The 44,791-nt window shown below is 42.4% G+C and carries 49 protein-coding genes and 1 pseudogene; 38 read left to right on the plus strand and 12 right to left on the minus strand.

From position 1 onward, the window contains the following. The first annotated feature begins 62 nt into the window (after positions 1-62). From queC to ACYQY7_RS07860, 5 genes are all read left to right on the plus strand, one after another. The gene (queC, locus tag ACYQY7_RS07840) at positions 63-722 is read left to right on the plus strand and encodes a 7-cyano-7-deazaguanine synthase QueC (RefSeq protein ID WP_461201510.1); all 660 of its coding nucleotides are present in this window, start codon (positions 63-65) and stop codon (positions 720-722) included. Continuing rightward, positions 719-1,156: a 6-carboxytetrahydropterin synthase QueD gene (gene queD, locus ACYQY7_RS07845; RefSeq protein WP_461201511.1), complete on the plus strand. Its 438-nt coding sequence runs from the start codon at positions 719-721 to the stop codon at positions 1,154-1,156. The genes queC and queD overlap by 4 nt, the downstream gene beginning before the upstream one ends. After that, positions 1,156-1,878, plus strand: a complete 723-nt coding sequence (queE, locus tag ACYQY7_RS07850; protein ID WP_461201512.1) for a 7-carboxy-7-deazaguanine synthase QueE — start codon at positions 1,156-1,158, stop codon at positions 1,876-1,878. Before queD ends, queE begins: the two co-directional genes overlap by 1 nt. A 23-nt stretch (positions 1,879-1,901) precedes the next feature. Continuing rightward, positions 1,902-2,393 carry a preQ(1) synthase gene (gene queF, locus ACYQY7_RS07855; RefSeq protein WP_004891427.1) on the plus strand — a complete coding sequence of 164 codons (492 nt, stop codon included), beginning with the start codon at positions 1,902-1,904 and terminating at the stop codon, positions 2,391-2,393. A gap of 117 nt (positions 2,394-2,510) precedes the next feature. Then, entirely contained in the window at positions 2,511-3,200 is a 690-nt protein-coding gene (locus ACYQY7_RS07860; RefSeq protein ID WP_461201513.1) for an oxidoreductase, read from the plus strand. A 15-nt stretch (positions 3,201-3,215) separates the two neighbouring features. Here the strand turns inward: ACYQY7_RS07860 and ACYQY7_RS07865 are convergent, their stop codons facing one another. Together ACYQY7_RS07865 and ACYQY7_RS07870 are read right to left on the minus strand one after the other, a co-directional pair. Next, positions 3,216-3,392, minus strand: a complete 177-nt coding sequence (locus tag ACYQY7_RS07865) for a YkvS family protein (RefSeq protein ID WP_003396733.1) — start codon at positions 3,390-3,392, stop codon at positions 3,216-3,218. An 88-nt stretch (positions 3,393-3,480) separates the two neighbouring features. Continuing rightward, positions 3,481-3,774, minus strand: a complete 294-nt coding sequence (locus tag ACYQY7_RS07870; protein ID WP_461201514.1) for a hypothetical protein — start codon at positions 3,772-3,774, stop codon at positions 3,481-3,483. Positions 3,775-3,921: 147 nt separating this feature from the next. On the opposite strand from ACYQY7_RS07870, the gene ACYQY7_RS07875 reads away from it, so the two are divergent. Next, positions 3,922-4,116, plus strand: coding sequence for a hypothetical protein (locus tag ACYQY7_RS07875; protein ID WP_032100610.1), 195 nt, complete (start codon positions 3,922-3,924; stop codon positions 4,114-4,116). On the opposite strand, the gene ACYQY7_RS07880 is transcribed toward ACYQY7_RS07875, so the two are convergent. Further along, on the minus strand, positions 4,082-4,567 hold the full coding sequence (locus tag ACYQY7_RS07880; protein WP_461201515.1) for a sigma-70 family RNA polymerase sigma factor: 486 nt from the start codon (positions 4,565-4,567) through the stop codon (positions 4,082-4,084). The genes ACYQY7_RS07875 and ACYQY7_RS07880 overlap by 35 nt on opposite strands. A gap of 246 nt (positions 4,568-4,813) precedes the next feature. Here ACYQY7_RS07880 and ACYQY7_RS07885 point away from each other — a divergent pair, with 246 nt between their 5' ends. Both ACYQY7_RS07885 and ACYQY7_RS07890 read left to right on the plus strand, forming a co-directional pair. Continuing rightward, positions 4,814-5,065 carry a YueH family protein gene (locus tag ACYQY7_RS07885; protein WP_461201516.1) on the plus strand — a complete coding sequence of 84 codons (252 nt, stop codon included), beginning with the start codon at positions 4,814-4,816 and terminating at the stop codon, positions 5,063-5,065. Positions 5,066-5,088: 23 nt separating this feature from the next. Next, complete coding sequence (locus ACYQY7_RS07890) at positions 5,089-6,345, plus strand: ATP-binding protein (RefSeq protein ID WP_461201555.1); 1,257 nt, start codon at positions 5,089-5,091, stop codon at positions 6,343-6,345. Between the two features lie 14 nt (positions 6,346-6,359). On the opposite strand, the gene ACYQY7_RS07895 is transcribed toward ACYQY7_RS07890, so the two are convergent. Further along, positions 6,360-6,962 carry a nitroreductase family protein gene (locus ACYQY7_RS07895; protein WP_461201517.1) on the minus strand — a complete coding sequence of 201 codons (603 nt, stop codon included), beginning with the start codon at positions 6,960-6,962 and terminating at the stop codon, positions 6,360-6,362. Positions 6,963-7,078: 116 nt separating this feature from the next. On the opposite strand from ACYQY7_RS07895, the gene ACYQY7_RS07900 reads away from it, so the two are divergent. The 5 genes from ACYQY7_RS07900 (at position 7,079) to ACYQY7_RS07920 (ending at position 9,464) form a co-directional block, all read left to right on the plus strand. Next, a complete protein-coding gene (locus tag ACYQY7_RS07900) occupies positions 7,079-7,387 on the plus strand; it encodes a winged helix-turn-helix transcriptional regulator (protein ID WP_461201518.1) in 309 nt (102 codons plus the stop codon). 57 nt (positions 7,388-7,444) lie between these two features. Continuing rightward, a complete protein-coding gene (locus tag ACYQY7_RS07905; protein WP_461201519.1) occupies positions 7,445-7,648 on the plus strand; it encodes a DUF1659 domain-containing protein in 204 nt (67 codons plus the stop codon). Positions 7,649-7,661: 13 nt separating this feature from the next. Continuing rightward, the gene (locus ACYQY7_RS07910; protein ID WP_461201520.1) at positions 7,662-7,877 is read left to right on the plus strand and encodes a DUF2922 domain-containing protein; all 216 of its coding nucleotides are present in this window, start codon (positions 7,662-7,664) and stop codon (positions 7,875-7,877) included. Positions 7,878-7,946: 69 nt separating this feature from the next. Continuing rightward, positions 7,947-8,090, plus strand: a complete 144-nt coding sequence (locus tag ACYQY7_RS07915) for a YvrJ family protein (protein WP_461201521.1) — start codon at positions 7,947-7,949, stop codon at positions 8,088-8,090. 81 nt (positions 8,091-8,171) lie between these two features. Beyond that, positions 8,172-9,464 carry a protoglobin domain-containing protein gene (locus ACYQY7_RS07920; protein WP_461201522.1) on the plus strand — a complete coding sequence of 431 codons (1,293 nt, stop codon included), beginning with the start codon at positions 8,172-8,174 and terminating at the stop codon, positions 9,462-9,464. A 1-nt stretch (position 9,465) separates the two neighbouring features. Here the strand turns inward: ACYQY7_RS07920 and ACYQY7_RS07925 are convergent, their stop codons facing one another. After that, the gene (locus ACYQY7_RS07925) at positions 9,466-9,630 is read right to left on the minus strand and encodes a hypothetical protein (RefSeq protein WP_461201523.1); all 165 of its coding nucleotides are present in this window, start codon (positions 9,628-9,630) and stop codon (positions 9,466-9,468) included. Between the two features lie 113 nt (positions 9,631-9,743). Here ACYQY7_RS07925 and ACYQY7_RS07930 point away from each other — a divergent pair, with 113 nt between their 5' ends. Genes ACYQY7_RS07930 through mnhG form a run of 7 tightly spaced genes read left to right on the plus strand, consistent with a single transcriptional unit; the run spans position 9,744 to position 15,429 of the window. After that, positions 9,744-12,128 (plus strand): Na+/H+ antiporter subunit A, encoded by a 2,385-nt coding sequence (locus ACYQY7_RS07930; RefSeq protein WP_461201524.1) that lies wholly within the window; start codon positions 9,744-9,746, stop codon positions 12,126-12,128. Then, on the plus strand, positions 12,125-12,547 hold the full coding sequence (locus tag ACYQY7_RS07935; protein WP_461201525.1) for a Na(+)/H(+) antiporter subunit B: 423 nt from the start codon (positions 12,125-12,127) through the stop codon (positions 12,545-12,547). The genes ACYQY7_RS07930 and ACYQY7_RS07935 overlap by 4 nt, the downstream gene beginning before the upstream one ends. Further along, positions 12,547-12,879, plus strand: a complete 333-nt coding sequence (locus ACYQY7_RS07940; RefSeq protein ID WP_461201526.1) for a Na(+)/H(+) antiporter subunit C — start codon at positions 12,547-12,549, stop codon at positions 12,877-12,879. Before ACYQY7_RS07935 ends, ACYQY7_RS07940 begins: the two co-directional genes overlap by 1 nt. Continuing rightward, entirely contained in the window at positions 12,872-14,344 is a 1,473-nt protein-coding gene (locus tag ACYQY7_RS07945) for a Na+/H+ antiporter subunit D (RefSeq protein ID WP_461201527.1), read from the plus strand. Before ACYQY7_RS07940 ends, ACYQY7_RS07945 begins: the two co-directional genes overlap by 8 nt. 5 nt (positions 14,345-14,349) lie before the next feature. Then, entirely contained in the window at positions 14,350-14,826 is a 477-nt protein-coding gene (locus ACYQY7_RS07950; protein ID WP_461201528.1) for a Na+/H+ antiporter subunit E, read from the plus strand. Then, positions 14,823-15,098, plus strand: a complete 276-nt coding sequence (locus tag ACYQY7_RS07955) for a Na(+)/H(+) antiporter subunit F1 (RefSeq protein WP_461201529.1) — start codon at positions 14,823-14,825, stop codon at positions 15,096-15,098. Before ACYQY7_RS07950 ends, ACYQY7_RS07955 begins: the two co-directional genes overlap by 4 nt. Further along, on the plus strand, positions 15,082-15,429 hold the full coding sequence (gene mnhG / locus ACYQY7_RS07960) for a monovalent cation/H(+) antiporter subunit G (RefSeq protein WP_461201530.1): 348 nt from the start codon (positions 15,082-15,084) through the stop codon (positions 15,427-15,429). The genes ACYQY7_RS07955 and mnhG overlap by 17 nt, the downstream gene beginning before the upstream one ends. 13 nt (positions 15,430-15,442) lie before the next feature. On the opposite strand, the gene ACYQY7_RS07965 is transcribed toward mnhG, so the two are convergent. Continuing rightward, positions 15,443-16,204 carry an alpha/beta fold hydrolase gene (locus tag ACYQY7_RS07965; RefSeq protein ID WP_461201531.1) on the minus strand — a complete coding sequence of 254 codons (762 nt, stop codon included), beginning with the start codon at positions 16,202-16,204 and terminating at the stop codon, positions 15,443-15,445. 173 nt (positions 16,205-16,377) lie between these two features. Here ACYQY7_RS07965 and ACYQY7_RS07970 point away from each other — a divergent pair, with 173 nt between their 5' ends. Then, entirely contained in the window at positions 16,378-17,439 is a 1,062-nt protein-coding gene (locus ACYQY7_RS07970) for a C40 family peptidase (RefSeq protein ID WP_461201532.1), read from the plus strand. A gap of 12 nt (positions 17,440-17,451) precedes the next feature. Here ACYQY7_RS07970 and ACYQY7_RS07975 read toward each other — a convergent pair whose 3' ends face one another. Next, positions 17,452-18,255 carry an HAD family hydrolase gene (locus ACYQY7_RS07975; RefSeq protein WP_461201533.1) on the minus strand — a complete coding sequence of 268 codons (804 nt, stop codon included), beginning with the start codon at positions 18,253-18,255 and terminating at the stop codon, positions 17,452-17,454. 195 nt (positions 18,256-18,450) lie between these two features. Between ACYQY7_RS07975 and glcT the strand changes: the two genes are divergently transcribed. From glcT to ACYQY7_RS08020, 9 genes and pseudogenes are all read left to right on the plus strand, one after another. Beyond that, on the plus strand, positions 18,451-19,296 hold the full coding sequence (gene glcT / locus ACYQY7_RS07980) for a glucose PTS transporter transcription antiterminator GlcT (protein ID WP_461201534.1): 846 nt from the start codon (positions 18,451-18,453) through the stop codon (positions 19,294-19,296). A gap of 242 nt (positions 19,297-19,538) precedes the next feature. Then, a pseudogene (gene ptsG, locus ACYQY7_RS07985) lies at positions 19,539-21,550 on the plus strand (glucose-specific PTS transporter subunit IIBC). A gap of 83 nt (positions 21,551-21,633) precedes the next feature. Next, positions 21,634-21,906: a phosphocarrier protein HPr gene (locus ACYQY7_RS07990; RefSeq protein ID WP_461201535.1), complete on the plus strand. Its 273-nt coding sequence runs from the start codon at positions 21,634-21,636 to the stop codon at positions 21,904-21,906. Then, a complete protein-coding gene (gene ptsP, locus ACYQY7_RS07995; RefSeq protein WP_461201536.1) occupies positions 21,906-23,621 on the plus strand; it encodes a phosphoenolpyruvate--protein phosphotransferase in 1,716 nt (571 codons plus the stop codon). Before ACYQY7_RS07990 ends, ptsP begins: the two co-directional genes overlap by 1 nt. Positions 23,622-23,761: 140 nt before the next feature. Continuing rightward, positions 23,762-25,741, plus strand: coding sequence for a methyl-accepting chemotaxis protein (locus tag ACYQY7_RS08000; RefSeq protein WP_461201537.1), 1,980 nt, complete (start codon positions 23,762-23,764; stop codon positions 25,739-25,741). 129 nt (positions 25,742-25,870) lie between these two features. Continuing rightward, the gene (locus tag ACYQY7_RS08005) at positions 25,871-27,115 is read left to right on the plus strand and encodes an ATP-binding protein (protein ID WP_461201538.1); all 1,245 of its coding nucleotides are present in this window, start codon (positions 25,871-25,873) and stop codon (positions 27,113-27,115) included. Next, positions 27,112-28,407, plus strand: a complete 1,296-nt coding sequence (locus ACYQY7_RS08010; protein ID WP_461201539.1) for a GGDEF domain-containing response regulator — start codon at positions 27,112-27,114, stop codon at positions 28,405-28,407. Before ACYQY7_RS08005 ends, ACYQY7_RS08010 begins: the two co-directional genes overlap by 4 nt. Next, positions 28,404-29,171: an SDR family oxidoreductase gene (locus ACYQY7_RS08015; RefSeq protein ID WP_461201540.1), complete on the plus strand. Its 768-nt coding sequence runs from the start codon at positions 28,404-28,406 to the stop codon at positions 29,169-29,171. Before ACYQY7_RS08010 ends, ACYQY7_RS08015 begins: the two co-directional genes overlap by 4 nt. 15 nt (positions 29,172-29,186) lie before the next feature. Beyond that, positions 29,187-30,053 carry an NAD(P)-dependent oxidoreductase gene (locus tag ACYQY7_RS08020; RefSeq protein WP_461201541.1) on the plus strand — a complete coding sequence of 289 codons (867 nt, stop codon included), beginning with the start codon at positions 29,187-29,189 and terminating at the stop codon, positions 30,051-30,053. Between the two features lie 10 nt (positions 30,054-30,063). On the opposite strand, the gene ACYQY7_RS08025 is transcribed toward ACYQY7_RS08020, so the two are convergent. From ACYQY7_RS08025 to ACYQY7_RS08035, 3 genes are all read right to left on the minus strand, one after another. Further along, complete coding sequence (locus ACYQY7_RS08025; RefSeq protein ID WP_461201542.1) at positions 30,064-31,215, minus strand: aminotransferase A; 1,152 nt, start codon at positions 31,213-31,215, stop codon at positions 30,064-30,066. 111 nt (positions 31,216-31,326) lie between these two features. Next, on the minus strand, positions 31,327-31,566 hold the full coding sequence (locus ACYQY7_RS08030) for an IDEAL domain-containing protein (protein WP_461201543.1): 240 nt from the start codon (positions 31,564-31,566) through the stop codon (positions 31,327-31,329). Between the two features lie 132 nt (positions 31,567-31,698). Beyond that, on the minus strand, positions 31,699-31,884 hold the full coding sequence (locus ACYQY7_RS08035; RefSeq protein WP_461201544.1) for a hypothetical protein: 186 nt from the start codon (positions 31,882-31,884) through the stop codon (positions 31,699-31,701). Positions 31,885-32,023: 139 nt separating this feature from the next. Here ACYQY7_RS08035 and ACYQY7_RS08040 point away from each other — a divergent pair, with 139 nt between their 5' ends. Beyond that, entirely contained in the window at positions 32,024-33,280 is a 1,257-nt protein-coding gene (locus ACYQY7_RS08040) for an ATP-binding protein (RefSeq protein ID WP_461201545.1), read from the plus strand. Here the strand turns inward: ACYQY7_RS08040 and ACYQY7_RS08045 are convergent. Beyond that, positions 33,277-33,858, minus strand: a complete 582-nt coding sequence (locus tag ACYQY7_RS08045; protein WP_461201546.1) for a TetR/AcrR family transcriptional regulator — start codon at positions 33,856-33,858, stop codon at positions 33,277-33,279. The genes ACYQY7_RS08040 and ACYQY7_RS08045 overlap by 4 nt on opposite strands. 171 nt (positions 33,859-34,029) lie before the next feature. Next, positions 34,030-35,214 (minus strand): RNA-guided endonuclease InsQ/TnpB family protein, encoded by a 1,185-nt coding sequence (locus ACYQY7_RS08050; RefSeq protein WP_461201547.1) that lies wholly within the window; start codon positions 35,212-35,214, stop codon positions 34,030-34,032. A gap of 255 nt (positions 35,215-35,469) precedes the next feature. Here ACYQY7_RS08050 and ACYQY7_RS08055 point away from each other — a divergent pair, with 255 nt between their 5' ends. From ACYQY7_RS08055 to ACYQY7_RS08085, 7 genes are all read left to right on the plus strand, one after another. Further along, positions 35,470-36,108, plus strand: a complete 639-nt coding sequence (locus ACYQY7_RS08055) for a glycoside hydrolase domain-containing protein (protein ID WP_461201548.1) — start codon at positions 35,470-35,472, stop codon at positions 36,106-36,108. 70 nt (positions 36,109-36,178) lie between these two features. Next, complete coding sequence (locus ACYQY7_RS08060) at positions 36,179-37,084, plus strand: chemotaxis protein (protein WP_461201549.1); 906 nt, start codon at positions 36,179-36,181, stop codon at positions 37,082-37,084. 16 nt (positions 37,085-37,100) lie between these two features. Then, on the plus strand, positions 37,101-38,711 hold the full coding sequence (locus tag ACYQY7_RS08065) for a diguanylate cyclase (RefSeq protein ID WP_461201550.1): 1,611 nt from the start codon (positions 37,101-37,103) through the stop codon (positions 38,709-38,711). Between the two features lie 2 nt (positions 38,712-38,713). Next, a complete protein-coding gene (locus tag ACYQY7_RS08070; protein WP_461201551.1) occupies positions 38,714-39,754 on the plus strand; it encodes a HEAT repeat domain-containing protein in 1,041 nt (346 codons plus the stop codon). Then, positions 39,747-41,132 (plus strand): glycosyltransferase family 2 protein, encoded by a 1,386-nt coding sequence (locus tag ACYQY7_RS08075; protein ID WP_461201552.1) that lies wholly within the window; start codon positions 39,747-39,749, stop codon positions 41,130-41,132. Before ACYQY7_RS08070 ends, ACYQY7_RS08075 begins: the two co-directional genes overlap by 8 nt. Next, entirely contained in the window at positions 41,129-44,335 is a 3,207-nt protein-coding gene (locus ACYQY7_RS08080; RefSeq protein ID WP_461201553.1) for a hypothetical protein, read from the plus strand. Before ACYQY7_RS08075 ends, ACYQY7_RS08080 begins: the two co-directional genes overlap by 4 nt. Continuing rightward, a complete protein-coding gene (locus ACYQY7_RS08085; RefSeq protein ID WP_461201554.1) occupies positions 44,335-44,709 on the plus strand; it encodes a response regulator transcription factor in 375 nt (124 codons plus the stop codon). Before ACYQY7_RS08080 ends, ACYQY7_RS08085 begins: the two co-directional genes overlap by 1 nt. The last annotated feature ends 82 nt before the right edge of the window (positions 44,710-44,791 follow it).

Here is a 44,791-nt window from a genome sequence, read left to right on the forward strand (position 1 = left end):
ATATCCAACTGGAAATTCGATTTAAAAATCTTTCTAAACATACTATACGAGGAGAGCGAAAGATGAAAAAAGCAGTTGTTGTTTTTAGCGGCGGACAAGATAGTACAACGTGTTTATTTTGGGCGAAAAAACATTTTCATGAAGTCGAAGCAGTGACGTTCGATTACAACCAACGCCATCGGCTTGAAATTGACGTCGCCGCATCGATCGCTAAAGAGCTTGACGTACCGCATACGGTGCTTGATATGTCGCTACTAAACCAGCTCGCGCCAAATGCGCTCACAAGAAGCAACATGGTCATTGAACAAAAAGAAGGACAATTGCCATCCACGTTTGTCGATGGACGCAATTTATTGTTTTTATCGTTTGCGGCGGTGTTGGCGAAACAAAAAGGGGCACGCCATCTTGTGACAGGGGTGTGCGAAACGGACTTTAGCGGCTATCCAGACTGTCGCGACGTATTTATAAAATCGTTAAACGTGACGCTGAACTTAGCGATGGATTACGAATTCGTCATTCATACGCCGCTTATGTGGTTAAATAAAGCAGAAACGTGGAAGCTTGCGGATGAGTTGGGTGCGCTAGAGTTTGTGCGCCACAAGACGCTCACGTGCTACAACGGTATCATCGCAGACGGTTGCGGTGAATGCCCGGCATGTGTGTTACGCAAACGCGGTCTCGACCAATATATGAATGAAAAGAAAGGAGCAGATGTGCAATGATCCAACAAATTTATCCGCAAGTCATTCACCCGTTTCGCTATGAGTTAAATAAAGATATGCAAATTGCGGCGGCGCACTTTATTCCGCACGAAGCCGCAGGGCAATGTGCGAACATGCACGGACATACGTATTTTATAAACATTACGGTTGCGGGTGATGAACTGGATGATTCCGGTTTTTTAATTAACTTTCAACAGTTGAAAAAACTTGTGCACAACCGTTTTGATCATACAGTTATGAACGATCATAAAGATGTATTTAGCGATATAGAGGCAGAACATTTTCCGACGACAGAAGTAGTAGCGCGAAAAATTGCTGAGATCGTGCAAGAACATTTAAATACGTTACCAAACAAACCAACGTGCGTCCAAGTGTTTGTACGAGAGTCCCCGACGAGCTACGTCGTATATCGTCCGAAAGCAGGGAAACAATAATGGAGTGCATTCCGGTTATTGAAATTTTTGGCCCGACGATTCAAGGAGAAGGAATGGTTATCGGGCAAAAAACGATGTTTGTGCGCACAGCAGGATGCGACTATCGTTGTCGTTGGTGCGACTCATCGTTTACGTGGGACGGCTCAGCTAAACATGAAATCAAACAAATGACCGCTGCAGCCATTTGGCAACAGATGAAACAGCTCGGCGGCGACCGTTTCAATCATGTGACCATTTCCGGGGGCAACCCTGCGTTACTCAAAGGACTTCGTGCACTTATTTCATTATTAAAAGGACATCACATACGCATCGGTTTAGAAACGCAAGGGAGCGTATGGCAAGATTGGTTTTATGACATCGACGATTTAACGGTTTCACCAAAGCCGCCAAGCTCAAACATGGAAACAAACTTTGCGACGCTTGATATGATCATGAATCGATTAGCGGCGCATCGCGGACATGTAAGCTTAAAAGTTGTTGTGTTTGACGATGCTGATTTTGCTTATGCCAAACATGTACATCAACGCTATCCGACCGTTCCATTTTACGTGCAAGTTGGGAACGATGACATACATGAGACGGATGACGTTGCGCTTCGACTCAAACTATTGCAAAAGCTTGAGTGGCTCGTCGACAAAGTAGTACAGTCTAAAGAAATGAACGACGTCCGCGTATTGCCGCAACTGCACACATTATTATGGGGCAATCGCCGCGGCGTATAAGTATAAAGGAGGGAAATATCATCATGAGAAAAGATGAGGAACTACAAGGAGTGACGCTCCTTGGCAACCAAGGAACGAAATATGTATTCGAATACAGCCCAGACATTCTTGAAGTGTTTGACAACAAACATCCAGATCGCGACTATTTCGTCAAATTTAACTGTCCGGAGTTCACGAGCCTATGCCCTAAAACAAACCAACCAGATTTTGCCACAATTTACATTAGTTACATTCCTGATAAAAAATGTGTTGAAAGCAAGTCGTTGAAATTATATTTATTTAGCTTCCGCAATCATGGTGATTTCCATGAAGATTGCGTCAATATTATTATGAACGATTTAATTCGCGTCATGGAGCCACGTTACATTGAAGTATGGGGCAAATTTACACCGCGCGGCGGCATTTCGATCGACCCGTATTGTAACTGGGGACGACCAGGAACGAAATATGAACAAATGGCGGAATATCGCTTATTAAACCACGACTTATATCCAGAAAAAGTGGATAATCGGTAGTAAGGCTGGCTTATAAGCCAGCCTTAAAAAATTCACAAAACACACCTAGTTTTTTTTTGTAAACGGGTATATAATGACAAATTGTTACGAACCTTTTTTTGTCTGGGGGGTCTTCATTTGAGACAGAGAACTGCTCTTGTGATCGGAGCAAGCGGATTAGTCGGAGGCGAGCTTCTCCAGCGGTTGCTTCGTTCAGAGCATTATGAACGGGTTACTATATTTGTTCGAAAGCCAATAGCGTGCAATCATGCAAAATTACAACAAGTCGTCGTCGATTTTGACCACATCGAACAATATGAACAATATTTCCATGTCGACGATGTATTTAGCTGTCTAGGGACGACGATGAAAAAAGCAAAAACAAAACAACAATTTATTAAAGTCGATTATGAATATACGTTGCGTGCTGCGAAATTAGCGGAAAAATGCCATGTTAAAACGTTCTTATTCGTTTCTGCCATTGGCGCTCATCCGCACTCGATGTTTTTTTACAATCGCGTGAAAGGAGAAACGGAGGAGGCGTTGCAGCGGCTTACGATTCGTTCGCTCCACATTTTCCGTCCGTCTTTATTAACAGGGGAGCGACAAGAGTTTCGACTCGGTGAAAAAACAGCAGAATGGCTTTGTCACGGTATTTCATTTGCGTTCGTTGGCAAATGGGAAAAATATAAACCGATTGCGGCAAAACAAGTGGCAGAAGCGATGTATCGCGCAGCACTGTCAGAAAAGCAAGGCGTATACGTTTACGAATGCAACGAAATGAAAGGGGAATGTAAACAACAAAGAGGGCTGTCTCATCAACAATAAGCAGCCCTCTTTTCGTTATTCAACAATTTTATAGTTTTTATGGTTAACAACCGTCCGTTCTTGCAAGTCGAGTTCTTTGTAGTTTTCCATGTACGTTAAATCGACAATAACGGAATTTTCATTTACTTTTTCAACAATTCCCCGCAGCCCATTTTTAAATTCAATGACGTCGCCAATTTGCGCTTTTTTCATTGAAAATCCCCTTTACTTTTGAATTTTTAAACCTTTTTTTTATTTTGCATGATTTTTCCTCGTTCGTAAAGGGCATTTTCAACTATTTTTAGCGCTGTGGCCAATACGGCATTGGCATTCCCGGCCACATCGGCGCCCCGCAACCGCCCGGCATCATCTGCGGCATTTGTTGTGGCATTTGTGGGAACGACATTTGTTGTGGCATTATTTGTCCCATCGGCCACATCGGTCCTATCGGCATGCCACAGCCGCAATCGCCCGGCATCATTTGTGGCATCGGCATCATTTGTGGCATCGGCATCATCTGTGGCATTGGTTGCGTTTGTTGTGGCATCATTTGTTGATCCATTCGAAAATCTTCATACATATTCCAATCATTCATCGTTCATCTTCCTTTCTTTCATTTAGAATCCACCAACATTGTATGTTCATTTTTTATAGACGTGTGTCGATATAACAAAATTAGGCATTTGCACATCGTATTGACATGTATCTGTAAGCGCGTTAAAACAAAGAGGGAGGGATGACGATGACTGAACAAGAAGCAAAGCAACTTTTACAACAATTGCGTGCAAAAGACATTCCGCATGTGCTTGTGAAAAAAGAACATTTTTTAACGTTTCGTCATGTGCTCGTCCAACAGGAAGATTTTAAACATTTTCGCGGCGTTGCCCAGCGCGGTGGAGACGTCATGTATTACTACATGGATCGACCGCGCAGTTAACGTATCGTTTTAATTTTTTTACCGCCGACATGCGCCATTGTTTGACGGCATTGACGGTGACGCCTTCTTCAGCGGCAATTTGTTTGAACGTTTTTCCTTCCATCACATGACGAATGAACCATATTTGCTCGCGTGGTGTTAAACATTGCAGTACATCTTTCCATACGATGTCGGCAAAAAAATCGACATCTTCTTTTAACACATATTCATCTGGCAACGGAACATATATGTTTTTCGTCTCTTTCCGAAGCTGTGATACGATGCGCCAACGAATCATTTTAAAAGCGAACGAATAAAACGAGCCCTTTGCTTCATCATATCGTTCGTACGCTTCCCAAAGCGCGATCAAACCGATTTGCACATACTCATCGACATGGCGGCGAATATGCAACTTGCGAATCATATAAAAAATGAGCGGGCGATATTCGTCAACAATTTTTTCAAAAGACATATATATCCCTTTCCCGAAGGCGCGCCTTCGATAATTCCGCGGTACATTTAGCCTAACAAAAACGCTTGTATGATGCGAAAGACAAAACGGAGAAAAATCGCCCATTTACGTCTCGCATATATACCATTTCCCTTAAGGAAATGCAGAAAATGAGGCGAAAAAAGGGCAGGAAATAGCGTATTTGCGAAAAAAAATGCTTTGAACAATGGGAATTTTTTGTGTTATGATAATAAAAAATGGAAAGGCATGAGCAAGATGAAAATAAGAAAAACATCCATTCAACAAGATTCTACTCAACAAAACGTATACATTTATGAAAATAAAAAAGAACAATATATCGTTGTCGCCATTCCTTATTTAGAGTGGTCGATGCATGCCACTTATGACGATTTTGCTCATATCGAATCGCGTCTACAACGATCGCTTGCGAACGTATTAGACGAACAATATGTGCGGCCACTTGCGATGAAGCTGGCCCAATGGATGAGAGAAATGTAAATGAAGAAAGGTTCCGTTGTCAGATGAAATACGCCGTTTTTGCTTATGTTATTGTAAGTATCGTTTGGATTATATTAACCGATTTATATGTAGAAAAGTTGCCTATTCCGCCGCATATCGCCCCGTACGTTCAGACGCTCAAAGGCTCGCTTTTTGTCATTTTATCTGCCGTATTTATGTATATCGCTTTAAGGAAACATCGCCAGTTAAAACAAATGGCAGAAAGCGAACAAGAGCTGTTGACGCTCATTCATGCGATGCCTGATTTCGTATCGTTTAAAGATGGACAAGGCCGCTGGTTGAAAGTAAACGAATTTGGCTTAAAGCTATACGGGCTTGAGCATGTCGATTATAAAGGGAAAACAGATGCCGAACTGGCGGAATATACCCCTCATTTTCGCGAAGCGTTGTTATATTGCATCGATTCCGATGAAGAGGCGTGGCAAGCGAAAACCGTGACGCGCGCAGAAGAATCGTTTGCGATGCCAAACGGTGAAATGAAAACGTTTGACGTCATTAAAGTGCCACTATTTTACGAAAACGGAAAGCGAAAAGGGCTTGTCGTCATCGGTCGCGACATTACACAACAAAAAATTGCCGAGCAGCTGTTGTTGAAAAAAGAAAAGCTATCGGTGATCGGGGAATTAGCGGCAGGTATTGCCCACGAAATTCGCAATCCGTTAACGTCGATTAAAGGATTTTTACAAATGATGAAAGAAACGAAAGAAGTAGATGAACGATTTGTTCGAATTATGTTAGACGAAATTGAACGCGTCAACCAAATCGTCAGCCAGCTGCTCGTGCTTGCGAAACCGCAAATGAAAGCGTATAAACCGATTGCCTTACACGACGTACTTGACTACGTCATCGGGCTATTTACGTACGAAGCGATTTTACAAAACGTACAACTAAAATATGAGTCGCGCACATCTGCCGTCGTATATGGAGATAAAAACGAGCTCATTCAAGTGTTTGTCAACGTCGTGAAAAACGCATTAGAAGCGATGCGAAGAGGGGGAAGACTTACGATTTCAACAACGGAAGAAGATGACTTTGTTCATGTCGCGATCAAAGATACAGGAAAAGGCATTGAACAAGAGCGGCTAAAACGTATTGGCGAACCGTTTTATACATTAAAAGAAAAAGGTATGGGACTTGGCTTAACGACAAGCATGAAAATCGTTCATGAACATAAAGGCACGATGCAAATTGAAAGCGAAGTCGGCAAAGGAACGCGGGTGCATATCACGTTGCCACTTTATAAAAACGACCCGTCTTAAAACGGGTCGTTTTATCAATCTACCCACGTCGTTATTTCGTCAATTGGTAAACGAGACGATGGGTGAGCAGGAGCGCTCGCTTTACCGATTGTAATAAGCATGACAGGGACGTATCGGCTTGGAATGTTGAAAGTGTCTATGAATGCCTGTGAATCAAAGCCGCCGATCGCGCACGTATCAAACCCTTCCGCTTTTGCCGCAAGCATAAATTGCATCGCAGCTAACGATGCATTTGTGAATGCCGCATCGCGCGCATATTGTGCGTTTGTATATGCTCCTTCAATTTGTTTTGCGAGCGTTTCTTTCACTTCTTTTGTCATTTTTCCTTGTGTGACAAGCAGATCATATACGGCATCTATTTTTTTATTCGCTTCTAAGTCGCCAAGCACCGCAACAACGGCAGATGCATCCACGATTTGTTGTTGATTGTAGGCAATCGGAAGCAGTTTTCGTTGCGCTTCTTTTCCAGAGATGACGACGAAATGCCAATGTTGCAAATTCCAAGCGGAAGGCGCTTTCCCTGCTAACTGCAACAGTTTTGTTAATTGCTCTTTCGAAATCGAAGCAGTCGGATCGTATTTTCGAACCGATTGTCGTTGTTCAATGATTGAAATCATATATATTTCCTCCTTAAATGTACAAAAACAAAATTACTTACTTTTTGTTAGTTACAATAAATATACTAATTTAGTTACAATAAGTTTGTCAAATTTCATGCATAGGGTGATGAGAGATGGAACATTCACACGTCTGTCCGAAAATTGAAGCGGCGTTTCAACTGCTTGGAAAGCGATGGAATGGACTTATTATTCACGTGTTATTTCGCGGACCGCTTCGGTTTAAAGATTTAGCAGAAAGCATTCCGGAAATTAGTCAAAAAATGTTAACGGAACGATTAAAGGAGTTAGAAGAAGAACAAATTGTTGTCCGTCACGTATATCCTGAAAAGCCTGTGCGCATTGAATATGAATTAACGGAAAAAGGAAAGGATTTGCATATTGTGATGGAAGCTGTGCAAAAATGGGCAGAAAAATGGGTGTAGTCCCTAACCTTTCGCCGTCATCGTTGCGATAGTTATAAGTGAAAGGAGGGGAGAAATATGCTTCAACGTTCACAACTTCGCTTAACGTTTGAAGTGGGCGTAACAGAAGCGGGCAAACCGCTATATAAAAATAAGACATATACGGTCAAACCGAATGCAACGGAAAGCTCGCTCGTCTCTGTCGCTCAAGCGCTTGCATCGTTGCAAAGCGCCCCGCTCGTTCACGTATATCGCAACGATGTGCATGTATTAGGTGAATAAGGAGGGATAACGAATGAAAACGCTTGAATTGCAGTTTGTCAATGAACAAGGAAAGATTGTTCGTTTTAGTGTGGATGAACCGCGTGACGATGTTACACAAACGCAAGTTGCCAATGTGATGGATGTCATCATTGCGGCAAACGTCTTTCCATCGAGTGGAGGCGATCTAATAACGAAAAAAGGCGCGCGCCTCATTGACACAACGGTGACAGAATGGACGTTTATGTAAAATGTTCGGGTGCCCTATGTTTCGGGGCACCTTGTTTATATCAACTGAAAAAAGAAAGGAATGAGCAAGATGGAAGCCTATTTGTCGCTTCTTTCCGATGTCGGCTTTCCGATTGCGGTGACGTTTTATTTACTGCATCGGATCGAAGGCAAACTAGATGCGGTCATCGACTCGATTCACATGTTAGGCGAACAATGGAAAGCACCCAACTAAATGGGTGTTTTCTTTTTTCATTCCTTTTGTTAACATAAACATGTAAGCAAGTTGGTTATGTGAGTTAAAGGGGGGTTTATTTTGTTTAAACGAAAACAAGAGGAGCGCGATTTACAGCTTGAAGCGATTTTACAAATGAAAGAAGAGCCGATTCGCCTCCATGAAGGAACAGTTGAACGGCAACTTGCGCTCATCGGGATGACGACGAAAGATGTCGCCATTTTACGATATGTTCAGCCATATATTGAAACAAACATTGCACGCATCGTTGACGCCTTTTATGGTGCGCTTCAAAAAGAACGCCATCTGCTTTCCATCATTCAACAACATAGCACGATTGAGCGGCTAAAACAAACGTTAACGATCCACGTGAAAGAAATGTTTAGCGGCAACATCGATGAAGCGTTTATTGAAAAAAGACGTCGCGTTGCCCAAGCGCACGTGCGCATCGGCTTAGAGCCGAAATGGTATATCGCTTCGTTTCAACATTTACTTGAGGAAATTTTAGCGGTGATGCTAGAGCAATTGCCTCAACAATCGCATGTTATTGCAGTAATGAAAACGGTTTCGAAAATGTTAAACGTTGAACAACAACTCGTTCTTGAACAATATGAACGGGAAAACGAATTGCTTCGTCTACAAATGGAGACGTTAAAACAACAAATGAAAGAACAAGTAAAATTATCGTTGCAACAGTTAAGTCACGCGTCTGATGAAGTAAGCGCTTCCGTTTCGTCATTAAACGAACAAGCAACAAGTATTTCGCAAGCGGCAAAAGAAGCGTCTACGGTAGCGATAGCGAGCGCAGAAAAATCGACGCAAGGAAAGCAGCAGTTGCAAATGCAAGTCGAAAACATGTTACAAATGAACGAAAAAATGAAACAAATTGAGACGAATATGGACAAGCTTCAACAAGCGATGAAAGAAATTGAACATATCGCGTCCCTTGTCACATCGATTGCCGATCAAACAAATATGCTTTCATTGAATGCATCCATTGAAGCGGCGCGAGCAGGAGAACATGGCAAAGGGTTTGCGGTCGTTGCCAATGAAGTGCGTAAGCTTGCCACCCAAACGAAACAGTCCGTTGCAGATGTTGCGCGCGTGTTAAGTGACATTCATCATCATATTTTAGCGATGTCGCAATCGCTTGAACAAGCGTCGCTTTCAGTGACCGAAAGTACAAACGGAATCGAAACGGTGTATACGTTTTTTGATGAATTTGCGTCAGCGCTTGAACGAATTTGCCAATATAACGTGCGCATTGATGATGAAATGAAAGCATGTGTACAAGCGGTTAGTGAAATTCACGAAGCGATGACACACGTATCGGCATCGGCGGATGAATTAGAAGGACTTGCGAGCGAACTGTAAGTTAGTTCGTTTGCTCCTTCTCTTTTTCGATTTTCCGAATATATTGCCTCGGTTGAAACGGCTGATCGAGCTTTTCGTTTACGGTGGCATAAACGGAAGGCTCTATTTTTTTGACTGTTGTTTCATAGTGATCGACCATCATGGCAATGATAAAAAAAAGAACCATCACGTGTCTTCCTTTCTTCATTTTTACTATGTATTTTGAAAAAAAGTGAAACTTTTTATACATATAGCACGTATAAAAAAGAGGATGGCTATGTCAGAAGGGGGTTGATTGTTATGCCGACATTACATATCGCGATGTTTGCGCCATTTTTGTTGGCGCTGCTCGTTCCGTTTTTGTACAAATTGATTCGTTCGCTTCATGTCGGATGGTTTGTTTTGCCGTTGCCGATTGCGCTATTTGTCTACTTTCTATCTTATATGGAGAACGTGCGTCAATACGAAGCAGTGAGCGCCACATTGCATTGGATTCCGTCGCTTGACATTTCATTTGACGTATACGTTGACGGATTAAGCTTATTATTTGCGCTACTTATTACAGGTATCGGCTCGCTTGTTGTCCTTTATTCGATTTATTATTTACAAAAAGGAAAAGAGCAACTCGGAAACTTTTACGTCTATTTGCTTTTATTTATGGGAGCGATGCTTGGCGTTGTGCTTTCCGACCACTTAATTGCGCTATATGTATTTTGGGAGTTGACGTCCATTTCATCGTTTTTATTGATCGCCTATTGGTATACACGCGATCGATCGCGCTATGGCGCACAAAAATCAATGCTTATTACGATGTTTGGTGGACTGCTGATGCTCGGGGGATTTGTGGCGCTTGCGATCGCAGGTGGAACGTATAACATTCGTGAGCTTATGCATACACCATTAACGGAACATCCGCTTTTTATCCCCGCACTTTTCCTTATTTTGTTTGGTGCTTTTACGAAATCAGCGCAATTTCCGTTTTACATTTGGTTGCCTGATGCGATGGAAGCGCCAACGCCCGTCAGCGCATATTTACATTCTGCTACGATGGTGAAAGCAGGTATTTATTTAATTGCTCGTTTGACGCCGATTTTCGCCGTTTCATCTGTTTGGGTTTGGACGATTGCGCTCGTCGGTCTTGTGACGCTATGTTGGGCTTCGTTTTTAGCCTCAAAACAAACAGATTTAAAAGCGATTTTAGCGTACTCAACGGTTAGCCAACTCGGTTTAATTACGTCGTTGTTAGGGATCGGAGGGCTATCGTTTCATTATGATTGGATGGACGAAAATGTATTTATGGTCGCGGTGTTAGCTGCTATTTTCCATTTATTTAATCATGCGACGTTTAAAGGAAGTTTGTTTATGGTCGTTGGGATTGTCGATCATGAAACAGGAACGCGCGACATTCGCCGCCTTGGTGGTTTAATGACGATCATGCCGATAACGTTTACGATCGCGCTAATTGGTTCGCTGTCGATGGCGGGTTTGCCACCGTTTAACGGCTTTTTAAGTAAAGAAATGTTTTTTACTGCGATGTTGCGGGTGAAAGATGTTGCTAGCTGGGCGGTTGTGTTGCCTGTTGTCGCATGGGTGGCAAGCATATTTACGTTTTTATACAGCATGCTTTTAGTTAGTCGAACGTTTTTCGGGAAATATAAGCCGCATTTATTGAAAAAAGAAGCGCATGAAGCACCAATTGGCATGCTTATCGCGCCAATCGTGTTAGCGTTGCTCGTTATTTTCATCGGATTTGTGCCGAATGTATTGTCCGACTCTGTATTAGCCCCAGCCGTATATGCGGTGCTATACGGATTGTTTACGCCAAATGAAGCGCTTGATGTGTATATTTCCCATTGGCACGGCTTTACACCAGAATTGTTTATGACGATCGGCGTATTATTGTTTGGTTTGCTGTTATATCGTACGTTTCCGAAATGGAAAAAAATATATTATCGTTTTTCTGAGCGGATGTCGCTGAACTTTTTGTACGACCAATCGTTTGTCTGGATGGAAAGAGGCGCCCGTTCGTTTACATCGCGCATCATGACAGGCTCGATGCGCACGTATTTAATCTATATTTTTACATCGCTCGTTGTCTTGCTTTTGTTTACGATCGGTTTAAGCGAGCAATGGAACATCAATTTAAGCCGTTTAGCGAACGTTCGCGTGTATGAAGTCGTTTTAGCGATAGCGATTGTGGCAGCGACGATCACAACGGTTATCGCGAAATCACGTTTAACAGCAATCGTTTCATTAGGGGCAGTTGGCTATGCGGTCGCGTTATTTTTCGTTTTATTTCGTGCCCCTGATTTAGCTTTGACTCAACTTGTTATTGAAACGATTTCCGTCGCGCTCTTTTTGCTTTGCTTTTATCATTTGCCGAAGTTTAGCCAAAAGCAAGAAAGCGTCGGTTTTAATTTAGGAAACGCTGTTATTTCGATTGCAGTTGGGGTGACGATGAGCGTCATTGCCTTTTTAGCGTATGCTGGAAAATATTTCGATGCTATTTCGCAATATTACGTGGACAATACGTATGAAAAGGCAGCTGGAAAAAATATGGTCAATGTCATTTTAGTCGATTTCCGCGGCTTTGATACGTTGTTTGAAATATGCGTATTAGCGATTGCCGCCTTAGGCATTTATGCGATGGTAAAATTGCGGCTCGCGAAGGAGGAAGAGCGATGAGACGAAACGATGTCATTTTACGAACGACAACAGCGATTGTCACGCCGATCATCGTGTTATTTTCCGTTCAGTTGTTTTTTGCGGGTCACTATTATCCCGGCGGCGGGTTTATTGGGGGGTTAATGACGGCTGGAGCGATCGTTTTGTTGCTTTTAGCGTTTGACATTGAAACCGTTCGGAAAATGGTTCCTATTAATTACAAATGGCTTGTTGCGATCGGACTGTTGTTTGCGGTCGGAACGGGGATAAGCAGCATGTTTCTCGACCGCCCGTTTTTAACGCATGCGTATGAATACGTCCATTTGCCATTGCTTGACTATACGTCGCTTCATACTGCTGTGTTGTTTGACTTAGGTGTTTATTTTGTCGTCGTTGGTGTGACGATGATTATTATTGAAACGATAGGAGAGAGCGACTAATGGAACTGCTTATGATCGTCGTCATCGGTTGCTTATTTACCGCTGCGACATATTTGTTGCTCAGCAAAAGTTTACTTCGCATGATTATCGGCACAGGGTTGCTTAGCCATGGCGCTCATTTGTTGCTGTTGACGATGGGCGGGCTAAAAGTAGGTGCCCCACCGCTTTTAGGAGAAAAAGCAGCGCGATACGTTGATCCGCTTCCCCAAGCGCTCATTTTAACAGCGATCGTCATTAGTTTTGGAGTAACGGCATTTTTCTTAGTGTTAGCGTATCGTTCTTATCAAGAAATTGGAACAGATCATATGGAAGGGATGAAGGGAGATGAGTAACCTTCTGCTTTGGCCAATTCTCATTCCGCTTGTGACGGCCATTATTCTTATTTTCTTTCCGAAGCACGTCTTTTGGCAGCGCGCTGTTTCGACGCTTGCAACGACGAGCTTAATCGTCGCAAGCAGCGTCTTGCTTCATCGCGTATATACGAACGGCATTCAGACGTTAAACGTCGGAAATTGGCCAGCCCCATTTGGTATTACGCTCGTATCGGATTCGCTATCTGCTTTGCTTGTGTTGACGACGAGCATCATTGCACTTGCTTGTTTAATTTATTCGTTTTATGCGATCGGGCACAAACGGGAAACGTTTTATTACTACTCGTTTTTTCAATTTTTGCTCGTTGGCGTCAACGGGGCATTTACGACAGGCGATTTGTTTAACTTGTTCGTCTTTTTTGAAGTGATGCTCATGTCTTCTTACGTGTTGCTTGTACTTGGAGGCACGAAAATTCAATTGCGTGAAACGATTAAATATACGCTTGTCAACGTCATTTCGTCCGCGCTATTCGTTGTGGCGGTCGCTTATTTATATGCGGTGACAGGGACGTTAAATATGGCTCATTTAGCTGAGCGTATTCATGAACTCGGCCCATCGCCGATTTTAACGGTTATTGCGGTGTTGTTTATGATCGTATTTGGATTAAAAGGGGCGATTTTCCCGTTATACTTTTGGCTTCCGGGTGCGTATTATGCGCCGCCAACACCGGTGTTAGCGTTGTTTGGTGGATTGTTGACGAAAGTAGGGGTATATTCCATTTTACGTACGTTTACGCTTTTATTTACGCATGATGCTGCCTACACGCATACGTTGCTCGCTTGGCTAGCCATTGGGACGATCGTCATTGGCGTCATTGGAGCGGTTGCCTACAACGATATGCGCTATATCGTCATTTATAACATTATTGCAGCAGTCGGCGTGATGATTTTCGGTATTTCCATCATGACGCCAGACAGTTTAGAAGGAACGATTTTTTATTTGCTGCAAGATATGGTCATGAAAGCGATGCTCTTTTTATTCGTCGGTATCGTCTTTTCGATTACTCGTTCAAACGATATTCGTTCATTTTCTGGATTGATGACATCGTATCCGTTTCTCGGTTGGGCGTTTTTCATTGCCGCACTATCGCTCGCAGGCATTCCACCATTTAGTGGATTTATCGGCAAGCTGTTAATTGTGAAAGCAAGTTTCGATCAACAGCTCATCTTTGAAGCAGTCGTCATTTTATTGTCGAGTTTGCTTGTGTTATATTCGATAATGAAAATATTTATGAACGGCTTTTGGGGTGAGAAAAAAGGATTTGAACAAAAGAAGCTTGATGGACGATTCGTTCCGGTGTTGTTTTTGCTTGTTTTATCTGTTGCATACGGAGTTGGTATCGAATTTGTCCGTCCGTTTGTTGCCGATGCGGTAAGTGTATTAGTCGATCCGAGTATGTACATTCAAGCGATGTTAAAGGAGTAGAGAAGATGGCATTTCAAATTTTATTAAATGTCTGTTTAGCGTTCGTATGGATGTTTTTAACCGTTTCGTTTAACGGGGCATCATTTATCGTCGGCTATATGATCGGGTTGTTTATTATTTTTATGTTGCGCCGTTTTTTCCATTCGCGCTTTTATCTCGTTCCGGTATTCGTCATGATGAAATTGCTGTTCATCTTTTTGAAAGAGCTCATTTTATCGAACATCGCAGTGGCAAAAGTCGTTATGAAACGTCCGTTAACGATTCAGCCTGCTATTTTTGCATTGCCGACGGAGTTAAAAAAAGAGTGGGAAATAACGATGTTAGCCATGCTCATTACATTGACGCCCGGCACGCTCGTTTTGGACGTATCGGATGATGGAAGCACGTTATATATTCACGCGTTAAACAGCCCAGATGTGCATGAAGCGATTGAAAGCATTAAACAATCGTTTGAAAAAACGATTATGGAGGTGAGTAAATGATTTTAAACATCGCCCTCATCATTTTGTCATTAGCGATGATCGGTTTTTTATATCGCGTCGTCAAAGGTCCAAGCGTCGCCGATCGCATTATTGCGCTTGATGCGATGGGTATTACCCTTGCTGGAATGGTCGCGATCGTTTCCATGCTATTAAACACGAGCGCGTTTTTAGATGTCATTTTGCTCATCGGCATTTTAGCGTTTGTCGGAACGGTCGCATTTGCGAAGTTTTTAGAGAAAGGGGTTGTTATCGAACGTGGTAACGATCGCTAACGTGCTTGTTGCTGTACTCATTTTGCTCGGTGCGGTGCTTACACTTTTATCTGCTATCGGTGCGATTCGATTGCCGGATGTATATACGCGTAGCCACGCCATCAGCAAAAGTACGACGCTTGGCATTATGTGCATTTTACTTGGGGCATTTTTGTATTTTTTTATTGAAAATAACCATTTCAACTCACGCCTATTGCTTGGCATCGTTTTTATTTTCATGACATCTCCTGTAGCGGCTCATTTCATTAGCCGAGCAGCGTATTATACAAACGTCGATCGTTGGGAAGGGACGGTTCGCGACGATTTAAAACAAAAAGCTGGCGGAAAATAACCGTCAGCTTTCCTTATGAAAAATATGAGCGAATGATCAGGTTAAGCTCTTGACCATGTTTCGTCGGAATTTGATGTCTTGCTCCGTCCACATATACGATGCGAACGTCGCGGGCATGTTGTTGAAATATAAGGCCATATGCATGGACGTAATAATCGTGCGCTCCGTATATAAGTAAAATCGGGCAACGGAGTTCATGTAGGCGATCGGTCGACCGATAATGAAGCCCTGTCACATACATTTCATACAGTCGCTGACGATCGCATAATCGTACGTAATCGGCAATCATTTGTTGTTCTTCTTTCGTTATGCCATGCGAGTTGCCGAGCACGTTGGCGAGAATAGGAATGCCATGCCATTTTACCGCATAAATCCCTATTAAAAATTCTCCGTACAATAGCGGCGTACATACTTCAGAAAATCCTCCAATTAATACAAGCGCTTTCACTTGATGCGGATATTGCAACGCAAAATGTTGGGCGATCGAGCCACCGTTTGAATAGCCACAAACGATCGCTTCTTTTATTTGTAAGTGGTTAAGCAGCTCATGCAAATCGCTCGCTAATACGTCCATCGTTATCGGTTTATTTCCTTTTCCGCTTTTTCCATTTCCTCTTAAATCATATGTTATGATTTGAAATGAAGAAGAAAGCCCACGCTGGCGATGAAATGTCACGCTTCCCATGCCGGGGGGATGAATGAATACAATCGGTGTCCCACTTCCTACCGTTTCATAGTACAAAGGAACGGAATGTTCGACAAATGTATAAGGCATATCGCATCTTCCTTTCGTTTTCATACGAATAGTATGCGAAAAAAGACCGATCATTTATGCTTATTTCAATTTAATGGAAGAATAGTATAAAAGTATACGGTTAATAGATTCGTAGTTTCATGTTATGATATGAGCGAGGAAGCGCTTTAAAAAAAGAAAAGGAGTTTGGGACGATGAAAAAAACGATTGTAGCTGGAGCGGTATTATCGACGTTATTTTTAGGTGAAAAAGCAGTAGACGCCGCGCAATATACGGTCAAATCAGGGGATTCATTATGGAAAATTGCCCAAACGTTCCGTACATCCGTCAATGAATTAAAAACGTTAAATCAGTTAACGTCAGATACGATTTTTATTGGACAAGTATTACAAGTGCCAGATGCCCCGACCACTGTACAAACGCTAGCGCCGACAACACAAACGGTAGCACCGACGACAGCAACATATACGATTCAAAGTGGCGATACGTTATCAACGATTGCAAGAAGATGGAATACGACAGTAACGCGTCTCCTTGAATTGAACCTAACGATTACAGATGTGAATCGGATTTATGTCGGACAAGTGATCAAAGTGCCGACAATAAGCACAATAAATACAATGACGAATCAATTGACGTCACCGACGCCAACGCCAACAACGACACAAACATCGGTGCCAACGCCAACAACGACACAAACATCGGTGCCAACGTCGACAACTAGCGCAAGTAAATCGTATATTGTCCAACCTGGGGACACGTTATCAACGATTGCGAGAACATTTAACGTGACGGTAAACGATTTACTCGCACTAAACCCAAGCGTGACAAATGTGAATTTTATTCGCGCTGGGCAAACGATCAATGTGCCGCTTTCATGGGAAGAACGCGCAAATGCGATCATTGAAACAGGGAAAAAATACATGGGAGCGAAATACTTGTTTGGGGCACCAACGACGCGCACAGATGTATTTGACTGCTCATCGTTTACGTATCGCGTATATAGCGAAAACGGGATCACATTGCCGCGCACATCGCGGGAACAAGCGATGGTCGGTATTGAAGTGCCACTTGCGAGCGTAAGAAAAGGCGATTTAATCTTTTTTGATACGACAGGAGATGGTGTCATTAACCACGTATCGATTGTTGTTGATGAAAACACATTGTTGCATGCCGCAACGAGTACAGGAGTCGCGTTTGCAAACATGAAACCATATTGGGCACCGCGTGCAGTGAAAGCCGTCCGCTTATTCTAGTAAAGATGCCTCTTACGTTTGAGGCATCTTTTCATTTATGGAAAGTACCGTTTCAATCGCTTCATGAACGGAAGAAACGACGTAGCGCGCTTCTTTTTTTACTTGTTCGGGCGCATGCGACATGACAAAACTATGCGGAGTGAGGCGAAACATTGGAATGTCGTTAAACGAATCGCCGAAGCAAGCCACTTCTTCTGCTTTCAGTTGTAAATGATTTATTAACAATCGCAGCGCTTCGCCTTTGCTAATTTGCTTTGGCATAATATCTAAACAACCCGGTTCAGAAATAAACGTATCGACATGTTGTGCCCACGTTTCACGAACGAATCGCTCAAAGTGCAGAACGACGTGTTCTTTTCCAATAACAGTAATTTTTGATGGAAATATGTCGCGACCAATCGCTTCGAGTATATCTCGCTTTTCAACAATATCGAAAAATAGACGCGCTCTCATTTGTTCGATTTGTTCCGTTTTCGTTTCGACAAAGCTCGTTTGTTCGTTGCATACGAGCACAATAGCTTCTAATGTACGTGCTTGCTTATAAATGGAGCGGGCAATGTCTGGATGAAACGAGCTATGATGAAGAAGACGATGATTTTTTGTGTACACAAATGCACCATTTTGGCTAATGCGATGTGCATCATGACCGATTTCTTTTAACACTTCTAAAATTTCATTATCCATGCGTCCCGAAGCAACGGCAAAATCGACGCCACTTGTTATGGCGCGAATGACCGCCTCGCGATCTTCTTTTTTTACGCGTCGGTCATAGCCGAGCAACGTTCCGTCTAAATCAGTAACAATGAGTTGAATCATAGTAGTAAGCTCCTTCCATTTTTATACTGAACAAAAGTTTAATCGAACAAATGCATTTGTGCAACTGAAACGTTTTTTTTGACAAAAAACATTCACAGCTGTCTTGACAAAATACAACGCATTTCCATTGACGTCGCTTTCTTCGTTTCGTAACATTGAAAGTAATGTAAACGTTTTTAAAGGAGCGAACTAGACGTGGAACAATCGTTTCGCATTGAAAAAGTATTAAACAACAACGTGCTCATTGCCTCACATCCAACGTACGATGAAGTTGTGTTGATCGGCAAAGGCATTGGCTTTGGCAAAAAGAAAGGGGACATCATTGCACAAAAAGATGTCGAAAAATGGTTTATTTTAAAAAATGAACGGGAACAAGAACAATATAAAAAATTGTTGCCACATGTCGATGAAGAATTTATCGGCTTAATGAACGACATCATTCACCACATTCGGAAAAGAACGAACAGCTCGTTGAATGAACATATTCACGTTGCGTTAACGGATCATATTTTGTTTGCAATCAAACGGCTAGAACAAGGGATGGACATTAAAAATCCGTTTTTAGTCGAGACAAAAAGTTTATATCCGCTTGAATATGACGTCGCTACCGAAGTCGTAAACATGTTAAATGAACGGCTGCACATTCAGCTTCCTGAAGGTGAAATTGGCTTTATCGCTTTACACATTCACAGTGCGCTAACGAATCATCAATTATCGGAAGTAAATCAACATTCGCAACTCATTTCTCGCTTAGTTTCCGTCGTCGAAGAACAACTCGACATTCGTATTGACCGCGAAAGCATTCATTATTTACGGTTTATCCGCCATCTGCGCTATGCGATCGAGCGCGTGAAAAAAGGGGAGAAAATTGAAGAACCAAAAAAATTGTCGAACATATTGAAAGAGACGTATCCACTATGTTATAATTTGTCGTGGAAGCTCATAAAAATTATGCAGCAAACGTTGCAGCTTCCGGTAGATGAAGCTGAAGCCGTATATTTAACGTTGCATTTGCAGCGGCTAACTGGAAAAAGTGAATAAATGTGCACTTATCTTTACGTGTTACTGATTCGATCAGGCATGAGTAAAGAAGGCAAAAAAGTGGTGTAACGAAATATTCGTTACATGATACCCTTTTTTTGTCATTCTTTGCTCATGCTTTTTGTTTTCTTTTATTTGCAAATGCTTACATTCGTTGGACGTCTAACGTTTCGCTTCATCTACTTTTTATACATGAAAATGACGTTTGTTGCAAACGTTAACATGATGAAGGAGGGTTTTATATGAAAAAAGCGTTTGGTACGCTACAAAAAGTCGGTAAAGCGCTTATGCTTCCGGTTGCGATTTTGCCGGCAGCAGGTATTTTGCTTGCGTTCGGTAACGCATTGCAAAACCCAGCACTAATTGAAAAAATTCCGGCGTTAGAAACAGGCTGGGTCGAAATGGTTGCAAAAGTGATGGAGCAATCGGGCGGGATTGTATTTGCGAACTTACCGCTTTTATTCGCGGTAGGGGTTGCCGTCGGATTAGCTGGCGGCGAAGGGGTTGCTGGTTTAGCAGCGATCATCGGTTACTTAGTCATGAACGTAACGATGAGCGTCATTTTAGGTGTCACAGCAGACCAAATCGGGACAGACCCATCGTTTGCGAACGTATTAGGTATTCCGACGTTGCAAACAGGGGTATTCGGCGGGATTATCGTCGGTATTTTAGCAGCGTATATGTACAACAAATACTTTAACATTGAATTGCCATCTTACTTAGGTTTCTTTGCGGGAAAACGTTTCGTTCCGATTGTGACAGCGGCATCGGCATTAATTCTCGGTATTGCGATGACATGGTTATGGCCACCTGTTCAACATGGCTTAAACGCATTTTCGCACAACATGATTGATGCCAACCGTACGTTAGCAGCATTCATTTTCGGTGTCATCGAACGTGCGTTAATTCCGTTCGGCTTACACCACATTTTCTACTCACCGTTCTGGTTTGAGTTCGGTCAATACGTGAACAAAGCAGGTGAACTTGTACGCGGTGACCAACGTATTTTCTTTGAACAAATTAAAGACGGTGCTGAATTAACAGCAGGTACGTTTATGACAGGTAAATTCCCGTTCATGATGTTCGGGTTACCAGCAGCAGCGCTTGCCATTTATCATGAAGCGCGCCCAGAAAACAAAAAAGTTGTTGCCGGTATTATGGCATCTGCCGCGTTAACATCGTTTTTAACAGGAATTACAGAACCAATTGAGTTTTCATTCTTGTTCGTTGCACCAGCATTGTTTGCGATTCATACGATTTTCGCTGGATTATCGTTTATGCTTATGCACATCTTAAACGTCAAAATCGGTATGACGTTCTCTGGCGGTGTCATCGACTACTTACTATTCGGTGTTTGCCAGGCCGTACCGCTTGGTGGCTCGTCATCCCGGTCGGTCTTGTATTTGCGGTCATTTACTACTTCGGATTCCGTTTTGCGATTCGTAAATGGGACTTAGCCACACCAGGACGTGAAAAAGAAACAGTTGAAACAACAAGTACAGCGGATGCAGGTGAACTTCCGCACGAAATTTTAGCGGCACTTGGTGGAAAAGAAAATATCGCCCATTTAGATGCATGCATTACGCGCTTGCGTGTATCTGTCAACGACATTCAACATGTCGATAAAGATCGTTTAAAAGCGCTCGGCGCAGCAGGCGTATTAGAAGTTGGCAACAACATTCAAGCGATTTTCGGGCCAAAATCAGACATATTGAAAACACAAATCAAAGACATTATGGAAGGTCGCGTACCGACAAAAGCAGTAGAAAAAGCAAAAACAACTGTACAAGCGACAGGCGAAAAAGAACAAGTTGCATCACCGTTAACAGGAAAAGTTGTTCCACTTTCTGACGTGCCAGATCAAGTATTTTCAACAAAAATGATGGGTGACGGTTTTGCAGTTGAGCCAACAGACGGCACAGTCGTATCACCAGTAGACGGCACGATCGTTAACGTCTTCCCAACAAAACATGCGATCGGCATTCAATCAAAAACAGGTCGTGAAGTGCTTATTCATTTCGGCATTGATACAGTAAAATTAAACGGTCAAGGATTTGAAGCGCTCGTATCGGAAGGAACAGAAGTGAAAAAAGGACAACCGATTTTAAAAGTCGATCTTGCATATGTAAAACAACATGCGCCTTCTGTTGTCACACCAATTATTTTTACAAACTTACAAGCAGGAGAAACAGTAAATATCACGAAACAAGGAACAGTAACAAAAGGCGAAGACGTTGTCGTCGTTCAAAAATAATTTACTTGCAAAACGCGTCATTTTTCGGTAAAAAAACATAGAGGGTTTTTGCCCTCTATGTTTTCAAAATAAAAAGTGAGGAGATGAGCAATATGCAAAAAACGTTTCAAGTAACTGCAGAATCTGGTATTCATGCCCGTCCAGCAACCATGTTAGTGCAAACAGCGAGCAAATTCGATAGCGACATTCAATTAGAGTACAACGGCAAAAAAGTCAACTTAAAATCAATTATGGGTGTCATGTCTTTAGGCATTCCACAAGGTGCGCAAATTACAATTTCAGCTGAAGGTAGCGATGCAGCAGACGCGATGAACGCATTAACAGAAACGTTAGCAAAAGAAGGATTAGCGGAGTAATGAAAAAACTGCAAGGGATTGCTGCATCGAATGGCATTGCCATTGCGAAGGCGTACCGTTTAGAACATCCTGATTTAACAGTTGAAAAACAAACGATTGAAAACGTAGCTGAACAAATTCACCGCTTTCAACAAGCGCTCGCCAAAGCGAAAGAAGAACTTGAAGTCATCCAAGCACACGCATTAAAAGAGCTTGGTGAAGATAAAGCGGCTATTTTCTCCGCCCATTTGCTCGTGCTAAGCGACCCAGAACTCGTCCAAGCCGTTGAACAAAAAATTGAACAAGAACGCGTCAACGCCGAATTTGCGCTTCATGAAGTAGCATCGATGTTCATTACGATGTTTGAAGCGATGGATAACGAATATATGAAAGAACGTGCGGCAGACATTCGCGATGTGACAAAACGTGTCCTTGCTCATTTGTTAGGAGTTACGATTTCAAACCCGAGCATGATTACGGAAGAAGTCGTCATTATCGCTGAAGACTTAACGCCGTCCGATACAGCTCAATTAAACCGAAAATATGTGAAAGGTTTTACAACTGACATCGGCGGACGGACGTCTCACTCTGCCATTATGGCGCGCTCGATGGAGATTCCAGCTGTCGTTGGGACGAAAGAAGCGACAGCAACGATTCAAAATGGGGACATCGTCATTATTGACGGGCTTGATGGGAAAGTCATCATTAACCCAACCGAAGAAACGATTGCTGAATACGAACAAAAACGTGCCGCGTTTGCTGCGCAAAAAGCAGAATGGGCAAAGCTTGTTCATGAACAAACGACGACGAAAGACGGTCACCACGTGGAGCTTGCTGCAAACATCGGTACACCAAACGATGTTGAAGGTGTGCTTGCAAACGGTGCAGAAGGCATCGGCTTATATCGTACCGAATTTTTATACATGGGGCGCAACGAATTGCCGACAGAAGAAGAGCAGTTTGAAGCATACAAAACGGTGTTAGAAAAAATGGAAGGAAAACCTGTCGTCGTTCGTACGCTTGATATTGGCGGCGACAAAGAATTGCCATACTTAGACCTTCCAAAAGAAATGAACCCGTTTTTAGGGTTCCGTGCCGTTCGTCTTTGCTTAGATATGCAAGAGATGTTCCGCACGCAACTCCGTGCGTTGTTGCGCGCGAGTATTTACGGCAACTTAAAAATTATGTTCCCGATGATTGCGACGTTAGACGAATTCCGTCAAGCGAAAGCAATTCTTTTAGAAGAAAAAGAAAAGCTTGTTGCTGAAGGTGTGGCAGTGTCTGATGACATCGAAGTCGGCATGATGGTCGAAATCCCAGCCGCTGCTGTATTGGCAGATCAATTTGCAAAAGAAGTCGATTTCTTCAGCATCGGAACAAACGACTTAATTCAATATACGATGGCGTCTGACCGAATGAACGAACGCGTATCGTATTTATACCAACCGTACAACCCAGCCATTTTGCGCCTTATTTATAACGTCATTGAAGCGGCGCATAAAGAAGGCAAATGGGTTGGCATGTGCGGGGAAATGGCAGGCGAAGAGCTAGCTGTGCCCATTTTATTAGCGTTTGGCTTAGATGAATTTAGCATGAGCGCGACATCTATTTTACGCGTTCGCTCGCAACTAAAAAAACTGTCTAAACAAGAAGCAGAACAAGTAAAAAATCATATTTTATCGCTTTCAACAGCAGAAGAAGTCATTCGTGTCGTGAAAGAAACGTTCCAACGATAAGAACCGGACGCCCCCGGTTCTTTTCTTATGAAAAAAACAGTAAAAAACGGTCATAGACATGATGATGTAAACCTCTTATAATGAAACTACAACTTTATTAATTTTTCGACAACATTCGACAGCACTAGGGGGGGACTACTTTGTTTCGGTCATTAACGATGAAATTAACTGGTTTAATGGCATTATTATTAGTTATTGCACTTGTTGCTTCACAAACGGTCAACTATGTGCAAATGGCGTCTGTCATGAAAGATGATGCAAAAGTGCGCGCGGAATCGCTTGTGACAGAGCTTGTTGACGATATCGAACATAGCTTTGACAGTCAAGAAGATGCGTTAAAGCAATTTAGTGAAACAAAATCTTTTCAAACGTTTTCAAAAACAGAAGATGTACAACTTTGGCAAGAGATCGATCAACAACTCGCAACATTTTTAAACATTCATAAAAAGGTACAGTTAGCTTACATCGGAACAGCAAATGGCAAAATGTATACAACACCATCTGTCGATTTGCCGCCGGATTTTGATCCGACGACGCGTCCATGGTATAAAGAAGCAGTGGCAGCATCGGACAAAGTCATTTGGACGGAGTCATACGTCGATGCGGTAACAAACGATTATATCGTCACGATCGCCAAAGCGATTGTTGAAAACGGTCAAGTGATCGGTGTCATTGGCTTAGACGTGTCGTTAAATACGCTCGCTGAAACGGTGGAGCAATTCCGTGTCGGTTATAACGGCTATCCGGTATTGTTTGACCAAAACAAATTGGCGATCGTTCATCCACAGTATAAAGGAAAAGATATGTCTGACCATCCGGTCGTAAAAACGATGTTTTCTATAGACAAAGGTGCTTATGAATATGAACAAGACGGCGAAAAACGGCTATTGTATTTTGCGACCATTCCAAAGTTAAATTGGAAAGTCGGTGTTGTATATAAAGAAAAAGATTTATTAGCGACGTTAACGACAATCGGTAAAACGTCATGGACCATTGTTGTCATTGCGACAGTACTTGCTTCACTTCTTATTTATGCGGTATCGCGTTCGATCGTCAAACCGATTATTCAACTGAATGAGCGTGTACAACAAGTGGCGACCGGCGACTTAACGGTGCATGTCGAGCCGAAAGGAAACGATGAAATTGCGCAGCTCACTAGCCACTTTAACGAGATGGTGTCACATATGCGCTCGCTTATCGGCGAAGTCGATCGTTCTGTCGCTGAACTCGGCAGCGCAGCTGATCACTTAAGCGCAGTGTCCGAAGAAACGATGGCGACGAGCGAACAAGTGACAACAGCGGTCACCGATATTGCGAAAGGGGTATCAGAACAAGCGAGCAATTTAGATGCGATGAACGATCGCATGAACGATTTATCTGAGAAAATGGGTACGGTGACGCAATCGGCAGAGCGTGTGAAACAACTTTCCGATGAAACGAAAGACGCAAGCTATACGGGTATTGAAAAGTTAAATGTGCTTCAAGCAAAATCAGCTGAATCGCAAAATGAATTGCGTTCGGTTGAAACGGTCATCACCGATTTAGGCGAAAAAATGAAACAAATCGGTGCGATTATTCAAACGATTACTGACATTTCTGCGCAAACGAACTTGTTAGCACTGAACGCTTCGATTGAAGCAGCAAGAGCAGGGGAGCATGGTAAAGGATTTGCGGTCGTTGCCGAAGAAGTGCGCAAACTAGCAGAACAGTCGGCGCAAGCGACAGAACAAATTCGCCAAACGATCACATCGATTCAACAACAAGCTGCTCTTGCAACCGAAGCGGTTGACCATACGAAACAAATGAACGACCAACAACAAGCGGCAGTAAACGAAACAGCAGAATCGTTTATGCATATTGCAACGATGATGGAACAATTAACGTCAGCCATTGAACATATTTTTACACAAATTCACGACGTAAACGAAAATAAAGAACAAATCGTTGCCGCATTACAAAACTTAGCTGCGATTTCAGAACAATCAGCCGCATCAGCAGAAGAAGTATCCGCATCATCGGAAGAACAATTAAAAGCGTTAAGCACCGTAACAGAAGCAGCAGAACGACTAAACGATATGAGCCGCTCATTGCAGCAACTCATCCATCGTTTTCATGTATAAAGCTAGGTATGATGCCTAGCTTTTTTTATATGTTTGCAACAATTTTTTTCCTTGATTTTTTTTTATATGAGAATTACGATAAACTTAGTATAAAAGACCTATATTTGTTCGTTTTTGGGGGAGAGTTCTATGGATCGCTCGCTTATGGCGGCGTTAGAAAGTTTGCGCATTGCGCTTCATGTGACGCGCGTTGCCATTTTTCGCTTACAAGCATCAGATGAAACGTATACACTGCGACGCATTTATGACATACAAACACCCTCTTCGCGTTTCATGACACGTGATCACATCGTCTTTCCAACAGAAGATGTTCATTGTTTCGCACATTTATATGACGGAAATATGTTCGTCGGGCATACAAATGAATTAGAAGGGAATGTACGCACTATTTTTGAGGAACAGGCCATTCAGTCGTTTATGATCGCTCCCATTTTTATTCACGATGAACGATGGGGATGTATAAGCGTCGTCGATTGCGAGCAAAAACGAATGTTTTCCGCTCATGAACGCGCCATTTTTTTAGCGCTTGCCCGCACGATTGGCGAGTCGATCAAACGGGAACAAGCATTGACGGAACTTCAACAGCTGAAACAAGAAATGGAACAAATGAATGCAACGTTACAGCGAAAAATTGAAGAAGAAGTGCGAAAAAATCGCGAAAAAGATTTTATGCTTATTGAGCAATCGCGTTATGCGACGATGGGAGAAATGTTAAGAAATATCGCCCACCAATGGCGACAGCCGTTAAACGTCCTCGGCTTGCTTTTGCAAGATATACAAGAAGCGTATGCGTATGGAGAACTAAACGAATCATATTTGCGCACATCCATTCAAAAATGTCTTATTCAAATTCAACATATGTCCCGAACGATTAACGACTTTCGCAACTTTTTTAAACCGCATAAAGAAGCAACGTATTTTCGTCCCATTCAAGCCATTCGCCAAGCGTTAAAAATTATTTCAGCAAGTTTAGACCATTACGACGTTCATTTGCACGTTCAAAATCGGACGCGAGCACACATGTATGGCTTCCCGAATGAAATGAGCCAAGTGCTCATCAACTTGTTGACAAATGCGTGTGAACAATTTGTTGCGCGCGACGTAGCGCGACGAATGATTTGCATTCGTACATATGCGGACGACTCATTCATTTATATTCAAGTAAAAGACAATGCAGGCGGCATTAATGAAACAATTCTCCCTCGTATGTTCGAACCGTACGTGACAACGAAAAAAGACGGAACAGGTCTCGGACTATATATGTCAAACATGATTGTGAAAAAAATGGGCGGTCATTTGCTCGTTTCATCATCAAAAAAAGGAGCGACATTTACGATTCGCATGCCGCGATATGAAAGGGGACGGGGTTTATGATTGCGGTACAAACAGATATTAAAGTATTGTATGTTGAAGATGAGCCGAGTGCGCGCGATATGTTAACGCGTTTATTAAAACGGCGCATTCGGGAGGTAAAAGTCGCGAAAAACGGTCAAGAAGCGCTCGAACTATTTATGACGTTTCACCCGGACATCGTCATTACAGATATTAAAATGCCTATATTAAACGGATTAGAGCTTATTCGCCGTATTCGTGAGATGGATGAACATGTGCAAATTATTATTACGACCGCCTATGACGATAACGACTTTTTCATTCGGGCGATTGAATACGGAGTGAATCATTTTATTTTAAAACCGATCGACCATGAAAAATTTTTGCAATCGTTGCAACATTCCATTTATCAAAGCCAGCTTGAGCGGGAATTAGAAAGACAAAAACAATATACGCGCACGATTATTGATTTTCAAGAGAACTTAATATGCATTTTAAATGAAGAACGATTGCTAGATTGCAACTTATCATTTCAACGTTTTTTTGGATCGGAAAAAACAGAAAGTCTTCGGGCTGGTCGCACCCACGTATGTGATGATTTTGTTGCTGAACCGGGATATTTTTACGTGAAAGGAGAAAAGCGATGGCTTCGCCCGCTTATTGACCGCACGATCCCATTTCTAAAAGTAAAAATGATGTGCAAACAAGGAGAAGAGCATGTGTTTTTACTAAAGGCGACGTCGTTTCCGGATGAACCGAATGCGTATTTAGTCGTATTCACCGACATTACCGCGCTTGAAGAAGAAATGAAACGAAACGAATTTTTAGCGACAAAAGATCCGCTCACAAAAACGTTTAATCGCTTAAAATTTGACGAGTTTTTTACGCGTGAAATTCATCGCGCGAAACGATATAAACATACGTTTTCTATTATTTTGTTTGACATCGACCATTTTAAAAAAGTCAATGATACGTACGGGCATGACGTCGGTGATACAGTATTAGTGCGCATGTGTGAAACGATTTCGAATCGATTGCGCGACTGCGACATATTGGCTCGTTGGGGAGGGGAAGAATTTATTATTTTAGCGCCCGCCACATCACGAACGGGAGCGTATCGTTTAGCGGAATCGTTACGTCACTTAGTGGAAACCGTTCATTTTCCGAAAGTCGGGCATATTACGTGCAGCTTTGGCGTTTGCGAATACGAACAAGGAATGACGAAAGAGCAAATGGTTAAACGGGCGGATGAAGCGTTATATGAAGCGAAGCGAACAGGAAGGAATCGCGTCGTCGTTAGCGAATGTATATGTCGAGGGGAGGAAGTGAAATGAAAACAGCCATTGTAGCCGCATCAAGCCAAGGGCTTGGCAAAGCGATTGCGACAAAACTCGTGTCGCAAGGAGTTAACGTCATGCTCGCTAGCCGCGATGAACAAAAATTGCACGCTGTTGCTGAACAGCTCCATGCGCTCGGAAAAGGAAAAGCGGCCTATGTTGTAACAGACGTGACGAACGACGCAATGATCGAGCAATTAGTCGAAAAAACAGTAGAAACATTCGGCGACATTCACCTACTAGTGAATAACGCTGGCGGTCCGCCAACTGGAACGTTTGCGACGTTAACGGATGACGACTGGAAACAAGCGTTTGAGTTAAATTTGCTCAGCTACGTGCGGCTCATTCGCGCAGCACTGCCGCATTTAAAAAAGACGAAAGGAAAAATCGTCAATATTGCATCATCTTCCATTAAAGAACCGATCCCGGGCTTGCTTTTGTCGAATACGTTTCGTCTCGGCATCGTCGGTTTGACAAAAACGCTCGCACAAGAGCTTGCCCCATACGGCATTTTAATCAATACCGTTGCTCCAGGGCGCATCGCAACGGAACGAGTTGCCTATTTAGACGAACAAAACGCCAAAAAACTCGGCATTCGCAAAGAAGAAATGGAAGCGCGCATGAAAGCGGCCATTCCGCTCGGTCGTTACGGCACGCCTGAAGAGTTTGCGAACGTCGTCGCCTTTTTATTGTCGGATGAAAATACGTATATGACAGGACAGTCGCTGTTAGTCGATGGCGGCATGGTCAAAGCGATTTAGAATGGAGAGAGAAACATGCAAACGATTGGTTTTATTGGACTTGGTGTCATGGGAAAAAGCATGGCGCGCAACTTGCTTCGGGCAGGCTATTCGCTCGTTGTATATACGCGCACAAAGGAAAAGGCGGAAGATTTATTAGCCGAAGGTGCAGTATGGAAAGAGACAGTAAAAGATGTCGCAAAAGTGGCGGATGTCGTCATGACGATGGTTGGCGAACCGCACGATGTGGAACATATATACTTTGGCGATGATGGCATTTTAAACAATGCGAAGCGCGGTGCCTATTTGATTGATTTTACGACATCTAAACCATCACTTGCGGTACGCATTTATGAAGTGGCAAAAGAAAAGGGAATGTTTGCTCTTGATGCACCTGTATCAGGTGGCGATATTGGTGCACGTGAAGGCACGTTGTCGATTATGGTCGGCGGGAACAAAGAAGCGTTTTCCGCATGTATGCCACTTTTTTCGCATATCGGAAAAAATATCGTTTGGCAAGGGAAAGCGGGAGCAGGGCAACATACGAAAATGTGCAATCAAATTGCGATTGCGACAAATATGATTGGCGTATGTGAGGCGCTTGTTTATGCTGAAAAAGCAGGGTTAGACCCAGAACGCGTCTTGCAAAGCATTTCGCAAGGAGCGGCATCCAGCTGGTCGCTTTCTCATCTTGCGCCGCGCATGCTTGCCGGCGATTTTGCTCCCGGTTTTTATGTGAAACATTTTATTAAAGATATGGGCATCGCGCTTGCCGAAGCGGAAACGCTCGGTTTATCGCTTCCGGGCTTAAAGCTGGCGAAACAATTATATGAGGCGCTTGCGGAGCGCGGAGAAGAACAAAGCGGCACACAAGCGTTATATAAATGGTATAAAGAATGGTAAAAAGGTGCTTTTAGCGAGCACCTTTTTTTACATATGACTCGATGCGATCAAGACCTTTTTGTAACGCATCCATCGCACAAGCATACGATATACGAATATATCCTTCACCGTATGTCGAAAATGCACTTCCCGGCACGACAGCGACTTTTGCTTCTTGCGCTAGCTGTAACGCAAAATCAAATGACGAATGATGAAACTTTGCAATGGAAGGAAAAATGTAAAACGCTCCGTTCGGCTTTTGGACGTCAAAGTCCATATCACGAAGGCGCTCGTACACATATATCATTCGTTCCGCATATTGCTTTTTCATGTCGTGCGCATCGTTCATCCCAACTGTTAGCGCTTCAAGCGCCGCTCGTTGCGAAATAGATGTCGCGCATGAGACGTTATATTGATGCACTTTCAACATATGCTCAATAATCCATTTTCGCGCAAATAAAAACCCGATGCGAAACCCAGTCATCGCATGCGACTTACTAACGCCGTTAATGACGATCGTTTGGTCAGGGAGCCATGTCGCAATCGACTCGTGTTTACCTGTAAACACAAGTTCGCTATAAATTTCATCGGAAATGATCCAAATCGGTTTGTCTTTTACAAGTTGAGCGATTTGTTGCAGCTCATCGTGTGATAACGTCATCCCTGTCGGATTAGACGGGTACGGCAATACGATGCACCTCGTTTGCTCGGTAATAAGTGGTTCGATTTGCTCTGCTAATAGTTTAAAGCCTGTATGCCGCGTATCGACATATACAGGTGTTGCTCCACATAACCGAATGATTGGTTCATATCCCGGATAAACAGGAGCGGGGAGAATGACTTCGGAACCTTCTGTTAAAATCGTACGAAACGCAATATCAAGCGCTTGGCTTGCTCCGACAGTAACGATTACTTCATCAGTGGTATAACGTAAGCCGTATTTCGTTTCAACAAAGCGGCAGGCTGCCTCACGTAACGGTACATATCCAGCGTTATGCGTATAAGAAGTAAATTGCTCATCAAGCGCGCGCTTTGTCGCTTCTTTAATATGATCGGGTGTCGGAAAATCAGGTTGTCCAATCGTTAATGAAATCATATCTTTTTCTTGGGAAACGAGATTAAAAAACTGACGAATGCCAGAGAGTTGAATACGTTGCACACGTTCATTCATCGGAAGCGTCATCGTCTTTCACCTTTCTTCTTTTTTTCTATTAAACAATAAAAGGTGAACGTTTCGCAATGTGTTTTGCTCAAAACGTTCACCTTATGTGCTGTTCTGTCATGTCACAGTCGATCATACGTGCACATCCTCCAAATGACGATAGCGTTCCCGAAGCTCGTTGTATTGTTGCGCGAGGGTTAGAAACAACGCTTCATTCCGTTCTTCAAGCGCCTTGTCAATATCGCGCATGAGACGCTCTCTTTCAAATCGGAATAACGCCTGTTCGATCACAAATTGTGCTGCTTGCTCATAACCGTTAGCGACATCGTGTGGCTGCGATACGAGTGCCATATCATTGTACTTTTCAAACATGTTTCATTCCCCCTTAGAGAGAAGAATATTCTTCTCCTTTTCTACATTATAGAGAGTTTTTTGTAAATTGTAAATAAAATTTTGAATAATTGAAACAAAAAAATAAAAGCTGACGAACGCCAGCTTAATCTATTAATAACCGTAGTCCCAGTCGATTTCTTCATCATGCCAAAGAACCGCTTCTGTTTCTTCGTCCGCTACTTCTTCAAGTTGTTCTTTTTCTACATCTTCTAAAATCGTGACCGTATGATTTTCTTCAAAAAGAATGGCTAACCCTTTCATTTTGACACTACCTTTCGTGTTTTTCTTCACAAACATTGTAACGCGCTTCGCTTGTCCACGTCTATCATGTTCATAAAGATGTCAATGTGTTTGTTTTTTCTGAAAATACGAACACATTTATGTCCGTTGGCGAGTGTGCTACAATACAAAAGGAACAATGATCAGGAGGCATTACATGTTTAGCGCTGTGATTAAACCACTCGTTGTCAATATTACGATTTTATTTTCACTCATTTTCAATGCGAATTTGTTTTTTCCGTTTCGCCGAAAAATGGTGCTCACTTGGAAACAAAAAATGATGTACGGCGTTGTTGCATCGTTTACGGCTTTGTTATGTATGATGTATCCAATTCAGCCGTTAGCGAAAACGAACTTTGACTTTCGTATGATCGTCATTTTAGTGACGACATTATATATCGGAAAAATGGCTGGGCTGTTATGTACGTTCACCGTTGTTATCGCACGGTTCATCATTGGCGGTCCGTTCGCTTATGCAGGAGCGACCGTTTCTGTATTTGCATACGTTGTCGGCATATTGTTTCGCTCGTCTTTTTTTAACGTCAAAAGAAAAATGCTATATGGGCTTATGATCGTTTTCATTTATCTCATTTTGTATATCGCAACGATTATATACGCCGTTCCGCCGCTTCCTTGGCGATTTTATATTGTATATTTTACATGTTTTATCGCCATGTTTTTAGCGCTTATTTACGTCATCGAGCGACTCATTCAATTTAACGAGCAGTTTGACGATATGATTTACCTCGATAAACTAGCGACGGTAAGCGAAATGGCGGCTTCATTTGCCCATGAAATTCGCAATCCGCTCACGACGGTGCGGGGCTTCGTCCAATTTTTAAGCAAAGATACGACCGATGAAAACGTAAAAAAGTTTGCCCCGATCATTTTAGAAGAATTAGACCGAACGAATGAAATTATTACCGAATATTTATCGCTCGCCAAACCAGCGTCATTTCAATGGCAAAAAGTGAATATTGACGATGTTTTACATACATCCGTTCATTTGTTAAGCCCGCTCGGCGCGATGATGAATGTATCGTTGCAACTTTATACGGAAGGAAAAAGCGACGTATATGGCGATGCTCATTACGTCAAACAAGCGCTATTAAACGTCATCAAAAACGGCATGGAAGCAATTGAATGTGGTGGGCTTGTGACGATTCATAAAACGGTCGATGAAAAAGAAAAGCAAGTGATTATTACGATTCGCGATACAGGAAAAGGAATGACGGAAGAACAGTTAAAAAACATCGGTTTGCCGTATTACACGACAAAATCGAAAGGAACAGGGCTTGGAAGCATGATTACCGAACGGCTTATTCGCCAAATGGATGGAACGATTACATACGAAAGCCAACTGAATGTCGGAACGGCCGTCACGATCACATTGCCATTGTATGAAGGGGATTAGTCCCCTTCTTTTTCTATATAACGAATAAATATCTTTAACGTATGTGTCATAAAAGTCGATAACGGCTCAGCTAAATGCGAAAACATCCATAATTGTAACGCTCCAAAATACAATTGAAGCGCAATGAATGCAAGCTTAGAAGAAGGTTGCCTCGTTCGAATATCGCCACATCGTTTCCCTTCCTCAAACAAACCCACCAGCAAATCAATAAGAGGAGTGAGTTCAAGCGGCTGCTTTTGTTTTGCAGTATAAATATGTAGCATGGATTTCGTCACTTTGCGTCCAAGCTGCTCGTGCATCGTCGTCAGTTCATGAAACAGTTGCTCGATTTGTTCACGCCAGTTTGTTCGTTTATTTTTTTTCATTTTTTCATATACACGCTTGGTATGTGAAAAAAATACGCTTTGCAACACTTCTTCTTTCGTGCGGAAATAGTTAAAAAACGTTCCTTTCGCTACGCCAGCTTCGCTCGTAATTTGCAAAACGGTCGTTTCGTCATATCCTTGTTTTTGAAACAATTGTAATGCCGTTTGTTGCAGTAATAGTCTCGTTTGCTTTTTTTGTCTCTCTCGTTTCATCATAAATCCGTTACAGAAAACTTACAAAACTTTATAAATAATCTATTAATTATTTATAAAGTTTACGTTTCCTTCCTTGTTCATCACGCCCGATTTCGCAAAAAGCTACTCTCGTTTGCTCGGCGCTCCGAAGGCTTTACTTCCCCACTAACGTATGGGTACATGGTCATGTCACATCATGGATTCGGCATATTGTTTCAAGTTGATGCTTGCATTCAAATCGCGATCGATTTCTATCCCACACGCCTCACAACGGTACGTCCGTTCCGATAAAGAAAGGTGGTCTTTCACATGACCGCAACGGCTGCACTTTTTGCTTGACGGATAAAACCGATCTGCCACGATCAACTCGATACCGTGCCATGCACATTTATACGTCATTTGGCGCTTGAACGCGTGGAATGTTTGTTGTTGAATCGCTTTCGATAGCTTCCGATTTTTTAACATGCCACTTGTGTTCAAGTCTTCCATCACGACATACGCTGGCTTGGCTTTCACCAACGTTGTTGTGATGTGATGGGTATAGTTAAGTTGTATATTTTTCAGCCTTCGGCGTTTTTTCAAAACAAGGAATTCAATTTTCTTGATGTTTTCCGTTTTTCTGTAACGGAATTCACCTCCTTCCGTTTTCGTTTTATTCATTTCATACTTTCGTGATATTTGTCTTTGCATGCGCCTAATTGACTTTTCCAACTTTTTCACTTTCGGTGTTTGGTTGATGTTTGGAAACGTCATGCCATTGCTGACGGTAGCGAACGACTTTACCCCTAAATCAATGCCGATGCCTTCGCTGTACGTTTCATGTTTCACTTCTGCTTCCTCTACACCGACCGTTAAAAACCAATGTATTCCGTCAAACACGATGCGTGGATGGACGTATGTTACATGTTTTCCGTGCGGAATACGTCCTCGCTCCGCCAAACGAATCCAATTGAGCTTCTGTCTATTTTTCTTTTTGGAAGGCGTCAGTTTCTCTAGTTTCACATGCGTGTCGGTGATTTTAATTTTCGATGTATCTTGATAAAAACTTGGGCGTGTTCGTTTCTTCGTTTTAAATTTCGGACACTTCGCCCGTCCTGCAAAAAAGTTTTTGTAGGCTTGACACGCATCTTTGATCGCTTGTTTTGTGATGTTGTTGGAATAATTGTTGAGCCAACTGTACTCTTTCGTTTGTTTGAGCTGCGTTAATCTTTTTCTTAATTCACCATCATTTAAAAATTTACCGCCTTGTTTATGATTTTCTTGTTGTTGTGCTAAAGCAAAATTATACGCCCACCTTGCTACACCCGCACACTCAAATAATTTTGTTTTTTGTTTGTTATTCGGAAGTAGCATAACCTGATATGTTTTAATCATTTTCAGTTAGCTCCTTAACCATTCTCTTGGCTTTATTTGCTCTTTTGCCTTGTAATTTCTTATAAATTGTATATAGAGTTTTATGGATTTTCACAAAAATATTTTAACAGTTACTAACCCCCGTCATTGTCATCTACTTTTATTATAGTGATTTTTACCTAGGAATAAAGTATTATTTTCATAAGCTGAAAGTTTTGCTTAGACATGTATCGTTCGCATATATATGGAAAGAAACGTGAAAAGGGGGAATGATGCATGTGGGGCGTCGATTCAGCGGCAAAAGTGACGGAAATGTTGCTTGCTTGTGTAAGAAAAGAATACGGTTTTCCGCAATTTTGGGGAAGATATGTGACGACAGTGCCGAACATATCGGATGGATTAACGAAAGAGGAAATTGCTTTCCTTCGTGGGCGCGGCATAAAAATTGCACCGATTTACAACGCGTTTCGCGAAGCGACACAATACGAAAAAGGAAGGACAGCGGCAAGAAATGCGATTTTTCATGCACGAAGACTCAGTATTCCGAAAAATAAAGTCATTTTTGCGAACATTGAAGATGAATTTTCAGTCGACGCTGCATGGATTCGTGCGTGGGTTGATACGTTTTATCCGAGCGGATATCGCCCGGGCATATACGCAAATCCAACGAAAGGCGCGTTCGGCGAAGCATACTGTGAAGCGGTAAAAAACGATGAACGTGTGGCACAACAAACGATTATATGGAGCTCTTATCCGCGCCCAGGGACAACACCAGCAACAAAAGCGCCAACGTATCGCCCTAACGTACCAAACTGCCGCGCGAACGTTTGGATATGGCAATACGGACGAGATGCCGACCGTTGTGCGATCGACACAAACGTCGCCAATCGAAAAGTAAGCGAGTTTTTATATTAAAAATTTTTTCCGTCACATGAAAGAAGTATGATAAAATGACAGTAAATGATGTCGTAATGGAGGATGTTTTATGGAAAATAAAAACGGAATTTTATTAGAAAGTGGGACGAATGAGCTAGAAATTGTCGAATTTTTAATTGGTGACAATCGGTTTGCCATTAACGTCATTAAAGTAAAAGAAATTATTCAACCGATTGCGCCAACGAAAGTGCCACATGCGCATTCGTATATTGAAGGGATTATTGAATTGCGCGGCGAGGTGCTTCCGCTCATCGACTTAGCGAAAGCGCTCGGCTTCGGACCATCGAACAATCCAGCGCAAGATAAATATATTGTCGCACAGTTTAATCAGCAAAAAGTTGTGTTCCACGTCCATAATGTCACGCAAATTCATCGCATATCATGGAAGCAAATTGAAAAACCATCGCAAATGTATCAAGGGTTAGAAAGTCAAATTATCGGTGTTGTCAAGTTAAATGGAAATATGATTTTACTGCTCGACTTTGAAAAAATCGTTGTAGACATTAACCCACAATCTGGTATTAACGTTGAACGCGTGAAAAAGCTTGGCAAACGAGAACGTTCCAATAAAAAAATCATTGTCGCGGAAGACTCGCCGCTATTACGTAAACTACTTCACGATACGCTTGCGGAAGCGGGATATGTATATGTCGAGTTTTTCGAAAATGGCGAAGATGCGTTCAACTATTTACAAGCGATCGTTCAAAAAGGAAAGCCGATTGAAAGCGAAGTACAGTTAGTCATTACTGATATTGAAATGCCGCAAATGGACGGTCATCATTTAACGAAACGCATTCGTGAAGATGAGAAGTTAAAACATGTACCCGTTATTATTTTCTCTTCTTTAATTACGGACGACCTTCGCCATAAAGGAGAGCGCGTCGGAGCGACAGCACAAGTAAGCAAACCTGAAATCGCCGAACTTGTCCAAATGATTGATCAACACATTTTATAAATAGTAGGGGATCATAATGGATCGTTATGAAAAATATCGCCAACATTTTTTAAAAAATATTCGTAAACGATTAGAAGAATGGGAAACAGTTGATGAGATCGCCCATCAAGACGTCTATCGCCTTCTTCATTCCATCGCTGGCACAGCGGCGATGATCGGCATGACCGATATCGGAAATTACGCACGCAAGTTAATGGAACAATGGGGCGAAGATGAACAAAAAATATGGAAAGCATCAGATGTGAAGGAGCGGTTAGCCTCGCTTTTTCAACTTTGTTACGAACAACAAATTGAAGAAGTGGCGCAAGGTGGGCAAAGAACAAAACAAGAGGACGAACCGACCATTTTACTTATTGACGACGACCCGTCGTTTTTAATGTATGTAAAAGAACAGCTCGAACTAAACGGATGGTATGTCGTGGCCATTGCTGATCCTGTCAAAGCGGTCGCTTCGTTTTACGACGTTCGCCCAGATTGCGTCGTCATCGACATTCATATGCAAAAGAAAACAGGATTTGAAGTATTAACGTTTTTAAAAGAAAAATTAAAACAACAATTCGTTCCGATGATCATGGTCAGCATTGATGACCGAAAAGAAACGCGCATAAAAAGCTATGAAATGGGTGCGGACGATTTTATCGCAAAACCGTTTCACATCGATGAATTCGTCGTCCGCATTCGCAGACAACTTGAAAGAAAGCAATTAATTGATGAACTGCTTTTATTAGATGAATTGACACATGTATATAACCGAAAATATTTAAAACAAGCATATGAGCAGCTAAAAAGCGATTGGCATCGCACGCATGAACCGTTTAGTTTAGCGATGCTTGACATTGACTATTTTAAACAAGTAAACGACCAATACGGTCATTTAATTGGCGACGTCGTCTTAAAACAATTTGCCCAATTTTTAAAAACGAACGTTCGCGCACGCGATATGATCATTCGCTTCGGCGGGGAGGAATTTGTCGTTTTATTGCCAGCGACCGAAGCGAGCGAAGCATTTCTCGTATTTGATCGTCTGCGGGAACAGTTTGAACGCATGACGTTTCAATCTGGAGAAACGACGTTTTCATGCACGTTTTCGACCGGTATTGTCGAAGTAACCGATCCGTCTAAACCGATCGGGCATTGGATTGAGCTTGCCGATTCCGCGTTATATGAAGCGAAAAATACAGGAAGAAACTGTGTCGTGCTTGCGAAACAACAAGAAGCATCGTATCGTCGCACGGTGAAAGTAGCGGTTGTCGATGATGATGCGATTGTGCGCGCTATTGTGACAGACGTCGTTCAAAAAATGTTTGCGAAAGAAAAAGTGACGCTCGATTTACGCATCTTTAAAGACGGTGAGCAGTTTATCACGTCCGATTGGCATGACGGAAAAGAATCGTGCCTCGTCATTTTAGACGGCGTCATGCCGAAAATGGATGGGCTTGAAGTGTTGCAACAACTAAGAAGTCGAAAAGATTCATCGCGCTATAAAATCATTATGTTAACAGCACGAAAAAGCGAACACGATATCGCGCGCGCGCTTGAACTTGGCGCCGATGATTATATGACAAAGCCATTTAAATTGCTTGAGCTTGAAGCAAGAATACGACATATGTTAAAAAGGATGAATTAGTTGTGTCCGATTCGCTTGTTTTATTTGCTTTGATCGTCGTTATATTATGGGGCATATTACTTGCTATTTTTCTTTATTTACTTGTTCGGAAAAGAAAAGATTATGTATGGAAACAAGAAGTGGAAACGTACAAACAATTGTATGAGCCGACGTTGTTTCGTTATTTAGCGTACGGCGATGAACAAATTGCCCCTCCATTATCCACAGCACAACATGTGGCAATGATGGAATTGTTAGACCATTTTCTTCGCGTTTTAGCTAACGGTCATGTAAAACAACGAGCGACGGCATTAGCGGAAACTTATTTTTCAAATTACTTGCGCCAACAATTGTATCATCGTCGGCTCGGTAGAAGGATGAACGCCCTTTTTTACATTGAAGATTTTGGCATTCGTTCCCTTTTACATGAGTTAGAAAAGATGTATGAGCAAAAATATGTGACGATGATGGAAAAGCGCCAACTGTTAAAAATGTTTGCGCTTTTTCGCCATCCGCACGTATATGAATATATGAAACGTGTAGACGAATCGTTTACACAATTTGATTATCGCCTCATTTTATCTCGCATGGACGATCATATGTTTGCGAAAATGGTCGATCATTTTTTTGATTGGAACGAAAAAATGCAATATGCATTAATTGATATGATTGGCATTATGCAAAAATTGGCTCACGTTTCGTTTTTGCGTACGTTGCTTCAACATGAACAAAGTGAATATCGCATTCGCGCCTTAAAAGCGTTAGCTGAAATGGCATTTCCATTAGAAACAGAACAACTCCACAGCCATTTACATTCACAAGTTTGGCAAGAACGGTTGATGGCATTACGATTATGTGCGCGCACACGCAAAGACGAACTGATCGAAACGATAAAACAACTGATGAAAGATCGGGTGTTTTCCGTTCGATCGCAAGCGGCAGAAGCGTTGTTGCGCATGCCAAACGGCTTGGCGATGCTTAAACAAATTGCTCAAACATCAGACGACCCGTATGCGCGCGATATGGCGCTCGAATGGTTAGAAAGAGGTCGACTATATGATTAAACTCATAGCGATGTTTATTTTCTCTTTTATGATGGCGGTCATTTTGTTTTATACGTTTTTACTCGTCGTCTCGTTCGTTCAATTGCGCCGCATGTACGAGTTAGACGAATGGGAGCCGTACGAAGAAATGCTCGATATTAGTTATACGAAACCGGTGTCCATTTTAGTGCCCGCCTACAATGAAGAAGCGGGCATTTTTGCGACGGTGCGCTCGCTGTTAAGCATCGAATATCCAGAGTATGAGATTGTCGTCATTAACGACGGCTCAACAGACGACACGCTTGAACGATTAAAGCGAGATTTTGCCCTCGTTGAAATGAAGCGCGTCATTCGTGAGCAGTTAAAAACGAAACGGGTACGCGCCGTATATCGCTCGCAAAAATTTTCCCACCTATTTGTTATCGACAAAGAAAATGGCGGAAAAGCCGATGCGTTAAATGCTGGCATTAACTTTTCATCTTATCCATACGTTTGTTCGATTGACGGTGACTCTGTCATTGAACGTCGCGCCTTTTTAAAAGTGATGAAGCCGATTATTGATTCAGACGAAGAAGTGATCGCTTCAGGGGGAAGTGTGCGCATCGCCAACGGCTGCGACATTGAAAAAGGGGAAGTCATTCGCATCGCTCTCTCTCGTCAACCGCTCGTTGTCATGCAAGTGATCGAATATTTGCGCGCTTTTTTAATGGGACGGATCGGACTAAGCCGCCACAATTTATTGCTTATTGTTTCAGGTGCTTTCGGTGTTTTTTCAAAACAATGGGTCATTCGGGCGGGCGGATATGCGCATACAGTCGGAGAAGATATGGAACTTGTCGTCCGTCTTCATCGCCTTATAAAAGAAACAAACGCCGATAAAAAAATTGTGTACGTGCCTGATCCGGTTTGTTGGACGGAAGCGCCAGAGTCGATGACAGATTTACGGAAACAACGGCGCCGTTGGCATCGCGGGTTATTTGAAAGCCTTTGGCTTCATCGTCGCATGTGGTTTAATCCGCGCTATGGATCGATCGGGCTCGTCTCCATGCCTTACTTTTTACTCATCGAATTTTTGGGGCCTGTTGTCGAACTGCTTGGTTACGTCCTCATCGTCATCTCATTCATTTTAGGCGACATATATATTGAATTTGCTATTTTACTATTCCTCGTTTCCGTTTTGTACGGTTCCATTTTTTCAATGGCTGCGGTGTTGTTGGAAGAATGGACGGTGCGGAAATTTTCAAGCGTTTCAGACGTTGTACGCCTCTTTTTTTACTCGTTCACAGAGACGCTATGGTATCGTCCGCTTACCGTATTATGGCGCTGTGAAGGAATTGTTGATGCGCTTTTAAAAAGAAAAGGATGGGGAGAAATGAAAAGAAAAGGTGTGTCGAAATGATAAAACGACAACGATGGCTTATTGCATATGTCATATGTATTTTTCTTGCTATTTCTTCACCGTATTGGTTGTGGAAAATGAAGCCTGAAACGACGTTGAACATGCTCATCGTCAATAAAACCGTTCCAGATGACACGTATCGTGAACATGAAGGGCTTGTTTGGCTATTAAATCAACAAAAATATGTGAAGTCAAACGGGGAGCGTTATGAGTTAAATAAAGATTACGTTGGTTTTGTGCCAAATGGGAAAAAAGAACGCCCATGGCCGGCATCGTTACAACCGTACGATGTCATTTACGTGGCAGATACGTACGGTGTATATGAACATGATTTCACGGCAGAAAAAAAGAAAGGGAAACGCTCGAAAAAAGTGTATGGCGGGTTGACAGAACAAGAAGTCAGTCGCTTGCACGACGCGATGTTTGAAGGAAACAAAACGCTCATTGCGGAGTTTAACTCGTTTGCGAGCCCAACGGATCAAGCTGTTCGCGACAAGTTTTACGCGTTGTTAAACGTCGAATGGACGGGCTGGATTGGGCGCTATTTTCCGAAGCTTGAAAATGACGAAGTGCCTGTATGGGTAAAAGAAAACTATGAAAAACAATACAACAAACGATATACATTTACCGGACCGGGCTATGTGTTTGTCGATGAGTATGATCGGCTCGTCATTTTAAACAAAAAAGAAATCGGAAAACAAGGGGTGCTTTTTACGCCGACGGACAAAGGGAAAAAAGAACTTAAGATTGACGGTTCGATTCCATATTCATATTGGTTTGATATCGTTAAGCCGCTAGACGACGATGAAGTGTTAGCGACATATACGCTTTCGTTATCGGAAAGCGGAAAAGAAAAATTACAAGCGATCGGCTTGCCGACGACATTTCCAGCGATCGTTCATCATCGTAACAAGCAATACGATGCGTACTATTTTTGTGGCGACTACGCCGATCAACCGGATGTGCCAAACATTTATCAAACTGTCGGCATCGACATATGGAGGAAATGGACGACGCGCCACGATCCAAACAGCACTGTCTCGTTTTATTGGAAAGCATATGTCCCGATGATGAAAACAATTTTAAAACATGTGCATGATGAGGGGAAACAAACGAACGAGCGTGTGATTGCAAAAACAGATGACGGTATAAAACTTGCCGGCCGCGTCGGTGAACAATATATTCAAATTTATAAAAACGGCAAATGGGAAAATATGTTGTTAAAAGGAGTGAATATGGGCATCGCGAAACCGGGTCATTTCCCGGGTGAAACGGCAATTTCGAAAGAAGAATATTTCCGTTGGTTTAAACAAATCGGCGCGATGCATGCCAACGCCGTTCGGGTGTATACGATTCATCCGCCTGCGTTTTATGAAGCATTTGATGAATATAACAAAATCGCACAACAGCCTTTATATTTATTCCATGGTGTTTGGGTCAATGAAGAAACATTTTTACAGACAAACGATGCGTTTGCAAAAGAAAATACAGAGGAATTTGTTGCTGAAATAAAACGAACGATTGACATCGTTCATGGCAAGGCAATCATTCCAGCTCGTTCGGGTCATGCAAGCGGCGTATATCGCCACGATATTTCGCCATATGTGCTCGGCTGGATTTTTGGTGTCGAATGGGAACCGACGGTCGTTCATGCGACAAATACGAAACATGCCGGTTTGCCAGATTATCAAGGGACGTACGTGTATACAAAAGGTGCTTCACCGTTTGAAATTTGGCTTGCGCGCATGATGGATGAAGCGATTGCTTATGAAACGAAAACGTACGGCTGGCAACGTCCGGTAAGCTTTACAAATTGGGTGACGACCGATTTGTTAACACATCCGAGCGAACCGTTAGAAAAAGAAGATTTCGTGTCCGTCAACCCGAACGTCATCTATACGACAAGCGACATGCATAGCGGCTTATTTGCTTCATATCACATTTACCCGTATTACCCAGACTTTTTAAACTATGAGCCGAAATATGTCAATTACATCGACCATCGCGGCAAGAAAAACAACTATGCAGGTTATTTACACGATATGAAACAAGTCCATCGCATGCCGATTGTTGTCGCAGAATTTGGCGTCCCATCATCGCGCGGCATGACGCATCGGAACGTATACGGGATGAATCAAGGATTTCATTCCGAGCAAGAACAAGGCATGATCAACAAAAAACTATTCGAAGACATCGTTCATGAAAACATGGCAGGCGGATTTATTTTTACATGGCAAGATGAATGGTTTAAACGAACGTGGAACACGATGGACTACGACAATCCCGATCGCCGTCCGTTTTGGTCAAACGCACAAACGAACGAGCAACAATTTGGCTTACTCAGCTTTGACCCTGCGAAAAATGAAACGATGATGATCAAAGTCGATGGCAGAAAAGAAGATTGGGCATTTCAACAAATCGCCCCCGCATTTCAACAAAACGGTCGTGCGCTATATATGACGAGCGATGAACGATACGTATACATTCGTTACGATACAACCGTACAACAAGATAAAGACGTATATATATTATTTGACACGATTAAACATCAAGGACAATCAACGATTCCCAATGTACCAAACGTCAAGACAGAAGGCGTTGATTTCGTCCTCCATTTACGCGGCGAAAAAGAAGGGCGATTATGGATTGATAGTTATTACGATTCGTTTTATTATCATTACGGACACGTATTACACATGATTGACCGCCTGCCGTATGCGAATAAAAAAAATAATGGGGTGTACCATCCGATTCGCTTAACATTAAATAAAAAACTACAAATTAAAGGGAAAACATATCCGTTCGATTTTTATGAAACGGGCGTCATGACGTTTGGCACAGCGAATCCGAACGATGAAGCATACAATTCATTAACGGACGTGAGCGTCAGCAAACAAAAAGACGGGTATGAAATTCGCATCCCATGGGCGCTGTTAAATATAAAAGACCCGAGCATGCATGAAGCGATGGGAGATATGTGGCAAGGGGGGCTGAAAAGTAGCCGAACGATTGACAGCATTCGCGTCGGCGTATATGAAAATGAATTTTCGTATCCAGCAAAAGAAGAAAATATGTTACATGCAACACAGTTTTATACGTACACATGGGATGGTTGGGAAAGACCAACGTACCACGAACGATTAAAACGTTCATACGAAATTGTAAAACAAACATATAAAAAAGCTGAAGGAGAGAGGGAATAATGGCAAAAATTTTATTAGCAGAAGATGAAGAAGTGCTGCGCATGCTTGTCGTTGATACGTTAGAAGATGAAGGACACGACATCGATGAAGCGTGCGATGGGGAAGAAGCGCTTGAATTGATTAAACAAAACGATTACGACTTAATTTTGCTTGATTATATGATGCCAATATATACCGGCTTAGAAGTCATTCAACAAGTACGAAATATGCCCGATAAAAAACATGTAAAGATTATGATGTTATCGGCAAAAAGCCAACAAGCAGACAAAGAACGTGTATTAGAAGCAGGTGCGGATTACTTTATGGCAAAGCCGTATAGCCCGCTAGAACTTGTGCAACGAATCGAGGCGATTTTATATGGAGAAGATGCGTAATTACTTTCGACAAAGTTTAGCTAGACAACTGTAGTTGAGCAATTTTTGTTACAATAATTACCATTTAAAAAGAGACAAACGG

Source organism: Anoxybacillus sp. TBDG-1 (genome assembly GCF_054815885.1).

Excerpts from the sequence above, each read along its gene's own strand:
- queC (WP_461201510.1), top strand. The coding sequence starts at position 63 with ATGAAAAAAGCAGTTGTTGTTTTTAGCGGCGGACAAGATAGTACAACG.
- queD (WP_461201511.1), top strand. The coding sequence starts at position 719 with ATGATCCAACAAATTTATCCGCAAGTCATTCACCCGTTTCGCTATGAG.
- queE (WP_461201512.1), top strand. The coding sequence starts at position 1,156 with ATGGAGTGCATTCCGGTTATTGAAATTTTTGGCCCGACGATTCAAGGA.
- queF (WP_004891427.1), top strand. The coding sequence starts at position 1,902 with ATGAGAAAAGATGAGGAACTACAAGGAGTGACGCTCCTTGGCAACCAA.
- ACYQY7_RS07865 (WP_003396733.1), bottom strand. The coding sequence starts at position 3,392 with ATGAAAAAAGCGCAAATTGGCGACGTCATTGAATTTAAAAATGGGCTG.
- ACYQY7_RS07870 (WP_461201514.1), bottom strand. The coding sequence starts at position 3,774 with ATGAATGATTGGAATATGTATGAAGATTTTCGAATGGATCAACAAATG.
- ACYQY7_RS07875 (WP_032100610.1), top strand. The coding sequence starts at position 3,922 with ATGACTGAACAAGAAGCAAAGCAACTTTTACAACAATTGCGTGCAAAA.
- ACYQY7_RS07880 (WP_461201515.1), bottom strand. The coding sequence starts at position 4,567 with ATGTCTTTTGAAAAAATTGTTGACGAATATCGCCCGCTCATTTTTTAT.
- ACYQY7_RS07885 (WP_461201516.1), top strand. The coding sequence starts at position 4,814 with ATGAGCAAGATGAAAATAAGAAAAACATCCATTCAACAAGATTCTACT.
- ACYQY7_RS07890 (WP_461201555.1), top strand. The coding sequence starts at position 5,089 with ATGAAATACGCCGTTTTTGCTTATGTTATTGTAAGTATCGTTTGGATT.
- ACYQY7_RS07895 (WP_461201517.1), bottom strand. The coding sequence starts at position 6,962 with ATGATTTCAATCATTGAACAACGACAATCGGTTCGAAAATACGATCCG.
- ACYQY7_RS07900 (WP_461201518.1), top strand. The coding sequence starts at position 7,079 with ATGGAACATTCACACGTCTGTCCGAAAATTGAAGCGGCGTTTCAACTG.
- ACYQY7_RS07905 (WP_461201519.1), top strand. The coding sequence starts at position 7,445 with ATGCTTCAACGTTCACAACTTCGCTTAACGTTTGAAGTGGGCGTAACA.
- ACYQY7_RS07910 (WP_461201520.1), top strand. The coding sequence starts at position 7,662 with ATGAAAACGCTTGAATTGCAGTTTGTCAATGAACAAGGAAAGATTGTT.
- ACYQY7_RS07915 (WP_461201521.1), top strand. The coding sequence starts at position 7,947 with ATGGAAGCCTATTTGTCGCTTCTTTCCGATGTCGGCTTTCCGATTGCG.
- ACYQY7_RS07925 (WP_461201523.1), bottom strand. The coding sequence starts at position 9,630 with ATGGTTCTTTTTTTTATCATTGCCATGATGGTCGATCACTATGAAACA.
- ACYQY7_RS07930 (WP_461201524.1), top strand. The coding sequence starts at position 9,744 with ATGCCGACATTACATATCGCGATGTTTGCGCCATTTTTGTTGGCGCTG.
- ACYQY7_RS07935 (WP_461201525.1), top strand. The coding sequence starts at position 12,125 with ATGAGACGAAACGATGTCATTTTACGAACGACAACAGCGATTGTCACG.
- ACYQY7_RS07940 (WP_461201526.1), top strand. The coding sequence starts at position 12,547 with ATGGAACTGCTTATGATCGTCGTCATCGGTTGCTTATTTACCGCTGCG.
- ACYQY7_RS07945 (WP_461201527.1), top strand. The coding sequence starts at position 12,872 with ATGAGTAACCTTCTGCTTTGGCCAATTCTCATTCCGCTTGTGACGGCC.
- ACYQY7_RS07950 (WP_461201528.1), top strand. The coding sequence starts at position 14,350 with ATGGCATTTCAAATTTTATTAAATGTCTGTTTAGCGTTCGTATGGATG.
- ACYQY7_RS07955 (WP_461201529.1), top strand. The coding sequence starts at position 14,823 with ATGATTTTAAACATCGCCCTCATCATTTTGTCATTAGCGATGATCGGT.
- ACYQY7_RS07965 (WP_461201531.1), bottom strand. The coding sequence starts at position 16,204 with ATGCCTTATACATTTGTCGAACATTCCGTTCCTTTGTACTATGAAACG.
- ACYQY7_RS07970 (WP_461201532.1), top strand. The coding sequence starts at position 16,378 with ATGAAAAAAACGATTGTAGCTGGAGCGGTATTATCGACGTTATTTTTA.
- ACYQY7_RS07975 (WP_461201533.1), bottom strand. The coding sequence starts at position 18,255 with ATGATTCAACTCATTGTTACTGATTTAGACGGAACGTTGCTCGGCTAT.
- ACYQY7_RS07990 (WP_461201535.1), top strand. The coding sequence starts at position 21,634 with ATGAGCAATATGCAAAAAACGTTTCAAGTAACTGCAGAATCTGGTATT.
- ptsP (WP_461201536.1), top strand. The coding sequence starts at position 21,906 with ATGAAAAAACTGCAAGGGATTGCTGCATCGAATGGCATTGCCATTGCG.
- ACYQY7_RS08005 (WP_461201538.1), top strand. The coding sequence starts at position 25,871 with ATGGATCGCTCGCTTATGGCGGCGTTAGAAAGTTTGCGCATTGCGCTT.
- ACYQY7_RS08010 (WP_461201539.1), top strand. The coding sequence starts at position 27,112 with ATGATTGCGGTACAAACAGATATTAAAGTATTGTATGTTGAAGATGAG.
- ACYQY7_RS08015 (WP_461201540.1), top strand. The coding sequence starts at position 28,404 with ATGAAAACAGCCATTGTAGCCGCATCAAGCCAAGGGCTTGGCAAAGCG.
- ACYQY7_RS08020 (WP_461201541.1), top strand. The coding sequence starts at position 29,187 with ATGCAAACGATTGGTTTTATTGGACTTGGTGTCATGGGAAAAAGCATG.
- ACYQY7_RS08025 (WP_461201542.1), bottom strand. The coding sequence starts at position 31,215 with ATGACGCTTCCGATGAATGAACGTGTGCAACGTATTCAACTCTCTGGC.
- ACYQY7_RS08030 (WP_461201543.1), bottom strand. The coding sequence starts at position 31,566 with ATGTTTGAAAAGTACAATGATATGGCACTCGTATCGCAGCCACACGAT.
- ACYQY7_RS08035 (WP_461201544.1), bottom strand. The coding sequence starts at position 31,884 with ATGTTTGTGAAGAAAAACACGAAAGGTAGTGTCAAAATGAAAGGGTTA.
- ACYQY7_RS08040 (WP_461201545.1), top strand. The coding sequence starts at position 32,024 with ATGTTTAGCGCTGTGATTAAACCACTCGTTGTCAATATTACGATTTTA.
- ACYQY7_RS08045 (WP_461201546.1), bottom strand. The coding sequence starts at position 33,858 with ATGAAACGAGAGAGACAAAAAAAGCAAACGAGACTATTACTGCAACAA.
- ACYQY7_RS08050 (WP_461201547.1), bottom strand. The coding sequence starts at position 35,214 with ATGATTAAAACATATCAGGTTATGCTACTTCCGAATAACAAACAAAAA.
- ACYQY7_RS08055 (WP_461201548.1), top strand. The coding sequence starts at position 35,470 with ATGTGGGGCGTCGATTCAGCGGCAAAAGTGACGGAAATGTTGCTTGCT.
- ACYQY7_RS08060 (WP_461201549.1), top strand. The coding sequence starts at position 36,179 with ATGGAAAATAAAAACGGAATTTTATTAGAAAGTGGGACGAATGAGCTA.
- ACYQY7_RS08065 (WP_461201550.1), top strand. The coding sequence starts at position 37,101 with ATGGATCGTTATGAAAAATATCGCCAACATTTTTTAAAAAATATTCGT.
- ACYQY7_RS08075 (WP_461201552.1), top strand. The coding sequence starts at position 39,747 with ATGATTAAACTCATAGCGATGTTTATTTTCTCTTTTATGATGGCGGTC.
- ACYQY7_RS08080 (WP_461201553.1), top strand. The coding sequence starts at position 41,129 with ATGATAAAACGACAACGATGGCTTATTGCATATGTCATATGTATTTTT.
- ACYQY7_RS08085 (WP_461201554.1), top strand. The coding sequence starts at position 44,335 with ATGGCAAAAATTTTATTAGCAGAAGATGAAGAAGTGCTGCGCATGCTT.